The sequence below is a fragment of the Leptothoe kymatousa TAU-MAC 1615 genome, assembly GCF_018739865.1.
GTDB classification, from domain to species: domain Bacteria; phylum Cyanobacteriota; class Cyanobacteriia; order Phormidesmidales; family Phormidesmidaceae; genus Leptothoe; species Leptothoe kymatousa.
The window spans coordinates 1-57,671 of record NZ_JADOER010000003.1; the positions used below are offsets into that span (position 1 = coordinate 1).

The 57,671-nt window shown below is 50.5% G+C and carries 53 protein-coding genes (1 of these 53 running past the window's edge); 19 read left to right on the forward strand and 34 right to left on the reverse strand.

The features are described 5' to 3' along the window. Nucleotides 1-528: 528 nt before the first annotated feature. From IXB28_RS01625 to IXB28_RS01645, 5 genes are all read right to left on the reverse strand, one after another. Nucleotides 529-1,800 (reverse strand): serine/threonine-protein kinase, encoded by a 1,272-nt coding sequence (locus IXB28_RS01625; RefSeq protein WP_215616807.1) that lies wholly within the window; start codon nt 1,798-1,800, stop codon nt 529-531. Between the two features lie 432 nt (nt 1,801-2,232). After that, nucleotides 2,233-3,246, reverse strand: a complete 1,014-nt coding sequence (locus tag IXB28_RS01630; protein ID WP_215616808.1) for a phosphate/phosphite/phosphonate ABC transporter substrate-binding protein — start codon at nt 3,244-3,246, stop codon at nt 2,233-2,235. A gap of 112 nt (nt 3,247-3,358) precedes the next feature. Beyond that, nucleotides 3,359-3,808, reverse strand: a complete 450-nt coding sequence (locus IXB28_RS01635; protein WP_215616809.1) for a hypothetical protein — start codon at nt 3,806-3,808, stop codon at nt 3,359-3,361. Between the two features lie 140 nt (nt 3,809-3,948). Beyond that, nucleotides 3,949-9,240 carry an nSTAND1 domain-containing NTPase gene (locus tag IXB28_RS01640; protein WP_215616810.1) on the reverse strand — a complete coding sequence of 1,764 codons (5,292 nt, stop codon included), beginning with the start codon at nt 9,238-9,240 and terminating at the stop codon, nt 3,949-3,951. A 108-nt stretch (nt 9,241-9,348) separates the two neighbouring features. Continuing rightward, complete coding sequence (locus IXB28_RS01645) at nt 9,349-11,796, reverse strand: ATP-binding cassette domain-containing protein (RefSeq protein WP_215616811.1); 2,448 nt, start codon at nt 11,794-11,796, stop codon at nt 9,349-9,351. A gap of 289 nt (nt 11,797-12,085) precedes the next feature. On the opposite strand from IXB28_RS01645, the gene IXB28_RS01650 reads away from it, so the two are divergent. Then, nucleotides 12,086-12,466, forward strand: a complete 381-nt coding sequence (locus IXB28_RS01650) for a DUF4359 domain-containing protein (protein WP_215616812.1) — start codon at nt 12,086-12,088, stop codon at nt 12,464-12,466. 5 nt (nt 12,467-12,471) lie between these two features. Further along, a complete protein-coding gene (locus tag IXB28_RS01655; RefSeq protein ID WP_215616813.1) occupies nt 12,472-13,635 on the forward strand; it encodes a cysteine desulfurase family protein in 1,164 nt (387 codons plus the stop codon). Between the two features lie 76 nt (nt 13,636-13,711). Here the strand turns inward: IXB28_RS01655 and IXB28_RS01660 are convergent, their stop codons facing one another. The 3 genes from IXB28_RS01660 to IXB28_RS01670 form a co-directional block, all read right to left on the reverse strand. Beyond that, nucleotides 13,712-14,278 (reverse strand): TIGR04376 family protein, encoded by a 567-nt coding sequence (locus tag IXB28_RS01660; protein WP_215616814.1) that lies wholly within the window; start codon nt 14,276-14,278, stop codon nt 13,712-13,714. Between the two features lie 85 nt (nt 14,279-14,363). Next, the gene (locus IXB28_RS01665; protein ID WP_215616815.1) at nt 14,364-15,398 is read right to left on the reverse strand and encodes a hypothetical protein; all 1,035 of its coding nucleotides are present in this window, start codon (nt 15,396-15,398) and stop codon (nt 14,364-14,366) included. A gap of 225 nt (nt 15,399-15,623) precedes the next feature. Then, nucleotides 15,624-16,922 carry a hypothetical protein gene (locus tag IXB28_RS01670; protein ID WP_215616816.1) on the reverse strand — a complete coding sequence of 433 codons (1,299 nt, stop codon included), beginning with the start codon at nt 16,920-16,922 and terminating at the stop codon, nt 15,624-15,626. 511 nt (nt 16,923-17,433) lie between these two features. Between IXB28_RS01670 and IXB28_RS01675 the strand changes: the two genes are divergently transcribed. From IXB28_RS01675 to IXB28_RS01695, 5 genes are all read left to right on the forward strand, one after another. Then, nucleotides 17,434-18,783: a UDP-N-acetylmuramoyl-tripeptide--D-alanyl-D-alanine ligase gene (locus IXB28_RS01675; RefSeq protein WP_215616817.1), complete on the forward strand. Its 1,350-nt coding sequence runs from the start codon at nt 17,434-17,436 to the stop codon at nt 18,781-18,783. 67 nt (nt 18,784-18,850) lie between these two features. After that, a complete protein-coding gene (locus IXB28_RS01680; protein WP_215616818.1) occupies nt 18,851-19,369 on the forward strand; it encodes a Mov34/MPN/PAD-1 family protein in 519 nt (172 codons plus the stop codon). Nucleotides 19,370-19,440: 71 nt separating this feature from the next. Beyond that, nucleotides 19,441-20,613: a molybdopterin-synthase adenylyltransferase MoeB gene (gene moeB / locus IXB28_RS01685; RefSeq protein ID WP_215616819.1), complete on the forward strand. Its 1,173-nt coding sequence runs from the start codon at nt 19,441-19,443 to the stop codon at nt 20,611-20,613. Between the two features lie 219 nt (nt 20,614-20,832). After that, nucleotides 20,833-21,294, forward strand: coding sequence for a GatB/YqeY domain-containing protein (locus IXB28_RS01690; RefSeq protein ID WP_215616820.1), 462 nt, complete (start codon nt 20,833-20,835; stop codon nt 21,292-21,294). Between the two features lie 148 nt (nt 21,295-21,442). Next, on the forward strand, nt 21,443-22,336 hold the full coding sequence (locus IXB28_RS01695) for an AEC family transporter (RefSeq protein ID WP_215616821.1): 894 nt from the start codon (nt 21,443-21,445) through the stop codon (nt 22,334-22,336). Nucleotides 22,337-22,339: 3 nt separating this feature from the next. On the opposite strand, the gene IXB28_RS01700 is transcribed toward IXB28_RS01695, so the two are convergent. The 7 genes from IXB28_RS01700 to IXB28_RS01730 form a co-directional block, all read right to left on the reverse strand. Further along, entirely contained in the window at nt 22,340-23,368 is a 1,029-nt protein-coding gene (locus tag IXB28_RS01700) for a bifunctional riboflavin kinase/FAD synthetase (protein ID WP_215616822.1), read from the reverse strand. A 67-nt stretch (nt 23,369-23,435) separates the two neighbouring features. After that, nucleotides 23,436-23,837: a fasciclin domain-containing protein gene (locus IXB28_RS01705; protein ID WP_215616823.1), complete on the reverse strand. Its 402-nt coding sequence runs from the start codon at nt 23,835-23,837 to the stop codon at nt 23,436-23,438. A gap of 85 nt (nt 23,838-23,922) precedes the next feature. Next, nucleotides 23,923-25,212, reverse strand: coding sequence for a CO2 hydration protein (locus IXB28_RS01710; RefSeq protein WP_215616824.1), 1,290 nt, complete (start codon nt 25,210-25,212; stop codon nt 23,923-23,925). A gap of 93 nt (nt 25,213-25,305) precedes the next feature. After that, nucleotides 25,306-26,832 (reverse strand): NADH-quinone oxidoreductase subunit M, encoded by a 1,527-nt coding sequence (locus IXB28_RS01715; RefSeq protein ID WP_215616982.1) that lies wholly within the window; start codon nt 26,830-26,832, stop codon nt 25,306-25,308. 107 nt (nt 26,833-26,939) lie between these two features. Continuing rightward, nucleotides 26,940-28,784, reverse strand: coding sequence for an NAD(P)H-quinone oxidoreductase subunit F (locus tag IXB28_RS01720; RefSeq protein WP_215616825.1), 1,845 nt, complete (start codon nt 28,782-28,784; stop codon nt 26,940-26,942). Between the two features lie 277 nt (nt 28,785-29,061). After that, nucleotides 29,062-29,841: a PD-(D/E)XK nuclease family protein gene (locus IXB28_RS01725; protein WP_215616826.1), complete on the reverse strand. Its 780-nt coding sequence runs from the start codon at nt 29,839-29,841 to the stop codon at nt 29,062-29,064. Between the two features lie 8 nt (nt 29,842-29,849). After that, on the reverse strand, nt 29,850-30,437 hold the full coding sequence (locus IXB28_RS01730) for a PAP/fibrillin family protein (RefSeq protein WP_215616827.1): 588 nt from the start codon (nt 30,435-30,437) through the stop codon (nt 29,850-29,852). 320 nt (nt 30,438-30,757) lie between these two features. On the opposite strand from IXB28_RS01730, the gene IXB28_RS01735 reads away from it, so the two are divergent. From IXB28_RS01735 to IXB28_RS01750, 4 genes are all read left to right on the forward strand, one after another. Further along, entirely contained in the window at nt 30,758-30,994 is a 237-nt protein-coding gene (locus IXB28_RS01735) for a DUF3134 domain-containing protein (RefSeq protein WP_215616828.1), read from the forward strand. Between the two features lie 203 nt (nt 30,995-31,197). Beyond that, complete coding sequence (mraY, locus tag IXB28_RS01740) at nt 31,198-32,295, forward strand: phospho-N-acetylmuramoyl-pentapeptide-transferase (protein WP_215616829.1); 1,098 nt, start codon at nt 31,198-31,200, stop codon at nt 32,293-32,295. Between the two features lie 251 nt (nt 32,296-32,546). Next, on the forward strand, nt 32,547-33,884 hold the full coding sequence (locus IXB28_RS01745) for an FAD-binding oxidoreductase (protein ID WP_215616830.1): 1,338 nt from the start codon (nt 32,547-32,549) through the stop codon (nt 33,882-33,884). Between the two features lie 282 nt (nt 33,885-34,166). Beyond that, the gene (locus IXB28_RS01750) at nt 34,167-34,544 is read left to right on the forward strand and encodes a 4a-hydroxytetrahydrobiopterin dehydratase (protein WP_215616831.1); all 378 of its coding nucleotides are present in this window, start codon (nt 34,167-34,169) and stop codon (nt 34,542-34,544) included. Between the two features lie 46 nt (nt 34,545-34,590). Here IXB28_RS01750 and trhO read toward each other — a convergent pair whose 3' ends face one another. The 4 genes from trhO to IXB28_RS01770 all read right to left on the reverse strand — a co-directional run bounded on the left by trhO (nt 34,591) and on the right by IXB28_RS01770 (nt 38,432). Continuing rightward, complete coding sequence (gene trhO / locus IXB28_RS01755; RefSeq protein ID WP_215616832.1) at nt 34,591-35,481, reverse strand: oxygen-dependent tRNA uridine(34) hydroxylase TrhO; 891 nt, start codon at nt 35,479-35,481, stop codon at nt 34,591-34,593. Nucleotides 35,482-35,547: 66 nt separating this feature from the next. Next, nucleotides 35,548-36,465: a histone deacetylase family protein gene (locus IXB28_RS01760; protein WP_326520917.1), complete on the reverse strand. Its 918-nt coding sequence runs from the start codon at nt 36,463-36,465 to the stop codon at nt 35,548-35,550. Between the two features lie 23 nt (nt 36,466-36,488). Beyond that, the gene (locus tag IXB28_RS01765) at nt 36,489-37,322 is read right to left on the reverse strand and encodes a hypothetical protein (protein WP_215616833.1); all 834 of its coding nucleotides are present in this window, start codon (nt 37,320-37,322) and stop codon (nt 36,489-36,491) included. A gap of 264 nt (nt 37,323-37,586) precedes the next feature. Continuing rightward, nucleotides 37,587-38,432, reverse strand: a complete 846-nt coding sequence (locus IXB28_RS01770; protein WP_215616834.1) for a M23 family metallopeptidase — start codon at nt 38,430-38,432, stop codon at nt 37,587-37,589. Nucleotides 38,433-38,640: 208 nt separating this feature from the next. Between IXB28_RS01770 and IXB28_RS01775 the strand changes: the two genes are divergently transcribed. Then, nucleotides 38,641-39,885 carry an HhoA/HhoB/HtrA family serine endopeptidase gene (locus tag IXB28_RS01775; protein WP_215616835.1) on the forward strand — a complete coding sequence of 415 codons (1,245 nt, stop codon included), beginning with the start codon at nt 38,641-38,643 and terminating at the stop codon, nt 39,883-39,885. 214 nt (nt 39,886-40,099) lie between these two features. On the opposite strand, the gene IXB28_RS01780 is transcribed toward IXB28_RS01775, so the two are convergent. The 3 genes from IXB28_RS01780 to IXB28_RS01790 all read right to left on the reverse strand — a co-directional run bounded on the left by IXB28_RS01780 (nt 40,100) and on the right by IXB28_RS01790 (nt 42,200). Continuing rightward, on the reverse strand, nt 40,100-40,459 hold the full coding sequence (locus tag IXB28_RS01780; RefSeq protein WP_215616836.1) for a DUF760 domain-containing protein: 360 nt from the start codon (nt 40,457-40,459) through the stop codon (nt 40,100-40,102). Nucleotides 40,460-40,618: 159 nt separating this feature from the next. Then, complete coding sequence (scpB, locus tag IXB28_RS01785; protein ID WP_246559577.1) at nt 40,619-41,254, reverse strand: SMC-Scp complex subunit ScpB; 636 nt, start codon at nt 41,252-41,254, stop codon at nt 40,619-40,621. A gap of 88 nt (nt 41,255-41,342) precedes the next feature. Then, nucleotides 41,343-42,200 (reverse strand): universal stress protein, encoded by an 858-nt coding sequence (locus tag IXB28_RS01790; protein WP_215616837.1) that lies wholly within the window; start codon nt 42,198-42,200, stop codon nt 41,343-41,345. Between the two features lie 114 nt (nt 42,201-42,314). Between IXB28_RS01790 and IXB28_RS01795 the strand changes: the two genes are divergently transcribed. Next, on the forward strand, nt 42,315-42,758 hold the full coding sequence (locus IXB28_RS01795; protein ID WP_215616838.1) for an acyl-CoA thioesterase: 444 nt from the start codon (nt 42,315-42,317) through the stop codon (nt 42,756-42,758). A 25-nt stretch (nt 42,759-42,783) separates the two neighbouring features. Here the strand turns inward: IXB28_RS01795 and IXB28_RS01800 are convergent, their stop codons facing one another. The 3 genes from IXB28_RS01800 to sodN all read right to left on the reverse strand — a co-directional run bounded on the left by IXB28_RS01800 (nt 42,784) and on the right by sodN (nt 44,345). Further along, a complete protein-coding gene (locus tag IXB28_RS01800; protein ID WP_215616839.1) occupies nt 42,784-43,278 on the reverse strand; it encodes a GNAT family N-acetyltransferase in 495 nt (164 codons plus the stop codon). Nucleotides 43,279-43,408: 130 nt separating this feature from the next. Next, nucleotides 43,409-43,804 carry a S24/S26 family peptidase gene (locus IXB28_RS01805; protein ID WP_215616840.1) on the reverse strand — a complete coding sequence of 132 codons (396 nt, stop codon included), beginning with the start codon at nt 43,802-43,804 and terminating at the stop codon, nt 43,409-43,411. Nucleotides 43,805-43,877: 73 nt separating this feature from the next. Further along, nucleotides 43,878-44,345: a superoxide dismutase, Ni gene (sodN, locus tag IXB28_RS01810; protein WP_215616841.1), complete on the reverse strand. Its 468-nt coding sequence runs from the start codon at nt 44,343-44,345 to the stop codon at nt 43,878-43,880. A 226-nt stretch (nt 44,346-44,571) separates the two neighbouring features. On the opposite strand from sodN, the gene IXB28_RS01815 reads away from it, so the two are divergent. Next, nucleotides 44,572-45,609 carry a DNA/RNA non-specific endonuclease gene (locus IXB28_RS01815; RefSeq protein WP_215616842.1) on the forward strand — a complete coding sequence of 346 codons (1,038 nt, stop codon included), beginning with the start codon at nt 44,572-44,574 and terminating at the stop codon, nt 45,607-45,609. A 25-nt stretch (nt 45,610-45,634) separates the two neighbouring features. Here IXB28_RS01815 and IXB28_RS01820 read toward each other — a convergent pair whose 3' ends face one another. The 3 genes from IXB28_RS01820 to IXB28_RS01830 all read right to left on the reverse strand — a co-directional run bounded on the left by IXB28_RS01820 (nt 45,635) and on the right by IXB28_RS01830 (nt 48,229). After that, on the reverse strand, nt 45,635-46,024 hold the full coding sequence (locus IXB28_RS01820) for a nuclease A inhibitor family protein (protein ID WP_215616843.1): 390 nt from the start codon (nt 46,022-46,024) through the stop codon (nt 45,635-45,637). Between the two features lie 335 nt (nt 46,025-46,359). After that, nucleotides 46,360-47,220, reverse strand: a complete 861-nt coding sequence (locus IXB28_RS01825; protein ID WP_246559578.1) for a dienelactone hydrolase family protein — start codon at nt 47,218-47,220, stop codon at nt 46,360-46,362. A gap of 100 nt (nt 47,221-47,320) precedes the next feature. Next, complete coding sequence (locus IXB28_RS01830) at nt 47,321-48,229, reverse strand: AAA family ATPase (RefSeq protein WP_215616845.1); 909 nt, start codon at nt 48,227-48,229, stop codon at nt 47,321-47,323. A 286-nt stretch (nt 48,230-48,515) separates the two neighbouring features. On the opposite strand from IXB28_RS01830, the gene IXB28_RS01835 reads away from it, so the two are divergent. Together IXB28_RS01835 and IXB28_RS01840 are read left to right on the forward strand one after the other, a co-directional pair. Then, nucleotides 48,516-49,088: a Panacea domain-containing protein gene (locus IXB28_RS01835; protein ID WP_215616846.1), complete on the forward strand. Its 573-nt coding sequence runs from the start codon at nt 48,516-48,518 to the stop codon at nt 49,086-49,088. Next, entirely contained in the window at nt 49,081-49,470 is a 390-nt protein-coding gene (locus IXB28_RS01840) for a hypothetical protein (RefSeq protein WP_215616847.1), read from the forward strand. The genes IXB28_RS01835 and IXB28_RS01840 overlap by 8 nt, the downstream gene beginning before the upstream one ends. Before the next feature lie 44 nt (nt 49,471-49,514). Here IXB28_RS01840 and IXB28_RS01845 read toward each other — a convergent pair whose 3' ends face one another. The 4 genes from IXB28_RS01845 to IXB28_RS01860 form a co-directional block, all read right to left on the reverse strand. Further along, the gene (locus IXB28_RS01845) at nt 49,515-50,324 is read right to left on the reverse strand and encodes an inositol monophosphatase family protein (RefSeq protein WP_215616848.1); all 810 of its coding nucleotides are present in this window, start codon (nt 50,322-50,324) and stop codon (nt 49,515-49,517) included. A 51-nt stretch (nt 50,325-50,375) separates the two neighbouring features. Then, on the reverse strand, nt 50,376-51,830 hold the full coding sequence (locus tag IXB28_RS01850; protein ID WP_215616849.1) for a BCD family MFS transporter: 1,455 nt from the start codon (nt 51,828-51,830) through the stop codon (nt 50,376-50,378). Between the two features lie 295 nt (nt 51,831-52,125). After that, nucleotides 52,126-52,566 (reverse strand): Hsp20/alpha crystallin family protein, encoded by a 441-nt coding sequence (locus IXB28_RS01855; RefSeq protein ID WP_215616850.1) that lies wholly within the window; start codon nt 52,564-52,566, stop codon nt 52,126-52,128. 273 nt (nt 52,567-52,839) lie between these two features. Further along, a complete protein-coding gene (locus IXB28_RS01860) occupies nt 52,840-53,133 on the reverse strand; it encodes a hypothetical protein (RefSeq protein ID WP_215616851.1) in 294 nt (97 codons plus the stop codon). Nucleotides 53,134-53,394: 261 nt separating this feature from the next. On the opposite strand from IXB28_RS01860, the gene map reads away from it, so the two are divergent. Then, nucleotides 53,395-54,198 (forward strand): type I methionyl aminopeptidase, encoded by an 804-nt coding sequence (map, locus tag IXB28_RS01865; RefSeq protein ID WP_215616852.1) that lies wholly within the window; start codon nt 53,395-53,397, stop codon nt 54,196-54,198. 39 nt (nt 54,199-54,237) lie between these two features. Further along, the gene (locus tag IXB28_RS01870; protein ID WP_215616853.1) at nt 54,238-54,795 is read left to right on the forward strand and encodes a hypothetical protein; all 558 of its coding nucleotides are present in this window, start codon (nt 54,238-54,240) and stop codon (nt 54,793-54,795) included. Between the two features lie 160 nt (nt 54,796-54,955). Here IXB28_RS01870 and IXB28_RS01875 read toward each other — a convergent pair whose 3' ends face one another. Both IXB28_RS01875 and IXB28_RS01880 read right to left on the reverse strand, forming a co-directional pair. After that, nucleotides 54,956-55,546 (reverse strand): hypothetical protein, encoded by a 591-nt coding sequence (locus IXB28_RS01875; RefSeq protein ID WP_215616854.1) that lies wholly within the window; start codon nt 55,544-55,546, stop codon nt 54,956-54,958. Nucleotides 55,547-55,802: 256 nt separating this feature from the next. After that, nucleotides 55,803-56,735: a glycosyltransferase family 2 protein gene (locus tag IXB28_RS01880; RefSeq protein WP_215616855.1), complete on the reverse strand. Its 933-nt coding sequence runs from the start codon at nt 56,733-56,735 to the stop codon at nt 55,803-55,805. A gap of 222 nt (nt 56,736-56,957) precedes the next feature. Here IXB28_RS01880 and IXB28_RS01885 point away from each other — a divergent pair, with 222 nt between their 5' ends. Continuing rightward, nucleotides 56,958-57,671: the 5' portion of an argininosuccinate synthase gene (locus IXB28_RS01885; protein WP_215616856.1), read on the forward strand. Its footprint extends 486 nt past the window's final position; 714 of the gene's 1,200 nt are visible here — the first part of the coding sequence; the start codon lies at nt 56,958-56,960; its stop codon lies off the right edge, out of view.

The following is a 57,671-nucleotide window of genomic DNA, read 5'->3' on the forward strand; positions in this document are numbered from 1 at the left end:
GGTTCAGGTGTGAACCCCACATCTCTTCAATAGGAGGAATCTAAAAAGGTATGCACCGATCTGCGAAAAAAAGTCTTGACTAAAACAAGTAATTAACTAAAACCTTTGCCTAGCATGGGTTCCATATCTCATTTTTTCTGAAATATTTTTTCGAACCCCAACACTAACACTAGAAAATTAGCGATCGCACCTGGCCAACATAGATCACATCAAATCTAATGCAGCACCAATACGCCCAAAGATCAATGGTGTCACCCCCCATTGCTATGGCTTCTCCTCTCCAATCCACATTGGTTAGGTTTCGGCTACCCCCGACCCAGGCATTGTCCTATAAGGAACCATCTATACCAGGAGTTGAGGCCAACAAATCAAGCAAAAGACTGCATGACGAGACCAAAACAAGAATTTAGCGGGGGAACTCGTAATGAGTTCCCCCGCTAAATTCGAAACGCTAAATGCCTGGGGCATCATGCCACTGTCAGCAGAGCCTATAGTCAATGTATAAAATCCGATGCAGTGACAAAGACTCTACAAAAGATGACGTCGAAATTCTTCAGCTTCCTGGGGGCTAGGGATTTCTTGTAGCAGCAGATCAACCAGTTGATGAATACTAGCAGGCGCGTGGACATCCAAGACCTCATCAATTACAAACTGAGCCATGGGACCAATATAGTCGGCCAATTTCTCTTTGCACCGATCAATAAAGGCAGGAGTTACATTATTCGCCAAAGCCGAAGGGGGCTGAGCTATTTGCTTCGGTGCCGGAACTGCCACTGGCGCCACATTATTAAATGAGGAAGCATCCTGAGTAGGAGTCGCCAAGCCTGGCGGCGGTGAAGATATTAGCGTTTGGGAGGCCATTACCTCATCATAGGAAAGGCTGAGCAGGGTTTCCTCCGGCTGTAGCTCACTATCAAAATCTTGAGTCAGCGCTTGTAAGTCATCCAATACTTCAGCCGTCGACTGATACCGACTGGCAGGCGTATCGGCCAATAACTTGTCCAAAATTTGCGAAAACTGAGGACTGAGATCAACGTGATTGGGCCATTCCCACTGCAAGGTGTACTGATTCATCAGCATCGACGGATCTTTGCACGTGAGGAGCACAATGGCAGTCACCCCCAGCGCATATAAATCGCTGCTGGCAGAGCAAATGCCTAAACGAATCTGTTCATGAGGGGCGTAGCCAACTTTGCCCACCAGAGACATTTTTCCTACATAGGAAACCTCATTGATATCGCGTTCATTCAAGTTGGAGTTCTCAACAATCTGCTTCCCAACACCAAAATCGATTAAGACAGGTAAATTACCATTTTCTGGCAACATTATATTGTCGGGGGAGATGTCACGATGAATCACTCCACGTTCATGAATATAGTTAAGGACTGGCAAGAGCTTATGTAGCCAGTCAATTATCTCTGCTTCGTCAAAGGCCAAGCCCTGGTCACGTCGTTCCTTGAGTAAATCAGAATATGTCCGGCCATTAACATATTCTTGAACTAAAAAAAGACGGCCATCCCCTTCAAAGCAGGCCAAAAAGTTAGGAATTTGATTATGTTCAATATGATACAGAATCTCAGCTTCGCGCTTGAACAGAGAACGCGATTTTTGCAAACTGTGTTGACCTGTACCACTAGGGGCAAATTCTTTCAGTACGCAAGGCTCATTAAAGCGTCGAGTATCAACCGCCAGATAGGTTCGTCCCAGACCACCTTGCCCCAATACCTTATCAATTAAGTATCGATTATCAATTAAGGTTCCACCTTGTATTTCTGGCTTGTTCATGATGATTTTTGACATCTTTTCAAGTCCTTCCCAGTGGTCATCTGCATAATCGTTAAAAACTTAGTCGACCAGCATGAGGCTCAGCTATCCCTATCATTCATTATGTCTATGGGCTTCAATAAAAGATCAAAGTTTTGCGAACGTTTATAGGACAACGCTTTAGTAACTAAACCAGAAGCAGCAATGCATCAAACTTAGTTGATTAACTGTCTTATTCTTATTAAACCCTATTTAAATGAATGCTGAAAGTGACTACCCACGATAGGTTACAGAACATATAATTGGGGCATCAATGACGTCAGCTTAGAGAATAGGCTACCTGCTTTTGCTTTACTCTTATTAATAGGGACGGAAATGAACCGCCATGCACCCTGAATAAACCCAATACAAGAATGTGAATCTTTGAAGGCTACATAATCAAGGCCCATAACGTTCAGCCAGTTTTCGTCAACTATCAGCAGGTACAGTCTCTGGAACGGGCGCTGCTTCCACCGGTTGTGTTAGTTCTTTGGATGATACGGCATCTAAATGTTCTAAGGTCAGTACGGCAGGCGACTGCTTCACTTGCGATTCGAGGGGCTTAATTTTTTCAACCACTCGAACCATTTCCTTATAGTCGGGAAGATTGCCAGTAGGAATATACTGCGCATCACTAGTAATATCCGCAGGGGCTTCCCTCATTATTCGAGCGATAAACTCTCCTTGGCCACGCTCTACGACACCAAGCAGGACAACCCCCGGTGGGATAGGCCGTTCCTTAGCAGTTTGATCCTTGCTATGGAGTAAAACTTTAAACTCGGTATCGGGAAACTTGGTGCGAAATGTCTCGAATTCCTGCTCAGAAATTGCACCAGCGGCGACCGTGCCATCACTAACCCACTCCAATACTGTGGCAGGGGTTGGTGCAAAATGAACCTTGTTCAGCGTCAAGCCATACAGGTAATACAGCGGCAAATAATACCCTGCGGCAGAGCCCGGTTCCCCCATGGCAATGTCCTTAAAGCCAAGATCAACCACCTCATTCACTTCGCTATCAGCCCGTACTACAATCAGGGCGTATTCTGATTGATTGGGCCTATCTAACACAAATTGCTGTTCATAGCCGCGTTTATCGGCCATAGCAGCCAAACCTGGCGGTGCAAAGACGACTTGCCAATTGCCTCGGTCAATTTGTTGGGCTGCCTGAAGTTCGTTATAGGCAATTTCTAAGTCGAAGGGAATTTTAGTCTGTTCGGCCAGGTAATTTTGAAACCGTTGATATTTTTCCAATGAAACGTTGGAAGCACCGTAGCTCACAACACCAATGGTCATTCTTTCGTTGGTCTCAGGTTCAGGTTCAGTGCAACCGAGCAAACTGGCGCAGACGACGAGGGGTAGCCAACGACTAACGGTTGTAAAGTTCACCATGGGAGTGCGATCGCTAAAGATTTGGGACAACGAGGCAGCTAAGGCGTGTAGCATTTTCACATATCTCAATGTAGCGGAAAGGCTTAAGAGACAGTCGAAATCGACAACATCTCTTAAGCCTAGGTGTGGTGTTTAATAGTTGCGTTTGATGCCGGAGAAACCGAAGCTACAGACGAATGGGAATGGGAGGCACAACCAACGTGGGGCTGGTAGGAGCCGCTGGACGAGCGGCAGGAGCTGGTCCACGGGAAGGCACAGGAGGACGAGCTTGAGGAGGACGACCTTGGGGAATACCCTGGGGGGGCAAGGGGCGCGCTTGGGGAGAAACGCCCCCAGGCAACGCTCCACCAGGCAACGCTCCACCACAGCTGACAACGCACAGGTTGAAATTATTGTTACGAACATTGTCGGACCCTAAATCCATCGGGGGCAATGGTAAAGGGGCAGGCTGGGACTGGGACTGGCCACCTAAAATAGAATTAATGATGGAACCACCAGGCAATGCCTCTAGCAGCGGATTAGCTGAAGCCTGGGGAGCAGCCACCCCCAAAGATAATGTGCCTAACAAAATGCCCAGTAAAACTTTGGGACGTACGGAAGAAGAATTAATAGTCATGGGATTTACCTCAATAGCTTACAAGGAGTTAACGTGAGGAGAGATGTTTTTGATTGGCTTTGTTTTCCTCAATCCTCTGTATGTATGGCGTTAGAGAAGTATGCAGGGATAACAAACGTTTTTTGAATCATTTCTAGGAATTAATCGCAAAGATGTCGATCCTTATCAGACAGGCGGGCATTGGTCAGTAAGTAATTGCGAATGCGATCGCAGCTATTTGCCATCACCGTTGCCAAGGTTAAATCTCGAACCACGGCACCGCCAGCGGTCCCCACCACCAACAGTGGCCCTTGAACGCTGACACTATGGATCATGCCGTGCGTGTTCAACCCCCCTTGAATCAGTCGACCAGTCGCCACTTCCCAGAGATATAGCCCCCCCTGACCACTGCCTGCGATGAGGGTATGACTATCGGCAGTGAATGTCACATCGGGCACCCCACCCACTGGCCCCTGCAACACCTTGGAGTGTGCGACAGATTGGCCCCGAAGCTGCCACACATAGGCTTGGCTATCCCAACTACCCGCAGCCAGAGCATTGCCATCGGGGCTAAAGGTCACAGTCGCCACCGCTGCTTGGAAAAGATCCAATACTTGAAAGACCGTACCCTGTACATTGTTGCCTTGGATATCTAGCTGCCATAAACGTACGGTGCGGTCATAACTGCTGGATACTAACCAAGGCTTAGTGGGATGGAAACTCACATCAGTGACACCATCGGTATGGGCCTGCAATGTTTTGAGTAACCTTGGTTCGGCCTCAAGGGACCACAGTTTCACGGTCCGATCGTCACTGCCCGATGCCAGATATTGACCGTCAGCACTAAATGCCAGGCTAGTAATCCTCGCGTCATGGCCAGGCAGGGTGGCCAACAAGGTACCGTCACTTATTTTCCAGAGCTGCAACTGGTGCCCTAACTCGCCATCGGATAAGGCCGTAGCCAGAAGCTGCCCATCTTCGCTGATGCTTAGGGCCTCCACCACTGCTCCCCCAGGCATATCCAAACGCTGGCGTAATGAGGACATGCCCCCATTTAGATACTCCCAAATCGTGGCCCCATCCCAACCACCAACGGCAAATAGCTGGGGTCCATCTAGTCCAGCTAGCTGGACCCCATTCACACTGCCTTCCCCCAACCGCACCATGGGCGGCGCGACCTGCCATAGTGCCAGGGTTTGATCGCCACTAGCAGAAACTACCTCTTGACCGTCGGCGCGAAACTGCACCCGGGTCACCTCGGCCTGGTGACCTACCAACGTTTTGTTCAAACTGCCATCCGCAGACCATAGCTGCACTTGGCCGTTAGCTCTGGCTGCAGCTATGGTCAAGCCATCGGGACTAAAGGCCACATCATGCACCCGGTTTGCTGCAGCTGGAGAGAGAGGCTCGCCTAACTGGGTCGCTGGACGAGCACTATCAAGAGGCCAAAGCCGTACGGTGCCATCGTCACCACCAGAGGCTAAAGCAGTACCTTCTACATTAAAAGCCACACTGGCGACGGCATCTTGATGCCCCTTAAATGTTTGGAGCGACGTGCCATCCAGCTGCCAAAAACGTACGGTGCCGTCATCCCCCGCAGAGGCAAGACCCTGACCATTGGGACTAAACACAACATCCCCCACACCACCGAGATGTCCCTTAAATCGCTGATATAGCGTTCCATCGGTTTGCCAAAGGGTCAGCCCCACAGTGGAGGCATCGATACTCCCTCGGGTGGCCACGGCTAACAAGTTACCGGCTGGATTGAGGGCCACCCGAGGTATCGGTCCCACCTCCCAGCTTTGCAGACGTTGAGGCTGTGATAAATCGCTAACTTGCCATAGCTCAACGGTTTTATCGTTCAATCCCACGGCGAGCCTAGTTTCATCTAAACTCAGACTCAGACTGACGATGCCCACGGGCACCTCACGATCACGATTAAGATCAATAGTGTGCACAAGGGCACCATCCTGCCGCCAAACCCGCACGGTACCATCATCGCCAGTGGACCAAAATTGCTGACCATCACCACTCAGCACCAGATCTTCAATTTTTTGAGTATGGCCATTAAACCGATTGAGCAGGTGCGACTGATCTAGGGACTGGTGCAGGACCATTGCAGTCTGCCACTGCAAAACCTTGAGGCGATCTCCTCCTACCAACCACTGCTTGAGGACATCAAACTGGTCTAAGCGATACGCAGATTGAACCCCCGATTTGAGAGAATCTAAGGGTTGATGGGATGACAGTAGCGCCGTAGTGGACGCATTGAGTGCTTCAATTTCTTCAGCTTGTGCGATCGCACTTTGGCGCAAAGCCAGCCCTCCTAAGCCCAGCGCCAAGAGGCCCAAGCCCCCCATCACCACCGCAGCCAATTGCGCCCGCCGCAGCCGCCGCTTGGCCAGGCGCTGATGCTGCTGACGCACCGCAAAACCAGCCTCAACAAACTGTTGCACCATCTCTGGCAGCTCATCGGTATATTTGATATATAGCGACTCCGCCTCGCTCAAACGACTCCCTGTCAACACAAAATCCTGGGACCGATCGCTCGCTTGCCAGTCCGCCGCCTGCTGCGCTAGCTGCCGCTGCACCTGCAAATGGCTGCGATTTTCATCGAGCCACCAGCGCAAAGTAGACCAATGGCGAATCAAAATCTCATGGGCAATTTCAACCGTCGGACTAGCACCCTGAATATCGGGCGACAGTTCAGCCGACTCAGCATGGGCAGCATCAGAGTCCGTCTCCGCATCCTGGCCAGTTCGGCTTTGGGCGACAACAGTCTCTGGTTCTTCGTAGGCCGATGCCCGCACTACAATTAGCTTGGCAGCGGTTAACACCTCCAAGGTGCTCTCCACAAGCTCCACCGGATACTTCTTCACCACTAGGGCTGTCTTCAAAAGGCGACGACGGGTATCTTCTGTTCCCGCCCCTAGCTGGGTTAGGGATAAAAAGATCCAGCGGGCACAGTTCTGAGCCTCAGGTGTTAAACTCTCGTACACGGCCTGCGCCTGTCGCTCTAAGGCCCCTTGCATCCCGCCTAAATCTTGATATGCCGCTATGGTTAAGCGACCTGCCTGACGCTTTTCCCACAATTTTTCGAGAACAAATTCCAATAGGGGTAACTCCCCTGTAGAGCTATCCATTTCCCGCAGCAACAGATCCACCAGCCCCGATTCCACCTGCAGACCCACTTGCTCAGCGGGCTGTAAAACTATCTCACGATATTGCTCTGTGGTCAGCTGTGGTGGCACAAAAACACTCCCAGTCTGTAACAGATTGACCAAGGTGGGTTCTGCCAAACAGGCGGCCACAAAATCGGCCCGCACCCCCAAAACCAATTTAAACCGATCCGCCGCATGGGTCATAGCTCCGTGCAACAGTGCCAGAAATGCCTGCCGCTCAGCCTCGGGAGCCAGGGTAAAAATTTCTTCAAACTGATCGATCACCAGCACCACCATGGGTTCAGGGCGCTCCCTCAACCACCGAACAAAGCCATCGCTGCCCAGATGTAATAAGCCCTCTAACTGCAACGCCTGATAGCCCCGCTCCCGTTCTGAGCCTGGATCCACCAGCCTAGCCGCCAAGGCTTTAAGCGGCTCAGCCCCCGGTTGAAATAGCCGAATCCACCATTGATCGCTACCGGGAATTCGCTGTCCCTGGAATAACTGGGCCATTAACCCCGCTTGCATAACTGAAGATTTACCACTGCCCGATGCTCCTACCACCGCCAGGGCAGAGTTATGTCGCACATGCGCAATCAACTGCTCGGTCAGCCCTTGACGACCATAAAAATATTGCGACTGCTCCGGCGCAAAGGCCCGTAAGCCTAAATAGGGGCAAAGGCCCAAATCAAGGGATTGAGAACGCGGTCCTGCCTGCCGCCCCAGCTGACTTGGCAGCATTTCTATCACCCCCTTGGTGCCAGATAACCAACTTAGGGGCAAAATCTCTTGGCTTGCCTGGGCCAGCGGTGTGCCCGCCAGATGCACCTGCAGTTGCGCAATCCAGGCAGCCACCGGCAATCCTAACTGGGCATCAGCGGACTGGAGGGTATCTAACAATGATTGAGCAAACTGATCGCTTTGGGCAGACAGGGGGGCAGCGGCAATTACACACTGTCCCCAATCCTCGGTGAGGGATAAATCATCCACCCACTCTTGTAAGTTAACGGCTCCCGGACAGTCTAAAATCACGATTTGCTGCACGCCTCGCGCCCGCCGCAGCTGTTGTCTTAGCCAGGAACGATATAGCCTTAAGCCATCGCCTAACACCAGCCAAGATTCGCCCTCTGGACTCTGTTCAATATGTCCGCGCAGGTATATCAAAACGGTTTGCACAGTGTCACTCACCTCTGACTGGGGAGTTAATACATCTTGAATGGAGGCTTTGACTGTTTCCCAAGACTGGTCTGGCTGTGGCCAATATTGCAATGCAAACTGTCCCACCTGCTGCAACAGTTTTCCCAAGGCCAGACTGGTAGGGTAGTGGCTCAGTCCTTCAAAAATCAACGCCCTACGCTGGGAGCCTGTGGTTAGTTCAGCCGTCTGCATCCCTAGAATCAGATCGCCCATCCCCTCCACAATCCGCTTGGGGGTTTGCAAAGGATATTCTGACTGAAACTCAATTTCACCTCGCCCCTGTTTTTGCCGATTAACCAGGCGAATTTGCTGGTTGGCCTTGTCGATATAGCGCAGGGTCTGATGGTATACGTATTTATAGAGACCATCAGCGTCGATAATCCCTTGAGAGTCGGCAGCTTCTCCCCTCAGCCCCTTCATCAAATAATAAGTAAAGACGCCATGGCCCAGCTCTGGAAACTCCCAGGAACGCTGCTCTTGATCGCAAGAAAGTAGCGCATAAAATCCTTTTCCCTGGGCCGCTCGCTGTCGTAATACATCCACCAGATGCGGCGTAGGGTTCACCAGCTCGCTGTCTTTCTGATCTCCTTCCCCCTTAGCACCACGCAGGGTTAAACCACCACTGTGGCAGGCATCTAACCACACTAGCTGCTGCCTTGCTAAAGATTGGCCCAGCGTGGTGAGCAGTTCACCTAGGGGTAATCCAGTTACCGCCAATTCTGTTTTATCGGTGTCCTGCAAACAGAGCACAGCCTGTTTAGATTCAGCAGTTAACATGCCATGCCCCGAAAAGTAGAACAAGATAGTGTCCTGGGGCTGAGCCGCTGTCGCTAAATAAATAAGCTGTTTGCGCACTGCCGCCAAGGTGGGCAGCTGCTCGGCAAAGTCATGGTGAATATAAAATTCTTTACTGGGAAATGCCTGGGTCGCAGACCGTAAGGCCCGGGCTAACCCTTGGCAGTCGGGGGCAGGATACTGGAGCGATCGCAACCGTTCATCCTGATAGTGATTCACCCCTACCAGCAGCACCCACAGTTTAGCAGCCCCTGACTTGAGGGCATCGGCCGGTTGACTTGTCCCAAGTGAGATTGGCATGTTCCTATCTCTATAATGTTGCCCATGTTCAATGAACAGCAGCGAAGATTGCAACCATGAGTACGTTTATTAGTGATCCAATATGCACCCCCTCAACTCAACCACGACCTAAAAAATATCTTTGCGTTTCTGCAACCACAATGCCAACAATAGATACACCAACCCATGGACCAACAAAATCCCCAAATTTAGACCCAAATTACCCCAGGTCGCCTCATAGATGGAGGAGCCCGCAAACACTTGGGGCAGCGTTGTCCCATCGGGCAACGTGATGGGATCGGGCACCATGACATTGACATCGACTAAGGCTCCATAGGCCCCCACTCCCCAGCGACTAATCATCAACCAAGACAGATATTTAGAGATACCCGATAAATCAAACAACACCCCGGAAAAAATGATCTGAGGAATCATAATCAGCGGCAACAGGTTATTGGCCGCATTTTCATTTTTCACTGAGGCTGAGATGGTCAAGCTCAGGCTGACACTGGCAAATACAATCAGAAAGTTGGTGACAAATATTCCCAGAGCCCAGGGCAACAAATTGCCCACTGGATGTTCGAGAAACGAGAGCCAAATAGCCACCGTCATCAACAATGACTGGGCAGCCGCAATCCCCAGCCATATCAAAACTTTGGACCCCAAATAAGACACCAGACCTAAATTTATCAGCCGTTCTCGCTGATAAATTGCCGATTCTTTGACAATCTCACGGACCGCACTGGATAACCCAATCCAAATGGCAATACAGCTAAACACAAACACCAAGCTTAGGGCCAAAGGGGCCTGGGCTGCGTCAAGCTCGTCCAATAGACCTAAAGGTGTCTCCTGATGCAAGATCAAGCCAGATAAAGCGATCGCAATCGGTCCCGACAAGAGGGTCAAAACCAGGCTCAAGCGTCCTCGCCAAATAAGATTAAGATAACGCTGGGCCAATAGCATCAACTGCTTGATCAAAGAGATCCCGGTGTAGACTCGGTCATCCGCAGATCGCTGCTGCTGATTGCCTGGACTAAGGGGCTCTTCCACATAGGCCTTATGGGCCGCAGAAGCTAGATAGCGCTGGCTCCAGCCGGTAACAACCTGTTGATTTTCCGCATTGGTACTACCCTGCTCTAACTTGAGATAAATGTCTGAAAAATCTTCATTCTCAGATAAATCAAAAAAGGAATTGGCTATTTCCGGCGGACCAAAATAGCATAGGTATCCACCTCTCCCCAGAAAGGTGATGCGATCGCAAATAGAAATATTCGCCGTTGCATGGGTCACCAAAATAACCGTACGCCCTTGATCTGCCAGCTCCCGCAACAAATACATCATCGACTTATCCAGCCCCGGATCCAGACCAGAAGTGGGCTCATCCAAGAAAAACAATTTTGGATCCGCCAACAGCTCCACACCGATACTGACGCGTTTCCGCTGACCACCGCTCAAATTCCGCACAAACGTATGGCGCACATGGGAGAGCTTGATCTGCTCCAATGTTTTCTCCAAAACTGCAGCAGTGTCAGTATCTGGCGGTAGCCTAAGCTGACAGGCATAACGCAACACCTCCTCCACGGTTAGATCGGGGTGCACAATATCATCCTGAGGCACGTAGCCAATTTGAGAACGATAGATGCCCCAATTTTGGCGCACATTATCCCCATTTAAGAAGACAGCACCACTAGTCGTAGGCGCAATCCCCACCAACGATTTCATCAGTGTGGATTTGCCAGCACCACTCCCCCCCACCAATGCAACTAACTGACCAGGTTCAATGGCCAGAGAAATATTGTTTAAAATTGTCTTCTGCCGCCCTGTCTTATCGCGCACATTACGCACCAGCTTATGCACGTCCAAACGAATCTGGCTCCCCGTATCTTCCAAAGCAAGACACTGATCTTCATACACCAATGTAAATGGGCCAATTTGGATACGGGTCCGTTCGGTTAGGGGATAAGGGCGAGTAATGCGCTTACCGTCTACATAGGTACCGTTAGTACTACTATCCTTTAGGGTCAAATGACCACTCGCGTCTCGATACACTTTGGCATGCAAACGAGAAACCGTTGGCGAATCTAGCTGCATAGAAGCATATCGATTGGGCGTCGGAGAGCGGCCCAATTCCACAGGCCATTCGTTCAGGTCCCGCAAATTTAACTTACGCTTGGACAGCACCGCCTTAGCGACGGGAAAACGATCTGGCAAACCATGGTAGGTGGCAACAATACGGTTCTCAGGAGATAAGCCTATTTCTATTTGCATGCCATCCTGTAGCAGCAATCCAGTATTCGGAGTAATACGGGTATGATTACAAAACATACCGTTCCGACTAGGTTGGGTACCATCGCCATCAAAGATACGATAGTTATCCCCTTCTCGCACCAACAAAGCCTGCCGCCGGGAAAGCACCCCCCAGCCAATCTGATTTATATGGAGGTCAGACCAACTAGGATCCCGACCCAAGTGATGACAGTCCTCAATCAGTTCAAATGTGCTGACCTCTCCCCGATTATTGAGTTCAAGGGTTGGTGTGGGCGCAACTACCGTCGCCTGATGAAACGTATCAGTCATGGCCGTAGATAATAGGCATACTCCCGTACATTGAGGCTGAGCTTACTGGTCAACCCACTTCGAGCTTACCGTCATCACCCTATCAAGCAAATTTAAACACAGTTTTTTACATGTAGCATTTTTACTACAGGCATTCTCTCTCAATTCTAAAATTTACCTAGCGTTTTAATCATCAGCCATCGCATTTTTGTAACTCGACTGTGCCCTCGGGTAAGCCCCCCTTATGTAAAACGGTCTTGTGCTAGAACGGTAGAGTAGGCTTCACATTATTGGCACACGACCGCAATCAATGAACGTAAAAGCATTTTTGGGCATGGTGGGAACAGGTACATTGGCAGTCGTGCTAATTGCCACTAACCCCGGTCAAGACCGTTACAACGCCTTTGCGGCAGAAACCTTGCAAAATGAAGTGCGCTCAGCATTCTGCCAAGCCAAAGAACTGGATAGCTGGCTAGGGGAACTCGGCAAAGCCTTAGGAGATATCTGCACGACAGCGGTCGAGCAAGGACGACTGATCAGTGAAGACGATCTAGCGGAGTTTATTGAAGATAATACTCAACGCCAAAACTTTGGTCTGTTCAGCCTTTACACAACAAGGATTCCAGCAGTACGGGTGAAAAGTCTCGGCATCTTGAATCGATTCATTCCAATCCAACAAACGGTGGGATAAAACCAATGGCTGACCCACCGATTTATTTAGATTGCCATGCAACGACCCCCTTAGATCCAGCAGTTGTGCAGGCAATGATGCCATTCTTTACTGAGCATTTTGGTAATCCTAGCAGTTTGCATCAGTATGGGTGGAGTGCCGCTGCCGCCATCAACAACAGTCGTGAAACCATTGCCCAGGCGATTAATGCAGAGCCAGAAGAGATTATTTTCACCAGTGGAGCCACCGAGGCCAACAACCTAGCCATCAAAGGAGTCGCAGAGGCATATTTTGGCCATGGGAAACACATTATCACTGTCGTAACGGAACACAGTGCTGTGTTAGATCCTTGCCATTATCTTGAGTCCTTAGGGTTCGAAATCACCTATTTGCCGGTGCAGGCCGATGGGCTACTGGAGTTAGCCGCACTAGAACAGGCGATTCGGCCAGATACTATTTTGGTTTCTGTGATGGCCGCCAATAATGAAATTGGTGTGCTGCAACCCATCCGTGAAATTGGTGAGCTATGCGAATCCCATGAGATTTTATTCCACACCGATGCCGCCCAGGCCGTGGGAAAAATCCCGTTAAATGTGCGGGACATGAATATCCATTTGATGTCCATGACAGCCCATAAAGTCTATGGGCCCAAAGGAATCGGTGCCCTCTATGTGCGCAGACGCAACCCTCGCGTCAATTTAGCGGCCCAACTCCATGGTGGTGGCCATGAGCGCGGCTTACGTTCGGGGACGTTATATCCGCCACAGATTGTGGGATTTGCCAAAGCGATGGAACTGGCCATGGCAACCATGGCAACGGAACAAGTGCAGTTGGGTGAGTTGAGGTCTCAATTGCTCAACCATCTAACGCAACTATCTAACATGCACCTCAACGGCCACCCTAGCTGCCGTTTGCCCGGCAATCTCAACGTCAGCTTTAGGGGTGTGGATGCGCAAGCATTGCTATTGGGTCTACAGCCCATGGTTGCCCTTTCCTCTGGTTCGGCCTGCAGTTCCACTAGCACAGCTCCATCCCATGTGCTCAAAGCCTTGGGACATAGCGACCAGTTAGCCTATACCTCCCTGCGCTTTGGCCTGGGCCGCTTCACCACAGCTGAGGAAGTGGACCAGGTGGGCCAGGCCGTTGTGCAAACGGTGGAAGCCTTAAGGGACCTATCCTCAAGGCTATAGTGTTGTGAGACCGCGCGGAGCCCACAGCCCCTATGGGAAACCAACCGCATGACGACAAGCGTGATTCGACGGCCTATTATTGGCCCATCTCCCGCTTGAGGGCATCCAGTTCTGCTTCCGTTTCCCAGCGCTGAAAACTCTCTTCTAGGGGATCTAAAGGTTTCGATTGGAAAGGGCTCCGGTGCCAGCCGGTCGTACTCGAATCGGTTGGGGGTGGCTGGGTGGCGGTTTGCGCCGCCGCCATTTTGGCTTTTACTTCCTGACGCTTTGCCTGGATGCGTTGTCGCAGTTGCTTGGTTTCAGCTAAACGCGACTTGACGCTTTTCATTTGTCCCCAGAGGTGATTGCCTTGGCGCAGCAGGGTGGCTTCTCTTTCCTTGGCAGGTTTTACCAGGTCTAACCGATTGGCAGACTCTGCCTTTGCAATTCGTTCATGCCAGCGTTTAATGTCCTGGGCCGTTTCTAGAACCGCTGCTTCCAGCTCAGTTTCTCGACGCTTTAGGGTGATTAGTGTTGCGATCGCATCCTCTTCTTGTCCCCGCAGCTGTTCCTCAAGGGCCATCATTTCCAAATGGGGATGAGCCTTTAGGAACTCATCCAAACGAGTTTCTAAAAAGCGGCTGAAATCATCAAAAATACTCATTTTTGCCGTTGCAGATGGATAGAGAAACGACGTTCTTGAGCCGTTACTGAGCTAGAAACCTGGGGTCAGCGATGCTGTTCCTCAATTAAAACTGTTGACCAATATAAATGGAACGCTCTTCACCATTACGACGAACGACCACCTCTTCGTTGCCAATGGAAACAATGCTCCAACCACTGGCGCCGATGGTTTCACCAATGTAAACCCGTTGAGAGGTGCCATCTATTTCAAACAGAGCCGCAGAACGATCGCCCAACTCCAGCACGCCGACGAGCTCATAGGTGTTCACCGCTGCAATATTAGGTACTGTAGCCGCAGCACCATTCTGTGCGCCACTAGGTTGTTCAGCCGTATTGGGAGCGGGCAAAGAAGCAGAGGGTTTAGCCGCGGTAGCCGTCGGGTTTTGAGTAGTGGCCCGGGGCTGCAACAGCGGCACAAACACACGCTCAATCACCCCAGGCTTGCTAGCTACCTGGGGACTGCCTGATGTGGGCACTGGCAACGTCGAAACCGCACCATTTGCCCCTTGGGTTTCCCGCTGAGCCGTCCGCTCACCGCCAATGATTCGCAAGGAACGGGTGAGATATTCACCAAAGGCTTCTTCCCCAGACACCGGAGGTGCTGCCACGGTGGTTTGTGTTTCTGATACCACCGCAGGGGCAAAGGAGGGCCACAGGGAAGGACGCTGCTGGCGCATCCACCAAACGCCTACAGCCGCTAGGGAAGAGACGCACAGCACACCCAACACAAGCTTGCGCCAGGGTCGCTTTTTGCTAGGTTCTTCGGTCGCTGGCTCTGACTCTGCCGCCCCATCCTCATCAGACGATATGGGGTCAGCGATGGGGAGTGTGGCACTCGCCTCCATCGACTGGGCCGCTGACAAGGGCACAATCATCGCCGGTACTGTCACCGCTTCTGCCTGAAATACAGCTGAAGCCACAGGTTCCTGAGTAGCGGTTTCCGCATAGATAGCCGCCTCATCCCCCGCCAAAATACGATCCACGTCCTCAAAGATTTCATCCATCAAATCTTCGGCGTAGTTATCCGCCAAGGTATCGGCGTTCGGATTATTACCCACATTGGCAGCTGCCGTGGCATTAGACCGTCTAGATTGGCTCATAACGTGACAAGTACGATTGGGTAGCAACGACTATAGACAGACTCAAAATAGCGTAATGTCCATAAACTGACATAAGTTGCCTAGAAAGTTAGCAGACTATACCGCAAACTGAAAAGGAAAATTGAAATCTTATTGATTTTTTTTTAAGTGTCATCGCCAAAAAAACTGCCGGAAAATACCCCAAATCGTAATTAGGGCTAAGCTAGCAGGGGCCATACCAATCCGCTACCTAGCAATGGCATGGGAAATATCCAAATGTCCAAAGGTCAGGCTCAGAGCCAGGTTTAATGTTTCTAAGATCTTCACTAGCCAAGCGACGGAATCTTGCTTAGCTAGTTCATAGTGGCTAAAGAGGGTAGACAGCCTGCGCTCCAAATAGGGTTTTACCTTACGACACAAAAGTAAAATCCTCAGCAGCAGCCCGGTGGTCAGGGTAGCCCCTAGATTATTGATTAAGTCGATGAAGACAAAGTGGGACCGAGCCCCCATCGGATCGACAACCAGAAAATTAAAGAGTTGAGAACAGGTACGCACCAGCAAGAAATCATTGAGGCGCTGGTTATTATTTTCGGGATATAGATCGACTAGCTGCTGGTACAGCGCATCGTTGAAGTGCTGCCGACCATAGGAGGGATCCACGCCCGACAAAAGGTATTCGTAAAGGTCGTCTTTGAAGGACTTGAACGTCACCGCTTCACAACACTGGCTACGAAACAACAGTGCTAAATCGGTGTAGGTGCGTCCTTCGCTATTTTTGCCAGAAAACTGCTGGAGCGAGTCGACCAGTTCGCGATCGCTCAATAACGTGGGGTTCTCAGCCGGACGCAGCCATTGCCCCTGCTTATCCAATAAGCCCTGACGTTTCAGGCGAGACCGACGCACCCGATAATTGACATACTGCGATAAATCCAGCTCTACTTTTTTCTGCACCTGCCGCTGCATGCGACGGACATGGGTTTTCTGCTCCTTAGGACTTTCGTCACTGAGCAAACAGTGCTCATACAAATATGGATAACGACCAATGAGCGTGCCCAAAGGCTGGCGAGAACGTTCTGGGCCATTGGCCTCATTCATCACCTGCACCAGGCGTGTGAGCATCAGATACTGCTCGGTTTTACGAAACTGAGACACAATATCTCGCAAACGCCGCACGGAACGGGCCCGAGAAACCTCTCGCACCCCGTTGCTAGGGTAGTAGTCAAATAAAGCCACTAAATCGGCGACTGCTGGCTGATACTCGCGGTTTCTTTGCCAGCGGTTAATCAGAATGTGGCAGCAACGATTCAAAATGTGGTGAAAATACACATCCACCTGGTTATCCTGCAGAATCTCATCGAGACTGCCAACAACCTGACGATCTTCATAGCCAGTACCATCGATGAATAGCTGACTGAAACGCTGCACTATTACATCGGGTTGTTCAGAATTAACGCAACTAAGCCAGTGATCGTAGAGCACTTGCTCCTGTGGACTCACTAATCGCGTGCTGTAATTAGAGCGCGAATAGCTGGATGAAACGTTCACCAGTGAAACCTCAGCAAATACACCTTATTGAGACGACAAATCTATACAGGGAAGCATACAGCAACCAAAATATTGCTCACTTTCCACCAGTCTAACTTTTCGCGTTCAAGGAGGACAGCTCTAATAATTACAAAAATCCTAGATATTTTTGTAAGGATAAAACACCCACAAGAATGATTCGCTAGACGGTTTAGATCGCCGAAAATTTAATCAACATCGAGAAAATCAATGGAAAACATTTATTAATGTCTCCGCATTCACACACTAGTCACAGTTGCCGCGTGGATTAACGCTATCATCCCCAAAGAGCTGTAACAGTGATGTGAAGCACATCAAATCCACGTAAGGTAAGTTTAACCTACCGGAATTTTCAGACACTATGTGGCTATGGTCTGATCTGCTAAAGCTTGTGTAAAGTCATGAGCCTATCTTCATTAAGCCTACATACACATGTTGCGCTAGCGCTGATTATCGTCCCTCCCCATATCCCTGTTTCAACGCTTTTATTTATATGTCTAGTCTTGGTTCTATTTCCCAGGTTTTAGCAGCCCTTAATGATCACCTGGTGAAGCATACGTTATCTTCCAGTCAGCTAGAGCAACGGGTGGCAACTATCAGCACCGATACCCGCACCATCAAGCCCGAGGACATTTTTTTGGCCCTAGAAGGTGAACGCTTTGATGGTCACCAATTTGTCCGTCAGGCACTTTCAACCGGCGCAACTGCGGCCATCACCCGCCAGGGAATCATCACGGACGACACCCCCCGGATCGAAGTACACGATACCCTGCTCGCCTATCAAACATTGGGGCGCTGGTGGCGTCAGCAATTGGGCTTGCCGATTGTGGCCATTACCGGGTCCGTCGGTAAAACCACCACCAAAGAGCTGATATCAGCGGTCCTCAGCCTGCATGGGAAGGCGCACAAAACCCAAGCTAATTTTAATAACGAAATTGGGGTGCCTAAGACCCTATTGGAACTCACCCCAGGCCATGACTATGGTGTGGTGGAAATGGGCATGCGAGGTCCCGGTGAAATTGCTGTCCTGGCCAAGATTACCCAGCCGGATATTGCCGTGATTACCAATGTGGGAACCGCACATATTGGTCGCTTGGGCTCCGAGCAGGCCATCGCCGATGCCAAATGTGAGCTGCTGACAAACATGCCCGCTGACGGTGTTGCTGTGCTCAACTATGACAATAGTCGACTCATGGATACGGCGGCTAAGGTTTGGTCCGGCAAAACCATCACCTATGGATTAACGGGGGGCGACATCCATGGCCAGTATAAGGAGCAAACAGTGGTCGTTGATGGTTTGGCGCTACCGTTACCGCTAGAGGGGCAGCACAATGCCCTGAATTATTTAAGCGCGATCGCAACGCTCCAGGCACTGAACTTAGACTGGCACGCGCTCAAACATGGGCTCACCGTAGAATTGCCCAGCGGCCGAGCTAAGCGCTATGAATTAGCCAACGATATTGTGATCCTGGATGAAACCTACAATGCCGGGGCCGAATCCATGGCAGCGGCCCTGAAATTACTCAAGGCTCAAGCTGGGCAACGGCATATTGCGGTACTCGGCACCATGAAGGAACTAGGCCATAAGTCGGTCGAGCTGCACCACACCATTGGTAACCTGGTCAAAAAACTAGGCATCGATCAACTGCTGATCCTGGCGGATCCCGCCGAGGCCAAAGCCATGGCCAAGGGCGCTGGGGCCATACCCAGTCAGCTATTCAATAACCACACTGAACTAGCACAGCACCTCAAGCAACACATGGAAACTGGGGACCGCATCCTCTTCAAGGCATCCCGATCGGTCGAGATGGATCGGGTAATTGAACCCTTACTACCCCATTAAAATCCCAACATGGATACAGGACCTTTGCTATACAATTGAAAGCCTGACGTTTTTATACAGTTCGGTTTTGGCGCTGATCCTGACCCAAGAACATATTGAGCGCATGCAAGCCCATGCAGCACAAGCCTATCCCCACGAGGGATGCGGGTTGCTGGTGGGGACGTTCGCCCCTGAAACCGAGGAAAAGTCCTTGGTAAAGCTGGTGCTGCTAGAGAACGCTTGGGCAGCCGACGTTGCCGCTGCATTGGCAGAGCGCGGTCAGCCCCAGGCTGCCGCCATGACCAAAGCCCGTCGATACTGGATCGATCCCCAAGAGTTATTGGCCACCCAACGCCAAGCGAGGGAAGACGGACTGAGCATTATTGGGGTCTATCACTCCCATCCCAACGCTGAGGCTGTGCCCTCGGAGTGCGATCGCGAACTAGCCTGGTCCACCTACTCCTACATCATTGTCTCCATCCGCAACGGTATCGCTGTCGATCTACAAAACTGGCAGCTAGATAACAATCATCAATTCCAACCTGAACCCATGAAAATCGCCCCCGCATCAGCGGCTCGGGATCGAATGCCGCTTTTGTCGTCCTGAAACCACCATCACTGCTTATCGTGGTGTTGACACCAACTCATTCCCACTTTTTCTCTGTTCTTTAAGGAACCATGCTGAATCCTAATCTGGATGACATCCAATTAACCAAAGAGGACTATGAACGCTACTCGCGGCATTTAATTTTGCCCGAGGTCGGTGTTGATGGCCAAAAACGACTCAAAGCCGCCAGTGTATTATGCATCGGCACCGGTGGCCTGGGTTCCCCACTAATTCTCTACCTAGCAGCGGCGGGCATCGGTCGCATCGGCCTGGTTGATTTTGATGTGGTGGACTATTCCAACCTCCAGCGCCAAATCATCCACGGCACCTCCTGGGTCAATAAGCCCAAGATCGAATCGGCCAAAAATCGTATCCTGGAAATCAATCCCCACTGCCAGGTTGATCTCTACAACACCCGTTTAAGCTCTGACAATGCCCTAGAGATTTTTGAACCCTACGACATTGTTGTTGACGGCACCGACAACTTCCCCACCCGCTACCTGGTGAACGACGCCTGCGTTCTACTCAACAAACCCAACGTTTACGGGTCTATTTTCCGATTCGAAGGTCAGGCCACCGTCTTTAATTACGAAGAAGGCCCCAACTACCGCGATCTATACCCCGAGCCCCCACCGCCGGGGCTGGTGCCCTCCTGTGCCGAAGGGGGCGTTCTAGGCATTCTGCCCGGTATCATCGGCGTCATTCAAGCCACCGAAACCATCAAAATCATTCTAGGAGAAGGCAATACCCTCAGCGGGCGCTTATTGCTATATAACTCCCTGGATATGTCCTTCCGGGAACTCAAACTGCGGCCTAACCCAGTACGTCCCGTGATTGAAGAACTGATTGACTATGAAGAATTTTGCGGCATCCCAGATGCCCAAGCAGCGGAGGCCGAACAGCAAGCAGCCATGACAGAAATGAACGTCACTGATCTAAAAACCTTGATCGACAGCGGTAGCGACGATTTTGTACTACTGGATGTGCGCAATCCCAATGAATACGAGATTGCAAAAATTCCTGGTGCCGTGCTAGTTCCTCTATCTGAGATTGAAAACGGCGCTGGCGTAGAAAAAGTACGTGAGCTCGTGAATGGTCATAAACTGATTGCCCACTGCAAGATGGGTGGTCGCTCTGCCAAAGCACTGGCCATCCTTAAGGATGCTGGCATTGAAGGCACTAATGTCACCGGCGGCATCCTAGCCTGGAGTCGAGAGGTGGATCCGTCAGTTCCCCAATATTAAGCGCCAGAAACGATGCCGCTGCTGATGTAGAAAAGTAAGCGTTCTGCACAACTCTCTCAGAGGCAGAATGCGATTGATGACATCAGCAACGGCATCAAAAAATTAGGGTCTAAACCAAAGTGTTGACTTTGAGGAGAGACACTTTGGTTTAGTGTGTTTTCCATTAGGAATACACACTAAACTACCAAGCACTGTCACCATTCACACCCCTTATACCCAATGTCTCTTAAAGACCGCATCAGCGACGAAATTAAAGCCGCCATGAAGGCTCGCGATAAGGTTCGTCTAGAAACCGTTCGTGGAATTAAAAAAGTTATCCTTGAAAAGGAAACAGAAGTACGGCCTAAGGGGCAAGATGCCCTGACGCCCGAGCAAGAAATCGAAGTTGTTACACAGCTCGCAAAACAGCGTAAAGACTCGATCGAACAATATAAAAAAGCTGGGCGTGACGATCTTGCCGAAAAAGAAGCGCAGGAACTAGCCATTCTGCAAGAATATTTGCCTGAACAAATGTCTGACGCAGATATCGAAGCCGCCATTGATGAGATCATTGCCCAAACCGGTGCCAGTGGCCCCCGCGAGATGGGTAAAGTGATGGGACCGGCAATGAAAAAAATGAAAGGTAAGGCCGACGGAGCTAAGGTTCAGGCCTTGGTCAAATCTAAATTAGCAGGCAGCTAGTTACGTTGATTTTTCATTTAGGAGGAATTTTTAAGTCTTCCCTCAATGAAATCCAAATTCATTAGGGGCAGTTCCTGAGGCTGCCCTGCTATACCAAACGCTACCAAGCAACCAACCACAATCACCACATTGCTCTACCCAAGATAGTATGGGGATTCTCATTTCAGCAGTCCTACCTATCGCCCTGATTGCCTTGGTGGGAATATGTTTGGGAAAAACGTTTTCGCTAGAACGGCAAACCCTGGCAAAGCTCAGCATCTATGCCCTAGTACCGGCATTAGTACTACATAGTTTAGCGAACACCACACTAGAACTCGGAAATGCGATCGCAATTCTCATCGCCTTCCTACTCAACACCGCCCTGCTTTACCTCATTGCCCATGGCCTTAGCCAATTCCTAGGGTTCTCATCGGATGAGAAAAAGAGTTTAATCGCCACAACAATTTTTGCCAACGTCGGCAACATGGGCCTGCCCTTCATTCTCTTTTCCTTAGGAGAAGCCGGTTTGGAGCGAGCCATTGTCTATTTGGTGGGTTCTAGCCTAATGACCGCCAGCGTTTTTCCCATTGTGCTAAAAGGTGACGGCATTGCCAAAGGCTTACGCTATACCCTATGTTTGCCCGTGCTGTGGGCTGCGATCGCAGGTATTCTTCTACAAAGCACCAACACAACCCTGGCAGTCCCCCTAGATCGAGGCATCACCCTCCTCAGCGACGGTGCCATTCCTGTCGCCCTACTAATGTTAGGCATTCAGCTATCAGAAACCCCATTTGTCTTTGGCCGTTATGAACTCCTAGGCGCCGGACTGCGACTGATCATCTCTCCCCTATTAGCCTTTAACATTGCAAATTTAGTAGGGCTAACGGCACTGGATCGACAAGTTGTTGTTTTACAAGCAGCCATGCCAGTCGCTGTAAATTCACTTATTTGGGTCACCGAATTGGGCGGAGACACGGTGCGCGTCGCCAGAACAATTGTCGTCTCCACCCTGCTCAGCCTCGGCACTCTACCCGTCGTCCTATGGCTGAGCAGTCGCGGATAACCCTCAATTCAATGTCCGGCGAGCCAGCTCACAATCCCGTGCAATTTGCTCCTTTAACAAGTCTAGAGAATCAAATTTTCGCTCTGGTCGAATAAAACTCTCTAAACTCACTGTCAAAGTTTTGCCATACAAATCGTCTTGCCAATCAAATAAATGAACTTCCACACTTAGATCTTGGCCAGCAACCGTCGGGCGGTTACCAATGTTCATTACCCCCAAAACCGGTTGTTGATCCGGCAAAATACCAAATGCTCTGACGCTGTACACCCCCTGGCGAGGAATAAACTTATCGATCGGCAATTTCAGATTAGCGGTGGGAAAGCCAATGGTGCGCCCCAATTGTTTACCAGGCACCACCAAGCCCGTAATCGTATACGGACGCCCCAGCAGCTGATTAGACTTAGCCAGCTCACCGTCAATCAATGCTTGCCGGATACGGGAACTGCTAATGCGCCCCTGCACATCATTTTGCAACGGCACAATGGTCACCGGAATCTGATGCTGGGTGGCAATTTCCCTCAGTAAATTGGCATCGCCCCCGCGACCCTTGCCAAAATGAAAATCACTCCCCACGCTAATGTGGGTGGCTTGCAGATCCCGCAGCAAAATCCGTTCCACAAACGCCGTCGCATCGAGGTTGGCCAGCTCCGCATTAAACGGTAGTAGCACCAACTGGTCCACCCCCAAACAGGCGAGCTGGCGGCTTTTTTCTTCCAATGGTGTTAGCAATGGCCGCGCCGCGCCAGAAAAAAATTCTTTGGGATGGGGAAAAAAGGTCACCACCGAAGCCCAGTCATGCGGCCCAGAGGCATCCACCTGATCAAAAGTCGCTGTGCCAGGCAAATCGCTATAGCCCGAGGCAGAAGACGACTGCAAACACATGTCGTCAGACAGCTCTAGGGAGGGCAAACCGCCTTTGTGGGTCAAAACAGGCTCAATGACACGCTGGTGGCCAAGGTGCACACCATCAAAATTACCAAGCGCTATCTTAGTCGGCCTTTTTGCCGATGTAGGAGATGAAGTAATCCACACGCTTTACATTCTGACACGAAACCCTAGAAACAAGCAGAATGAATAGGGATTACTTTGCCCCCCATCCCTATCCCATCAGGATAACGGTATCAATCACATGGACAATACCATTGCTCGCCTCAATATCCGCCGCTATCACCGAGGCATTTTTAACCTCCAGCGGACTGTGGCAACGAATGGGAATCGGTGAACCCTCTAAAGATATTAGTTCTGAAGTATCTGCCAATTGTGCACTGGTCCAGCGACCAGCGACCACATGATAAGCCAGGATTCTGGCCAATTGAGGCGGATTTTGCACCAAATTGTTGACCGTATTGGGGGGCAGCTTTGCAAACGCATCGTCATTGGGAGCAAACACGGTAAACGGCCCATGGCCTTGCAAGGTTTCTACTAAATCGGCAGCTTTCACCGCAGCTACCAATGTTTCAAATCCAGGGTTGTCTATAGCAATATCAACTATTGTTGCCATGGTTACTCAAGAAAAACTGCAATACTTCTGGTGAGATCCGTCTATTGGTCTCTCCAATGATTTTTACTCTCCCTGCTGGGCCACGTTACCGATAATCCGACACCTGAATATCTCGCAAGCGCGCCTCTGGGCGTGTCAAACGATCCATCTGCTGCTCAAAAAATTGGCGATTGGCCAATAAATGCTCTGGATTAGGATCGTCCAGGGGATAGTAAAGGGCCGCACGCAGCGCTTGAATCACCGCTGATGTCACGTTGTACATAGAGCGCTGAAACGTAATGCCTAACTGAATCAGCTGATCGTCTTCCCCACGGCAGTGCTGCTGGTAATAGTCCTCCAGATATGGGGGCAGAAAGCGCAGCATATCGTGCATCAGCAAGGTGGGGGGAATGCCCGCACTACCCACCGGAAATACATCTGCATAGAGAATGCCGTAGTGGAAATCAGCCTGATCGCGGGGAACCTGGTTCAGCTGTGCATCATAGGATTTAGTGCCTCGGAAGGGTGTGGTCCGATAGAAGATTGCCTCTACATAGGGCAGCGCAGCCTCATAGAGCCAAGTAAAACCAGCGGACTTCGGAATAATTGCAAAACACTCATCCCCAACATACACATGGTGATAAATGGGACGTCCTGCCACCGCAAAGATGCCATTGACTAAAAAGTCCATGGCATCGGGGACACCTTTGAAACCGCCTTCGTCATAGATATCCGACATTTCAAAAAAGACCGGAGCCATGACTTCCCAAAACAACCCCAGATTGGCATAGTAAGACGCCTGCCGTACCTGTTCCAAAAACATCTCTGGAAACAGCTTGTACAGCCCCAACATGGCAATATTGCCCTTGAAATAAGCCTTAATTGCTTTATCTGCCGCTGTCTTATACTCCTCGGTGTAGAGGTAGGCATTAAATTTCGGATTAATGTCTTCATGCCAAAACATGGACCGCATGCAGGCTTCTGCAAACTCCATATTGATCCGGTCATGGCCCAGGTGGTGCAACAGTCGGGGCCAGCGACGACCCGATGCGCCCTGATCGATAAACTCCGTGAGTTCAGGATGCGCTTCCCCGCGCCCGCGCCAGATTCTTAATGAAGACCGATCGCCAGAGTAGGTATTGTGGCGATCCAAGTATTTTTTAGACAGAAAATACTTAAAAAACGGCAGTGGCTGCAAAAAGACCCGTTCGCCAATGTACAACAAGTCTCGCCAATAAAAGTCCATCGGCACTGCATAGGCTTTATAGATCCCGATAATCTGCATCAGATTTTCGGGAGTATCCGGCAGCATCGACCCACCCGCTTCCAACCGATGAATGACATCAGCATGGGGATGAGTAGACGGAGGCAATGAGGTAGACATTGTTGTAGACATAATCCTTACCCAAACAAAAAAGAATCACGTAGGTTGGGTTCATCGCTACCAACCCACACATTATCCACTGAAAAACTTACGCAACCCAACAGGTTAATCGAGCAGAGGCGTCGCGCTACTGGCATCTCCCAACAACAAATCACCCATATCCTCTAGAGTCACCGTTTGGGTGCCAGGCACAATCTCAATTGCCTGAATGGCGGTTGGCTCACTCCAGCGAAACAACCAGTTGGGCTGCACCCCTAGGGCAATAATGACAATGACTAGCACCAGGGCAGGGGCTTTCTCATTGAAAGACACCTTTGGGAAATAGGCTCGCTGATTATCCAACCGTCCAAAACAGGTACGGTTCAACAAAATCACAAAATACACCGCTGTTAAACCAGTGCCGACAATGCCCACCAGGGCCTGCCATGGAAACACGCGATAGCTGCCCTGAAATACGGCAAACTCAGCAGCAAAACTCACCAATCCAGGAATACCTGCACTGGACATCGCCCCTAACAACAAGGTCGCACTCACAAATGGCAAGCCCCGCACCGGATTCATCAAACCATTGAGCTGGTCTAGCTCACGACTGCCCACCTTCGCTTCAATCAGACCCACTAGATTAAACAAAATTGCCAACACCAGACCATGGGCCACCATTTGAGCAATGCACCCTGACAAACTCAAATCGTTCCCGGCGGCGGTCCCTAGCAAGACATAGCCCATGTGACTCACAGAGCTATAGGCCACCATACGCTTAATATCCCGCTGTACGATGGCCAAAAATGCGCAGTAAATAATAGTCATGGCTGCCCAGATTGCAATCCAGGGGGCAATCACCGCCCACCCATCGGGCAGCAGACTAAAACCAAACCGCAACAAGCCGTAGGTCCCTAGCTTTGCTAGCACACCACCCAACATAATGGCCACTGGCGTAGAAGCTGCCACATAGGTATCGGGCAACCAGGTATGTAGCGGTACCATGGGAACCTTGATGCCAAACCCGATGGCAAAGGGCACTAGCAGTAGCACCTGCCACTGCAACGACAAATTGGTTTCTGCTAGGGCCGCATAGCTAAAGTCTTCCGCCCCACCTAGCCATAGCAACCCAAAGCCACCCACCAAGATCAAAGCACCGGAAATGGCGGTGTAAATCAAAAACTTAGTGGCCGCATAGCTGCGTCGTTCACCACCCCAGATATTGATCAGCAAATATAGGGGAATCAGACAGGCTTCATAGAACAAAAAGAACAACAGAAAGTTCTGTGCCAAAAACGCCCCTGAAATAACGCTGCTGGTCATTAGCATCAAGCTATAAAACAGGCGAGGACGTTCTACATCAGGTCGGGCACTGTAGATCGCAATCCAAGTCAGAAGCGTGTTGAGCGCCACCATCAGCAACCCCAACCCGTCTATGCCCAGCTCATAGTTAAGACCGAGAACTGGCAACCAAGCCGCTGACTCTCCCCACTGGAAGGAGCTATTACCAAGGTCAAACTGGCTAAACAACCAAATATTCCATAACAGGGGAATGCCTGCCCCCCAAAGGGCTACTAGCTTTGCCTTGGTGGCAGGAAAGAGAAGTATGGCCAGGGCCCCCAGCAGCGGCAGGCCTATGAGGAGAGTTAACATCATCGCTGTTAATCAGTTACAAGGGGTTTATTAAAGACTTTGAGAACAACTATTCTTTAGAGTTTTTTGGACACTAAGGGCAAAACGGAACCCCTAAAGGCAAAAAATCACCCAAAACTCGGGAAATAGCTCCAACTCATGAATAGAACCAGGAGAGCGACACACACCGTAATGGTGAGAACGTAAAATTGAGACCGTCCCACATTGCTATATTTGAGGGTTTCACCACTGAGTAGTGACGCCACACCCACTAGGTTGACAACACCATCAATCACGTAGCGCTCTAGCCAGTTAAACACTGTTGCTGTGGTTGCCACTGGCCAAATAAAGAGATTTTGATATAGACCCGTGGTGTAGAAGTCGTCGGCCATCAGGTTAACCAACCACCTGGGGAAAGAGTCTGCTGCCAACTTCTCCCGTGGAAGGCCGTAGAAGACAATGCCTAAGCCCAAGCCGACAACACTGGACCCAATAATCAGCAAACCCACATCTCCAATGGCCGTTTGCGTCAGGGGCAACAGTTTCAGGGTTTCTAAAATGATCGGTACGTGCAAAGTCAAGGCTGCCATCGCCACCATGGGAATGACCACCGTCCAAATGGGTTCTGGCGCACGACTGGTCATCGCTGTGGGTTTGCCCAAAAATATCAGGCAGAACATGCGCACCAGACTTAAGGCGCACAGACCATTAATCACCAGCACAATGACGAAGGGAACAATCTGCTGCTCGTACCAGAGACTGGTCTCTAAAAAGCGCATGGACCAAAAGCCGCCAAAGGGAGGCAAACCAAGGAGCCCTAAGGCTCCAAAAATAAAGGATAAGCCCGTCACTGGACGACGGGACCAAAGACCACCCAACTGGGTCAGGTCCTGGGTGACACAGTTGAGAATAATTGAACCGGTGCTGGCAATGAGTGCCGCGATCGCAACCGCAAAGTTCATCAACAAAAAGAAGGCAATCCCCACCTGGGATGTACCCACTGCAATAAAAATCAGCCCCATAAAGGCACTGGTCAAATAGGACAGCACCCGCTTCATATCCACCTGAGCGATGGAAATCAACGCCGCCCCAATGGCCGAGATAGTACCAATGACCACCGCCACCGTCGCCACCACCGGAGAAAGCACCAATACCGGCGTCAGCTTAATCAACACCCAGGCCCCCACCGGAATCACCACGGAGTTTCGCAGAATTGTGGTTGGCAGCGGCCCTTCCATGGCGGAGTCTAGCCATAGGTGCAACGGAAACTGCGCACACTTACTAATGGGGCCCGCCAACAGCGCCAGACCCACCAGGGTGGCGGTGGTGCCGCTAATGGGCTTGGTGCTGGCCCACTCCGCTAGCTCTCCATAGTTCCAGGTGCCCGCCAGGGGATACAGCGCAATCACCCCCATCAGCAAAATTAAATCTCCCACCCGCTTGGTCAAAAAAGCATCCCGAGCGCCAGTGACGACCCGCGGCTGGTTGAACCAAAAACCCACAATCAGATAGGTCCCCAGGGTCAAAATCTCCAGCATCATATAGCTGAAGAACAACGAGTCGCAGAGCAATAGGGCCGACATGCCCGCCTCAAACAGCGCCAGCAGAGAATATAAGCGGGCCCAGCTCCAATCCATCTCCAAGTAGCCGATGGCATAAACCTGAGCCAAAAAGTTAAGCCCAGTCACCAACATCACGGCGGCCAGATTCAACGTAGACAGCTCAAACTGTAGAGAAATCGACAGATCGGCCACCTGCATCCAATCTAAGGACCAGCTGATGGATTTACCGCCCCACACCGCCTGCAAACACAACAGCGTATGCACAAGCGCAAACAGCGTTGTTAGCAAATTGAGATATCCAGCAGGTCGTGGCCCAGTACGACGCAAACTCATCCAGGGCACCGTCAGCAAAATACCCAAGAGCGGATACAGCGGGATTAACCATCCCGATTGCAAATAAATCTCAGCCATAGAGGGATCTACAACAGCAACAGCGAAACCGGGGCACCAACCCATAGGAACAGATGCCACAAACAAATCGAAGACAACATCTCCGACCCAGATAGCAAACCTATAAACGACCCAAAGATCATTGACCTAGGTCTATCCAAAATCAGAAATGATTTATTAAAATCTATTTACATTAAGTTTAATCATCCGGGTTCAAAAGGTCCAGCGTTTCCATAGATCATTTTTAATAGGATTGTTTAAATAGGTTTATGGAAGCTGCGAGAGCCTGCTAAATGGGCTATTCCAGAGCAATTTCTTCGATGGCTGCCAGGTCCAGGGGCAGCTCAGGCACGCCAAAACGCTGACATCGAATTTGAAACGGACAGCGATCGCAGCGATCTTGAATGTCCGTTTTTGGAAAACTATTCGTTTGCCGCAGATCGGACAATTTGTCCGTCAGCTGCTGTAAATCGGCCCTAGTTTGATCGTGCTGGGCCAGGCTGTAGGTAAACCGATACTCACTCGGGGGTAAATCATTCGCTTGCTGATCGCGATGGCGCACAAACCAATAGGCCATGGTGATTTGCTCGGGCAGCAACTCCGTTGTTTCTAGCAATACATATAAATAGAGACGGGTTTGCCAATGGTTCGTCAGCTGATGCTTGGGTGGAGGCTTAAGGTAGGTCTTCCAATCCACAATTAGCCCCGAGTCTGGGGTCAACACCACCAAGTCATAAATCACGGTAAACACATAGCCATTAAAGGCTAGGGTCCGCTGGTGTTCGCTTTGTCGCAGATACTCACGGGGCTGCGCTTGAAATAGCTGGGGGGATTGGGCTTGCAGCGCCACCACCTTGGCCAGCATGTCCTGATTGGCCGTCGTCATCACATCGATGGGCATGCCCAAGGTATGTTGCTGCATCAGCAAGTGAAACTGTCGCCCCCACTCAGCCGCCTCCTGCCCTGCCTGCTTTGGCGGCACCGCCAGGGATTGGTCAAAAATATATTGAAACCGCCGTGGACAGGTTTCCAATAACGTCAGGTGGGTCTGGGATAAGGACAGAATCGGTAAATCCATGGATTGCCCTACACTTTGCGCAGCACAAACACACTGCCCTGGTTGCCTCGACCAATGCGCAGGGTGTCATCCAAATAGGTCACTTCTAACCAACCCGGCTCACGATTAGAATTCACCGTAAAATCAATCCCCTTGAGCAGATTGAACTTAGCCGTCTGCTGCATCGCATCAATAAACTGGCTAGGCGACTGATAGCCCAAAGCAGGCTGCAAGCCAAAAATAGCCCGATCAAACCGCACATCCACCCGCTTTTCGGAAACCACCTCAAATGTGGCCGTGACGGACACTAAACCACCCAATACGGAGTTGATTTCTGCCAGGTTATAGATGCGCTGCTGCTGGAGGCGAATGCATTGGTAAATATTGCCCAAGGCCAATAGGGGAAACCGATCAATCCCTAAAAGTTCAGCACTGGTGGTGTAGAGCAGCTGCCAGTTGCCATTGAGCAAGTCCCCGGCCTCTAGGGGCGCAGCCGTGGGGTTCTTTATTTCCAATTGGGCAACTTTAGCAAGGATGTCTTGTTTCTGTTCAGCTGTCGCTAACAAGCCACGATTGGTCGGTGCGATCGCAGCGAGAAGATCATTTTTTTCAAGCATGGAATTCAGAATCGCAACTACAGAACAGTCAACCAATCGCTGCCGAGGTTTCCAGCAAGCAAATTATTGTTGTCAGGGTCTTGACATCCGCATCCTTTCATACTTTATTGGCATGACATGGTAAAAAATCCTTAATATTCAGGACTCCGACCATCAAATTTCATGATGGATTCTGAAGTACTGTATATTTTGATGCAGAGTTGCATACTCTCTGTATAAGAAAAGTAAGTCAGTTGGTTAATGCAGAAATTCTGTTAATCGTCCTTACTAACTGAATTAGGTGCTAAATTACCTAATCCTCCTTTTAACCACGAATGCGTATGACTAAGTACAATCCTTCCGTACGTCAAATCCCCCGCAAACAACATGCTTCGGTGATTCCTGAACGCCGCGACTCTTCCATCTTACGTTGGCTAGAGAGCACAGGGCGTCTGATTCCCCGTGAAGTTGTGGATACGACCCCTGACGAAGCCGACAGTGAAGAAATTTCGGATCTGATGGGCAGCGAAGATAACAGCTTCGACGAAGAAGAAAGCAGTGACTCAGCTAGCGACTAAGTCATTGTTCCGCTAAAGCTAAGGCAATAATTAAGCCTTTATACCTAGGTAATTTGTAGCCTAGGTTCCTAGACTTTCAGCAAGATTCACTAGAGAATCAATCTTGTGAGGTTTTAGTTTTTAGTACTCCGTATCTACAGATGATTCTGTACGGAAAATGGGGCTAAACGCTTGAAATGTGTGGTGTGTGAAGGAAGTAAATTGTGGATGCTAAATTCTTTACCTCCAGGGCGACGACCCTAACAGGTACAGGTCTTTCGGTACTTTTAATGGGTACCTTGTCATGTTTAGCAGCGGGCTTAGATATGTGGGTCGGGCGTGATTGGTTAACCCAATCCACCCTACTGATGCCATTTCTACTGTCCGCTGTAGGCGCAGCTCTGCTGGGCTACGTAGTTGTTCCATTGTTGAAACGCCTCAAAGCGGGTCAGTTTATTCGTGAGGAAGGCCCTAAGGCTCATTTGAAAAAAGCTGGCACCCCCACCATGGGTGGCATCTTTTTTGTCCCCGTCGCTTTGTTGATTGCAATTTTGGCCTCGGGTGGCGCCACCAATACGTTGGCCGTTTGTGCGCTGACCCTGGCCTATGGCTTTATTGGTTGGATTGATGATTGGCAAGTATTGAAGCGCCGCTCTAATAAGGGTATTTCGCCCAAGATGAAGCTGGCATTGCAAATTGGTTTTGCCATCATCTTCTGCGCTTGGGCCATGGCAACCCAGCCAATTGAAGTCACTACATTAGATTTACCTTTTGGTATTCTGCTTCCCCTCGGCCTATTATTTTGGCCCCTGGCAGGGTTCACAATGGTGGCTGAGAGTAATGCCACCAACCTGACTGATGGTGTAGATGGATTGATGGGTGGAACCGGTGCGATCGCGCTACTAGGCCTCGGTGCCCTCATCGCTCCAGACTATCCAGAGCTAATGGTGTTCTGTGCAGCCATGAGTGGTGCCTGCGTTGGCTTTCTGACCCACAACCGCAATCCTGCACGAGTATTCATGGGCGATACGGGGTCCCTAGCCCTGGGTGGTGCCCTCGCTGCCGTAGGCATCCTGAGCGGTCACCTATTTGCCCTATTTATTATCACCCTGCTATTTGTGGCCGAAACCCTATCTGTCATTATGCAGGTGAGTTATTACAAGGCCACTAAGGGTCCCGATGGCAAAGGCAAACGCCTCTTCAAAATGGCACCTTTGCACCATCACTTCGAACTATCTGGCTGGTCAGAGATTCAAGTCGTTAGTGCGTTCTATGTGGTGGCTGGCTTCTTATCCTGCGTAGCTCTAACCACATTGCACTAAATTGGCTTTGCCCAAGCACATCTGCTTGCTTGAGATCTGAAATTTATTATCATACGCAATCAAAACAGCGGCCACAGCGTCGCTGTTTTTTTTATGGAGCCACGGCGCTTAGCAAAAACCGCCATGGCATCGCAGCCTTGGCCTAACGGAACTGGCGGCTAGACCTTGCTTCACCCAGAATTTCTTGCCACACTACTTTGACAGCCCCAACGCTGGCCTAACGCTGATACACAACCCTATTTTTCTCGAATATGGCCTCCCCCATCTTGCCTCTACTGCCGTCTAATCTTGAGGTGATTCAAGACCCCAACCAGGTTGCAAAACTCTCCAAGGACTATTATCACTTCAGCCCCGTGTTGACCGCCCAGCTACAAGACAAAGTCGCTGATGTGGTCATTCGCCCCGCCACCGAAGCGGAGGTCTTACAAGTGGCCAAAGCCTGTGTCGCCAGCAAAACCCCCTTAACAGTACGCGGGGCAGGCACCGGCAACTACGGCCAATGCATTCCTCTAGAAGGGGGCATTATCTTAGATCTGAGCAAACTCAACCGCACCAAATGGGTTAAGCCGGGTCTCGCCTGTGTGGAAGCAGGGGCAAAGCTGGCCGCCATCGACAAAATCACCCGAGAACAGGGCTGGGAAATTCGGATGGCGCCCTCCACCTATCGCACGGCCACCATCGGCGGCTTTATCGGCGGGGGCAGCGGCGGTATCGGCTCTATCACCTACGGTCAGCTAGCGGATCGCGGCAACCTCACCGCAGTCAGGGTGGTCACCATGGAAGATGAGCCACAAATCCTCGAGTTGCGGGGCGATGACGTTCAAAAAGTGAACCACGCCTACGGCACCAATGGCATCATCACCGAACTAGAAATTCCCCTAGGACCCGCCTATCCCTGGGCAGAAGTTATCGTCACCTTTGATGACTTCATGCAGGCCGCTCGTTTTGGCTATACCCTGGGCGAAGCCGACGGCATCATCAAAAAGCTCATTAGCATTCACGCATGGCCCGTTCCCAGCTATTTTGCCGCCCTGCAAGAGTTTTTACCCCCCAACCAAACCGCCGCTCTGCTGATGATTGCAGAATCTTCCCTAGAGCCGTTTGGAGAACTGGTGAAAGCCTATGGCGGCACGGTGACCTACCAAAAAACGGCTGAAGCCGCCAAAAAGGGAGCCGCCTTAGCAGAATTCACCTGGAACCACACCACGCTCCATGCCCGCAATGTGGACACTAACCTCACCTATTTGCAAACCCTATTCCCCTACGATACGGACCTCAAATTAGTGGAGCATATGTATCGGCACTTTGGGGATGAAGTCCTGATGCATCTAGAATTTTTCCGAGTTCATGGGCAGGTCTGTCCAGCGGCACTGCAGCTCGTGCGCTACACCACAGAAGCAAGGCTAAACGAGATCATTCGCTACCACGAAACCCAAGGCGCATTTATTGCCAATCCTCACACCTATATTTTGGAAGACGGAGGCCGTAAGGAAATCAATGATACCCAGGTCGCCTTTAAAGGCCAGGTCGACCCCTATGGGCTCTTGAATCCTGGCAAAATGCGTGGCTGGCTGGAGCGAAACACCTAGCAGCACTGACTGAAAACAGCTGGAAATTACCGCACACAATCACTGGCCCCAAGCTCGACAGCACGATAGGTCAGGCATACTAAATCTGCAGTTGCCCTTAATGATCGGCAAGCCTAGTTAGGAGGATAGATAAAATCGCTGAGGAGCCACTTGATTTGGGCAAGGCATGGAAGGAAGCCAGACGGCGCAAGATTTTGATCTCTTTTTTGAGTCCTAGCCCGGGAAAACTTCCCGCACTAAAGTTGGCATCCAATTGTTTTTCCACGCTTAAGAGGCCAGTCCATGAGTTGCTCTTTAACGGAACAGACCTGTATTCCCTGTAGTGGGGAGGTGCCACCTGCCAGCGCCGCAGAAATTGCTGAGCTAAAACCACAAATTCCAGCCTGGGAAATCATCTCTGTGGATGGAGTCGACCAACTTCAGCGGATTTATGATTTCAGCAATTTCCAAACTGCTTTAGAGTTCACCAACAAAGTGGGGGCCCTCGCCGAGACCGCCCAACATCATCCCGCTTTACTCACAGAATGGGGCAAAGTGACCGTAACCTGGTGGACCCATGCGCTCCACGGATTACACCGCAACGACTTCATTATGGCGGCACAAACAGACGACGCAGCCCAAGGGCTAACCGTGTCAGCCCCAGCCAACCCATATGGGTAAACCACATGGGAAAATGTTGTATACACAACCTCAACTACGCAGACTATCAAAGCTGACGGTTCTTTTCTAGCTGGCGTTGTTTTACCCGTTCGGCAAAACGCGTGCGCTGATCTTCCGTGAGTTGGTCATAGCAGTGGGGGCAGGCAATCCCTGGTTCATAGTGAGGCGACTGGGTATCTTCTACTGAGATCGGGTGACCACAGCCACGACACATTTCATAGCTGCCTGGCTCTAACCCATGCTGCACCGTCACCCGTTCGTCAAAGACAAAACATTCGCCTTCCCACAGGCTCTCCTCCGCTGGCACATCTTCCAAATATTTCAAAATGCCACCCTTGAGGTGGTAAACCTGATCAAAGCCTTGGTCTAGCAAGTAGGATGAGGCTTTTTCGCAGCGAATTCCTCCGGTGCAAAACATCGCCACTTTTTTGTGTTTCGTTGGGTCTAACTGTTCCGCTGCATAGTCAGGAAACTCACGAAATGAATCGGTTTGCGGATTCGTGGCACCTTGGAACGTGCCGATATCAACTTCGTAATTATTACGAGTATCAACGACCAAGACCTCGGGGTCGGAGATAACTTGATTCCAGTCCTTGGGTGCGACGTAGGTGCCCACCTGATGGGTAGGGCTGACCTCGGGTTGCCCTAGGGTAACAATCTCTTTTTTGAGTTTGACCTTCATTCTGGCAAAGGGTTGTTCCTCAGCCCAGGAAGTTTTATGGGTCAGGTCGCTTAGACGTGGATCTTGTTGAAGGGCGGATAGTAATACGGCTAAGGATTCATCAGTACCTGCCACCGTGGCGTTGATGCCTTCATGGGCCAGTAGAATCGTTCCTTTGATGTCCTGGGATTGGCACAACGCTAGAAGCGGCTGACGCATTGCCCCACAATCATCTAGCTGCACAAACTTATAAAAGGTGATGACGGTCCAAGACATGGGAAATAACGACCACTGATGGTCCTTGGTCAGGGTTAAAAAGATGTACTGCTACATCTTAGATTTTTAGCTGTATTTTCGATAGGCTTCTACAGCCGCGCGATGGAGATAGGAGTGACGATAAATTAAAGCCCGCATATCTTTGCCATAGCCACCTCCAATGACGCAAGCAACGGGATAGCCAGCCTGGAGACAGGTTTCTAGTACATATCGATCGCGGCGATATAAGCCATCATCCGTCATGGCCAACTTGCCTAAACGATCGTCGCGATGGGGGTCTGCCCCGGCGTCATACATGACTAAATCGGGCTTTACTTGGGCCAACAGACCCGGCAAATGAGCCGCTAGTTTTGTTAAATATTCATCATCTTCGGTGCCTTCATCCAGGGGCACATCTAAATCACTCACTTGCTTGCGCCCTGGAAAATTAACGGCACAGTGCATGGAAAAGGTAAAGACTCCTGGATCATCTTGAAAGATCCAAGCGGTACCATCCCCCTGGTGCACATCTAAATCGACGACGAGGAACGTTTTAGCCAGATTTTGGGCTTTGAGGAGTCTGGTTGCGATCGCAATATCATTAAAAATACAAAACCCAGCCCCATAGCCAGGAAACGCGTGGTGTGTGCCACCGGCAGTATTACAAGCTAAACCATGATTCAGGGCTAGTTTAGCCGTGAGAATAGTTCCCCCCACAGCGGTACAGGTCCGTCGCACCAACGCTTCGCTCCAAGGTAACCCAATGCGTCGCTGGGCTTTAGCGTCCAACCCCCCATCACAATAGGCGCGCACATACTCCGCATCATGGACCAGCTCTAACCATTCTCGCGGTGGGCATCCCGGCTGATAGATTTGCCCCTCACTGATCACACCATCCCGCAGCAACAAATCCTTTAATAACTGAAACTTCGGCATCGGAAACCGATGGCCCTGGGGCAAAGGCGTGACATAGTCGGGGTGATAAATTACCGGCAGACCAGACAAGCCGCCTCCCATCGCCAGCGGCACTAAAGAAACGAGTTAATGGAGCGCTGCTGACGAACGTCTAATTTGTGGGCAAGACTGCCTTCCTTCCAATCTAGCGGAGAAGATTCATCCGCCGGCACAACGCTCACTGGCTTGGCGGATGAGTCTCCTTTAACAGCAAAAGATACTGGCTTGGATGGCGCAGGTTTCGGCCCTGGAGTCGTGTGGCGCAGCTTGTGGCCCGTCCGAAATGCCATTACCTGAGACGCAGGGCGGTGAGGGGCGACTCGTCTTTGTTTACGACGCTTGCGACCACCGCCCACGGCAACCGACCTGACAGGTCGTGGCACAGATGGCTGGGGAGCTGCCCGACGTTTGCTCCGTCGAGATTCGCTGCTCAAGGTTATTCCCTGCTGGGACATCAGCATGCAGCCACCGGCACAGGCCAACACCATGAGCAATAAAGGCCAGGCAGGCATGTCTTTTTCAGCGACAGCCTGAGGCGTAATGGCGGCTGGATCGCGATGGGTAAAATCACCGTCCGCATCCAGCGTCGATAGTCGAGAAGCCGCTGCCACATCAGGGGCACTCAACGGCGGTTCATTGACAGAGTGAATGGGATCTAAGGCGAGTTCACGGCCCGGATTGGATAAGCCCACGAGGGCGATCGCAATCATGGCAATAAACGTTATCCACAAGGCCCCCACTAAGAGCCAGGGGTGGACCAAAAATAAACTTGACCAAAGACTCCGAGGCTTAGCAAATGGCTTCACTGGCCTCGGGGAGCCTCCTTTTCGGGTAGCCTTCGGAGTAGGCTGGCGCAGGGGCTGTTCCTTCTCAGCAGCTGGAGAAGCGGCGGCTGGAGAGGTTTTCAACTTAACAGACTTATTAATTTTCTGATGGTTCTGTGCCCTTGTTAAACGCCTCGAAGTGCTGCCAAGAAGCATTTTTGACTTCCTAGCAAAGCGTTTAAACAAAGTTGGATGCTTAGCCATAGCACAATACGTTCCTTATAAAAGCACCCTCACCAATAACTGTGACGTAGAATACCGGCATTGTAAGCCTTCTTTATCAAGATGACTAGCATTGCTCTGCAATTCTTCAGAAAATTGGCTAAGTGACTTAACCTCTAGCGTTCACTACTGCTGCAAGTCTAATTCAGACAAATACTGCCCTGGATCACGCGCAACCCAACCCTCTTCAGAGTTGGTCCGAACTTCAAAATACACAAATGAGCTGCGCGGATCACCCGCTACAGTGCCTAAGGTATCGCCTTGGGTAACGACACTACCCACCTCTACATCAGAGTTGGCCAAGTTACCATAACGAGTCTGCACCCCATCCCGATGATTAATAATAACCATGGCAGCTCCGTTATAGTCACCCACAAAGGCCACTGTGCCATCAGCAGCAGCGATCACGCCTGTCTCTGAGGACGTTGCCAGGGCAATGCCACTGTTAAAAATAAGTTCATCGCGTTGGGGATGGGGCTGCCAGCCATAACTCAACACCACGGGGGCTGGGGCTGGCAAAGGATAGGACAAAGACACTGGCACAACGGCAGCAATCCTAGAGTTCCCCCCCGGAATAAAGACCTGTTTCGGTAATTTTTCAGGACAGCCATTGACCTCAAATAAAAGATCGGCCCTCGTCTCATGGCGTTCAGCCAATGATTGCCAGGTTTGGTTATGACTAACCTGCACCACCGTGCCATTAAAGGGAGGCACGGCCACGGCTTGCCCTGGCGGCAATGCACCCTGGGTAGGCAAGCTCGGATTAGCCATAACTAATGTAGAGGGCTGCAATCCATATTGAGCGGCGACTGCGTCCAGGGACTCGCCTGCCCCCGCGCGATGGGTGCGCAACTGTGACAAGGCTGATTCTGGACAAGCCGATGCCAAAACAGGCGACGCCAGCGCCATGGGCACCAACGCAATATTTAAGCTGAGTAATAGAACGTTATGAATTTTTGGGAATATGTGCATTCTAGAAACACCCCAGAGTTATGAACAGTGCCAGATTTAAACGCTTCTGGAAGCAACCTTAAAAAGCCCAGGTAAGGACACCAGCATTCAGTAACATAGGTAAAGCTTAGACATGGATATGGTCTCAAATCAGTGCATTTCCAAGCGAACCTCCGCTAAGGTAGAGTCGTCAAAGCCCTCATACATTTCACCCTGTGGGGAAGCATAAATGGGATTTTCTCCAAAACAAGTCGGTTTATATGTTGGTTTACTTCTAGTTGGCAGCGGTGCCGGTTGGGCTAGTCGTAGCTATTTTTTCACCCCGGTCGTTGAAGACCAGGATAATGAGCTGCCCATTGCTACGTCAGTGTCACGGACCACAGTCAAATCAGCAGAGGCAACCGAAGAAAATACCCAAACCCAGCAGCGCAGCTCTCTCCCCATTGATAACCCAAATTTTATTGCAGCTGCCGCTGAACAGGTAGGCCCTGCCGTTGTGCGTATTGATGCCTCCCGATCGGTGCGCGGGGTGACAGATACCTTCGAACATCCTTTTTTCAAACGGTTCTTTGCCGATGAGCTCCCTCCCCTAGAAGAGCAGCTCCCCGAACGCTTAGAACAAGGCACGGGGTCTGGCTTTATTCTGAGTAGCGACGGCAAGGTGATGACCAATGCCCATGTGGTAGAAGGGGCTGACACCGTCACCGTCACCCTGAACGATGGGCGCACATTTCAAGGGAAGGTGCTGGGCACCGACCCTGTGACTGATGTTGCGGTTGTAAAAATTGATGGGAAAAATTTACCCACCGCGCCCTTGGGGAATACGGAGAATTTGGCCGCCGGTCAGTGGGCGATCGCAATTGGCAACCCATTGGGCCTCGATAATACGGTCACCGCTGGCATCATTAGCGCCCTAGGCCGCACCAGCTCCCAAGTGGGCATTTCCGATAAACGGGTGCAGTTTATTCAAACAGACGCGGCCATTAACCCAGGCAACTCAGGCGGACCTCTGCTCGATGCCCAAGGCAACGTGATTGGCATGAACACAGCGATTCGCGCTGGCGCTCAAGGTCTGGGCTTTGCCATCCCCATTGAAACGGCTAAACGCATTGGCGACCAGCTGTTTGAAGATGGCGAGGTGCAGCATCCCTATTTGGGCATTCAGATGATTAACCTGGATCCAGAAATGCGCGATCGCATCAATAAAGATAGCGATATTGGCTTTAACCTGGTGGCAGAATCTGGAGTCATGGTGATCCGCGTGATGGAAGGCACGCCGGCAGAAGCAGGTGGCATCGAGCGGGGTGACGTGATTATTAAAGTCAACGACACCAAGGTGATGACCGCCACCGATGTCCAGTCCCAGGTGGAAGATAGCGAAATCGGTGAACCCCTGACCGTTGAAATTGATCGCCAAGGGAAAGCTAAAACATTACAAATCAAACCGACTAAAATGCCAGACACGTTGAAGTAGCCTGGGCAATAAAAAAATCAGGCTAAAATGCCAGACACGTTGAAGTAGCCTGGGCAATAAAAAAATCAGGATGGCGGGCTAATCTTAAAGCGGCCCCACCATCCTGATTTTTGTTTTTATTTCTGGTTCAAAATAACTAAGGATTCATAGACTATAAATCCTTGAACCGTTGAAGAGCTATACAAACACAGAGCTGCCCGTCCCGTTCAGAACGCTACTCTGCCAAGTCGCTCTCCGTATCGGTATCCAAAGCCGAAATCCCAGAAAGACTCGATTCTAGCTCCATGCGTTGCTCCATCTGGCGCAGGAAATATCCTGTCATCATCGCCGATGCTAGTAAACCAGCTAAATTCTCGCGATCGGTCGTCACCTGGACGTTAAATCCTTCGGACGGGAGTACACCAATTAATCCCTGAACATTTTGGGAAATAATTTGTTTGATCTCGCCACTCACAGACTGGGCAACACGAGATAGCACTTCAGGTGGCTGATGTTGCAAGTACTTAAGCAGTTGATTAACCTGCGCATCATCAGACCCCATGCCGATGAATTGGGTGCTATCGGGATTAAACATAAATGTCTATGTATTGCTCCTAATTACCTTAGCGTGATAATGCCGATTTCAACCAGCCGTTACACGAAGATTCAGTGTGAACTGTCTGCATCCAAGATGCCCTAAGCCATCATGCCTGCCAACAGTATCCTTACGGCTGTCCGTAGCTTAATGAACTTTTTAGGATTCGGTGACAACTGAGGCTTCAGGGGCATTTTCCTCGCCAGTAGCCGCATCCAGCACCACGGCTTCCTGTTCTTCACTGGCGGATTCTGCCTCCGCAGGGGTGGCAGTTTCGGCGGCTATGTCCTCCGACTGAGGTGTGGGATCTGACGTTTCTGGCAAATTAATTTGCGGAAGTTTATCAATTTCAAACCGCTGGTAAAATTTCTCCGTCACTTGCAGCCAAAACGAACGTCCATCTGACTGGCGACGGCGACGCACTAGCCCTTGATCTACCAGGTCATGCACATGGCCATAGGCACCGGATCCCCGTAAATCCACAAGGTCCGTTTGGCTCAGGGGGCCACGCATCGCGATCGCAGCCAAGGTGCGTAGAGCCCCTAAGCCAATATCTAAAGGAATCAGCTCATCCAATAGGGGTTTAAAGGGCTGACGCAGCTGCAAGCTATAGCCACTTTCCGTTTCAGCGATCTCTAACGCGCCTTCCCGATGGGCATACTCCCCCATGAGCTGAATGATGCCTTCTCCAGCCGCTTCGCGATCGCAGCTCGCATACTCCGCAATCTGAGCAATAGTCAAAGGCTTAGCCTTGAGATAGAGGATGGCTTCAATGGTGTGGGATAAAGACGCCATAGTCACAAACGCTGACAAAAGTGGATAAAGGATATCAAACGGTTCTATCCTTTACTCATCTCCATGGAAGTGTAATGGACGAGACGCGTTAGTTGGACGCAATCCGGGTCAATAGCACCGGGCAGGGAGCATTGATCCGAACATAGTCAGACAAAGACCCACCCAGCAAGCGGTCAATATCTGGCAACCCTTTCGCAATGGATGGACGGCGATCGGGCGACCCCAAAACTAACAGATTCACGCTCAATTCATCCGCCAGTTGGCAAATCCGTTCACCGGGCTTACCTTCGGGCGCAACACAACGATAGTTAATGCGATAACGCTTGGCTTCGGCAATGGCAGGGGCCAGCACAGGATCGGTGGAGGGATTCGCATTGATGGCTTCAGCCACAGAGTTGCGCAGGTTAGAAAGGGTATGAACAAAAACCAGTTCACTGCCTTTGACGTCGCGGGTCAAGTCAATGGCTACCTTGAGCGACTCCTTAGACATATCCGACTCATCTAGGGCCACTAAAACCCGCTTAATGGGGCGGATGCTGTAGAGCTCATCCTTCACCAACAACATAGGCCGTGACGACAGTTGAAACACATATTGGCTAACTGAATTTTTGAAGATCGCTTTCAAACCACCCAGGCCTCGAGAGCCCATGATGATCAAACCGACATCGAGCTCATCCGCCACTTTACACACCACATCTTTGGGGTCGCCTTCCCGGAGCATGGGCGTCACCTTTGACGACTCGATTCCGAGGCGGGAAATTGTTTCCGCAAGCTGCTGCTCACTATCGGCAATCTGGCTACCCATGGTGCTGGCCATCAGCTTGGGTGGGACTACCTTAAGGACGGTTACTTGCGATCGCTGAATCATAGGAATTTCCAGCAAGGCCTTGAACATCGTTTCAGTGTTGCCGGGACCAGAGCTAGCAAGCAAAATCTTTTCGATCATTGACTAAAACCTATTGAATGGACTCACAAGGATGTATAAATATCTATGATAATCACGCCGTTTTCATCCCAGTAAGCCGGGTTCACAATTCGTTGTTTGGTAAGCAAATGATCTATGGCTAACCATTGGTTTGACTATAAGTTTCGAGTCCAGCCCCATCACACAGACTACAGCGGTGTTGTTTGGCATGGAAACTATATCCGATGGATGGAAACAGCAAGGGTTGAATGCCTAAGAACTGTGGAGTTTGCATTTGGAGACTTTGTCGCAGCAGGGTATGACCTACCGGTTGTTGACATCCAACTGCGCTATCATCATGCCCTGACATTAGGCGCAAACGGCTTAGTCAAAACACGCTTAGAGACCAGCCGGAAAGTGAAATTAAACTGGTTTTACGAGATCTACGACATCACCCATAACCAACCAACACTGTGCGTGACCGGCCAGGTTTTACTAGTGCCTATCGACATGGTGAAACGGAAAATTGTGCGTAAACTACCGCCTGAGTTGCAACCCATGCTTCAATCGCTACAGCAATATTTTCAACCGGGCGAATAATCGTATGGACATGCTCAAAAACACATCAAAGCGCATCATTAATCGCTAAATTGGCAAGGGCTTGGCCAGTCACTCGACAGGTACGCCAATCATTCAACATGACCGCCCCCTTCGACATATAAAAATCAATTGCAGGTTGGTTCCAATCCAAAACACTCCACTCAAAGCGCCCGCACCCTTTGGCCAAAGCAATCTGCGCTAAATACTGAAAAATAGCCGTACCCACTCCCCGTCGGCGATATCCAGGCAAAACAAATAGATCTTCTAAATAAATACCAGGTTTCATCAAAAAAGTAGAAAAATTGAAAAAATATAAAGCAAAGCCCGCAGGTGCACCATCAATACGAGCGACAATGGCATAGGCCTTAGGATTCTCACCAAACAGATATTTTTCTAAATCCTCTGGTGCGCCTGTCACCTCATGGGCCAAATTTTCATACTCCGCGAGAGCCATAACTAGCTCAAACAGCAAAGGCACATCATCAACAGTTGCAGGACTAATAGCTATGGGAGCTGCCATGGAGCAATTCGTAAAAAGCAGAGTAAAAAACTAACATTGCTAAAACTGAAAATAACTTTGTCTGAAAATTCTCGACACAGCGATTTTCGACAGACTATTTCATCCTCATCATCAAGCAAAATAAACCCAACTATTTTGCCGTTGTCAAACGACTGGTCACTCGCCCCAACACCTGAGTTGCTGCTATGACCCCAAAATGTCGACTATCGCGGGCGCTAGGTTCCTTTGAATTATCGCTGATTACGTAGACACCACCGTCATAAAAGACCTGACTTACCCGCTTAACCAGCAAAAGCTCGGAGGAAGTCCCCACAGATGCCGCCATCCCCGCACCGGGTAACCGAAGAATTGCAATATCCCCTATCTGCACCGATCTTCCCATTTCAGCTAAGACCGTATCCCCCGGCATCAAGGTAGGCACCATGGACGTTTCCTTCACTACAAATCGTTTGCGCCGACGCCGCAACCACTGAAGATACTCTCCCCAACTCGCTGACGGAATACTTGGCCAGCCGCTGTTTGCCATATTTGCGATCCCATAAAAAAATCCCGCAAAACAAAACCTTGCGGGATTCAGAAAAAAATTGGCTATATGGCAACTAACTAGCGGTATACCAAGCCACATCACGGCCTTTAGTTGCCCAGAAGATCTTGTGAATCTTCTCCACAGCAGCCATCAGTTCTTCAGCATGCTGCTGATTAACTTCAACTTTGCACGCCGAACAAAGTTTGGCCGCTTTCCAGAATGTGTCATGTAAATCGGGATAGGACTCCAAATGGACAGGCTTAAAATAGTCAGTCCAAAGAATCAGAAGATCGTCCTTAGTCTTTTGAGCTTGTTCTTCCTTAATCGCAATATAGCGAGACAACGTATTAGCGTAGGCCGCCTTACCAGCTGCATCTGCTGGTGCTTCAAGGGCCAAAATTTTCTTCGTCATCGACAACACAGCTTCAGCAGTGATGCGAGCAGCAGATGGATCGTAAACACCACAGGGACCATCACAGTGGGCATGAACCTCAGTGGGGGGGAACCAAGCATTTAGTAATGCAATTGCGTTGTTGAGCATAGTCACCAATCGGTTAAACAAGTTGATGGGTTATTTACTAGACACTCTACTGAACAATAATTTAATCAAATCATCCAGCAAAATAGTCCAGCGCAGTTAACAGTATACTGCCGTTTTCTTATACCTCCATGGGGGATACCAAAGGATGTATAAGGATGTATTTTGTAATATTTATAATATCCTTGTACTAACGTCACAGTACACTCAGGATGCATCAATAGACATCATGGGTAAAACATTGAAACGGCATCAGAGTTTAAGCAATAGCTGGAGTTGGATTCGCCATATCAGCACAGTCGGCACCTTCCTATGCATATTGACCGGCTGTGAAAATTTAGCCACCGAGATATCAGATCCCAATGCCCATCTCCCACCCTGTGTGGAACAAAACTGTGACTGTGGTGACTTTATTAGCCAAGAGTTAGCCCAGCTTGTCTTAGATGAATTCCAAGGCGATCCTTTCAAATTAGATGGCGATGGGAACGGGCAAGCCTGTGAACGACGGCCTGCCACCACCCCAGAACTAGACTGGGAAACCTATTTTTCCAATAGCCCTCACCTGGTGTTGGGCAATCCCAGCCACGGGGGTCAGGAAAATATCGATAATTACCTGATTGACCGAGAGCAATATGCCCTCGCCTACAGCCAAAGCCATGGTGTTTTGCGCTGGGCTAGTTGGGTCCTCAGTCCCCAGTGGGTGGGCCCCGCCGAACGGCAGAATGACTTTCGCCCGGACGGCATTTTGCCAAAAGGAACCTATCAAGTCACACCACGAGACTATACGGGCAGTGGTTATGACAGGGGCCACATGGTACCCTCAGCCGATCGAACCGCAAATGAGCAGGATAATTCGGCAACATTTTTAATGACTAACATTTTTCCTCAAACAGCGGAGAATAATCGAGGACCGTGGCGAGAATTAGAAAATTACAGTCGCGACTTGATGTACCAACAGGGTAAGACGCTGTATATCATTGCGGGTATCTATGGGGAGCAACGCCCTATTGCCAAGGACAAAGTCATTCCCCCTAGCCGTACCTGGAAAGTGATTGTCGTTTTTGATGAAGAACCCAGCATCGAAAATGTGACCTATAGCACCCAAATTATCGCCGTGGATATGCCGAATGACACCAACCTGGATGAGCAGTGGCAAAGCTACCAAACCTCAGTGGACCGGATTGAATTAGCCACGGGCTATAACCTACTGTCCAATATTCCAGAGGCCTTGCAAAACGAGCTGGAAAGTCGGCGCAGTCAACGGTAGACCAGCATGTATTACAGTACAAACATTAGGTTTCTACTACTGTGGTTTTGACGCCCATTGCTTGACCATCCTCTGTTGTGCCGACAAGATAGACATCCATTTCCACATCACCTATACGATAGACCTGTAGGTTATCTAACGTGGTTTCTAGCAAGTCGCGTAGGTTGCGATAGCGCCGCACTAGCTCTAATTCGCGGGAATCGAACCACGCTCTCTCCACGGTAGACTGACCAAAAAAGTCGTCAAGATTAATAGCTTTAATGGGAGTATTTTCTGGATAGGCACTCAGGATTTGAGTGGGGCTATTAGTCGATGGAAAAACAACAACCTCAAAGGGATAATCTGACTCACTTCGCCACAGCAAATTATTGCAAGCTGCTTCCAGCTCTGGGAAAAGATCTTGACTGGTGGGCATGGAGAATAAAATGACAGGGGCTAGCTTAAGCAGGAATAACCTATCGTGAGACAAATGTATACCTCACCACAGGCTAACGACTCACACTTTCAATGTAGAACATGGAAAGTGGCTTCAACGTCCGCAATACGTCACTAGCGTTATAGATTCAGCCATATGACGGGATATAGTCACACCCGCACCACCAGTGCAACACACCCTCAGCACTGGTGGTGCGGCACTGGGTGTGGAGTCACTGGGTGTAAGCCAGTAGATTTAGAGAAAAGCACTCTAGGTTAACAGATAGCAACTCTGCACACAGACGTCGCATACCCAGCCGTCGTAATCATCCAACCTTAGCTAGGGTCTTGCAAATATTCGTTGAGGAACGCCATCGTTCTTTCCCAGGCAAGCTCTGCGGCTTCGGCATTGTAGCGAGTACCCGAGGGATTGGCAAACGCATGGTTGGCACCCTCATACATATAGATTTGGGCGTCTTTATCGAGATCGTTTAAGACGGACTCAAATACTTGAACAGTCTCCGGGGATGGATTGGTATCGAGGGAACCAAAATGGCCTTGAATTGGCATTTGCAACGGTTCTAACGTAGCTGCATCGGTGGAGACTTGGCCACCGTAATAAATCACCGCAGCATCCAGCTCCGTCGGCAGGGCGAGGGCCGTATTTAAAGACCAGGAACCGCCAAAACACCACCCAATGCTGCCAACGGTTGGCGTTTGCTGATCATTAACTAGATAATTGTAGGCAGCGACAACGTTTTGAGTGAGGCGGTCAGAATTTTGAATCGCAGCTTGGACTAGGGTTTTGGCATCAGCGGGGTTGTCGGCAACGGCGCCATCGTAAAGGTCGACAGCCAAGGCCGTATAGCCTTCTGCCGCTAGGCGACGGGTCATGGTGCGAATATTGTCGTTGAGGCCCCACCATTCTTGGATAACAATGAGTCCAGGCAGCGGTGCAGATGCGTCGGCGGGTTTGGCCAAATAGCCCGTAAAGGGAACATCGCCCAAGGTGCCATAGGTCACATCTTCAGTGGTCACCGTATCGGGATCAACGTCCTTGGCTATGGGTGACGCCACTGGCACATCATCCTTATGGAGTTCTGCCATGGCAGCAGACGGGCTGGCTGCTGCTGGGGTTTGACTGGAGGTCGATGGATTAATGAGGGTACAGCCAATGGCTAGTAAGGCTGTAGTCAAAGCGAGCCCCAGCAGTTTACGCATCTTTAGGAAAGAAAGTGTGTAACAGCAACTTAAGGATAGTCGATTTTTTGGGAAGTGGGATCTGTGCAGTAGGGCTCTAAAGCACCGCCACCGTATCTAACAACTGGGCAATAATTGGCGCACTTTTATGCCCTCCGCTGGCAATCACGCGGTGGGCTAACACTGATGAGGCCAAGAATTTTACGTCATCAGGCAGCACATAATCGCGACCTTCTAGAAACGCTAACGCCTGGACGGCTCGATACAGGGCAACGGTGCCCCGCGGACTCACACCAAGGGCAACATCGTCATGCTCTCGGGTAGATCGCACCAAACTGATCATGTACTGCTGCACAGCGGTATCTACATTGACCTGCCGACATTGTTGCTGCAAACTATGCATTTCTTCCAGGGTTATGCAGGACTGCAAGTCAGCAGGTTTTACCCCTTGGGAGAGGTTTTGCAGCATTTTCAGTTCCTCATCAGCCGAGGGATAGCCCAAGCTGAGGGACAAGGCAAAACGATCCATTTGGGCTTCGGGGAGTGGAAAGGTGCCTTGATACTCCACCGGGTTTTGAGTAGCGATGACGAAAAATGGGTCGGGCACCGGTCGGGAAACTCCGTCGAGGGTGACCTGATGCTCTTCCATCACCTCTAACAGGGCGGACTGGGTGCGGGGGGTGGCGCGGTTAATTTCGTCGGTGAGGAGGATATTGGCAAAAACCGGCCCTGGCATGAACTGGAAAGCCCCACTACTGGGATTCCAAATATTAGTACCGGTGACATCGCTAGGCAGCAAGTCGGGCGTACATTGCACCCGCTGAAATTTGCCGTCAATACAACGGGCCAGGGACTTAGCTAATAAGGTTTTACCGACACCTGGGACATCTTCCAGTAGCACATGGCCACCGGACAGTAGGGCAACTAGCACTAGGCGAATAGGCTCTTCCTTACCAACAATGGTTTTATTCAGGTTTTGAACAATTTGATCGATGCGATCGCGCATAGCTGCCCTTGGGTGAACTGACTACAGCTTACCCACAGCATTCAAGATTGTGGAACGATCGGCCCACAGGCCAATATTCAACGTTTTTTACGAACATTCCCCCATTAACTCTACGGAAGACATTGCGTAGCTCTGTATCTAGAATAAAAATGTACTGGCGTTGCTGCAGCACCGTATGACGTTATTTCACAGATGCCGCTCCAAAGCACTCTACATAGATCATTTCATGTTCCTAATCAGGACCGGGAATGTCCTAGGTCGAAGTCCGGCATAAGAACGTAAAACCATGACCATTGAATTTCAGTTTCACCCAGAAAAAGCCGTTCAGGCCGCTGCTTTTTTACTAAAGCAACATGGTGAACCAATGAAATATCTCGGGTTATTGAAGATGCTATACATTGCGGATCGCGTTGCTTTAGCCCAGATGGAGCAACCGATTACAGGGGACAACTACGTTTCCATGGACTATGGCCCCGTCCTCAGTGGGGTATATGACTTGGTCAAAGGTCTGCCGGTAGAAGATGCCCTACCGCTATGGTCGATGTTTATTTCCCCACGGCAAGACAACTTTATTTCTCTTTTAGGCGATCCAGGAGATGGAGATCTGTGTGAAGAGGAAGAAGAGATTTTACACCAGGTATATGACACCTTTGGGCAATTGGACCCCTTTGAAGTCGCCGAGTGGACCCATGATTTACCGGAATGGCAAGACCCAGAAGGATCGGCCATTCCCATTGTAGTAGAAGAGATTTTGAAAAATCTGGGCAAAAGCGATGCGGAAATTATTCGCATTCAAGAAGATGCCATGCGTGAGGCTTACCTAAATGAAGTGCTAAACACCGAGGTGGTGGATGGCTAGTGTTTCCATTCGGCTCGGCGACGCATTTTTGATTAAGACTCCGCCGAAGGGCAAGCATTTATATGTTGCCATAGCAAAAACATCTAAAACCCGCTATCTCTTTGTCAGTATCAACAGCCGTCAACCCAAATCAGAAACCGTCTGCATTCTAGAACCGGGGCCCGACGTGCCGAATTTTATTGTCCATGAATCGGTGATCAATTACCGATTTGCCCGCGAGTTAAATGCCAAAGACCTGGTAAAACTAATGCCGACCGGCAATCGTAGTGCCAAAGGCCAGTGTTCACAAACGGTGCTGACGCGCATTCAAACAGGGGGGCTCGCCTCGAAGCGCCTCAAAAATCGCTACAAACATGCCCTCAAAGATTTTATGAACCTGTAAAGCAACCGCTGACCAGTTAGCTCCATAGGGCTCGCACCGCACCGTCATCGAATCACATCTACCAGGGGGCGAAACTGGCTATCTAATTCAGCCCGAGCACTGACTAACGTGGGAAAGGGACGACTGCCATAGTTCTCTCCCACGGTGAGGGGAAAAATGGCGGCCTCTTCCAAGGGGGTCCAAACGGCACCAGCCGCTTGGGTGATGGCCCAAACCGCTGCAATATCCCAAATTTTCGGCGTGGCTTCAACGGCCCCCAAACTAATGCCCGCAGCGACGGTGAGCAGGTTGTAAGTCGCCACCCCTAGCATGCGGATTTTGCAGGGAAATGGCTTGTGTAACACCTTGGTGCTGCGGGCACAGAGACTAAAAAACTGACTCCCCGCAGCGGCATCGGTGGAGGTATGGATAGGTTCACCATCCAGAAAGGCACCCCGAGGTCCCTCTAGGCCAGAGTGGCCCATAAAAAAGCCGTGGAACCGTTGATCTAGGGTGGGAATGTACACATGGCCAAAGACGGGGGTGCCTTTGTACAACAGCCCTAGGGAAATTCCCCACAGGGGAACGCCCCGGGTAAAGTTGGTGGTGCCATCAATGGGGTCAATAATCCAACAAAAGTCCTGGGTAGGGAACACATGGGTGCCCTCTTCACTCAGGACGCCATGGCTGGGCAATGCCTGTTGCAAATGGTTTCGCAGTTCACCGTCAGCCCATTTATCAGACTGGGTCACCAGGCTACCATCGGCTTTTTCCTCTGCGGTGGCATTGCCAAAGTCTTTGAGCAGCTGAGCTCCGACCATGTTAGTGGCAGATTCAGCCACATTTAGAATATGGTGCCAGTCGGGTTGGTTCATGGGAGATCTGGAGAAGGGCTAATGGTGACAGACAAAAGGGGACCTGGAAACTTAGTCCATGTCGCTTTCTAAGGCGGTTGCGATCGCACTTTGGGCTGTGGTCTGAAACTCGCGAATATTCACCCGGCTAACAATGGCCACCGCAATCAACATGCCCACCGCCTGGGTGCCAAACACTAAACCATAGGCGGGCAATAGCTGGGAGTCGGGCACCGGACCACCGGCAATATTTTCCACCATGCCTTTCCCCAAGGACAATAAACTCCCGCCGAGGACGGTGGCAGTGCCCCGGGCAATGGCCTGGGCCAAGCCCCAAGCCCCAATAAAGGTACCCGCCACCTCCGCCACCGTGAGATCCAACATCAACAGAATGGACCCCGTAGTCAGCACACCCGAGGCCAAGCCAAACAAACCCACCCCGAGCATCAGCTGCTGGGGATTACCCGTGGTGCCAAACACAATCAATAGAATGAGGCAAAAGGACGCCCACAAACACCCAAATTTAATGGTGCGTTTTTTCCCGAGCCTTGGGGCTAACCAAAAGCCAGTGGCCACAATGCCAATCAGAGTGCCCATGCCAAAATAGGCATTGAGTTTGGTCGTTTCGGCAATAGCCATACCAAAGATCTGACCGCCGTAAGGCTCTAGAACGGCATCCTGCATAAACAGACTGAGGCTTAAGACCAACAAAAATACAAAAAACAAACCGGTCTGTCGACTAGCCGTCAATACCTTAATCGCAGTGCCAAAGGTAATTTGGTCGTCCCGCTCGCGGGTGCGTTCTTGCAACCGAGAATATTTTTTTTCAATGCCAAAGGTGCTCAAAATAGCGATACCACACACAATGGCTGGGGCAATGATAAATAATCGATTTATGGAACTACGCAACTCATCTAAGCTGGGCGTGTCCCCCAAAGATTTGAGCACAATGGTGGTGATGATCACCCCAGTAACGATCCCCACCATCAACATCCCCCAGCCAATGCCCACTAGCTTAGACTGGGTTTCTTCATCGGAAACATCCACCAGCAGAGCCGTAAAGGGTGTAGAGGTGGATGCCAGGGCGAGGCCATAAAGGGCAAAGATAAAGGCCAATAGGCCCACCCAGGGATAAACGGCACTGCTCCAACCGCTTTCTAAACGGCTGCCAATTTGCCAGACCACTTGTACAGCGGTGAATGCCAACACCGCCATGGAAACGATACCTAACCAGATGTAACCGCTGCGATGGTAGCCAAACAATGGCTTGGCGTCAGACATCTGACCAATCCAAACCCGGGCGGGGGCCATGAATTGATGCACTGCGATCGCACCTGCCGCCACCAGGGCCGGCACCCGTAACTCATCAATCATGACGCGATTCAAAACGCCCAACGTGAGCAGGGACATAATGCCCAAGCCCATATTGAAAACGCCTAAGCGCAACATAGTAAATAGGCCAATTTTTGGCATAGCAGAGGCGGAAGCCGCACTTGAATAGCTATTGGTCAGGTCTGGACTGCTCATCGCGGTCGGTTAATAAAAAATTACTAGTACGCAATCTCCAGCTTAAACGCCAATAGCCTCAAGGAACAGCCCTAAACCGCCCCCCAAACCGCCCGGAGACCTCCCCATGGCCAGGCGGGTTCCAAGGAAATCCAACATGGCCGTTGCGGATTTTCAGAAGGTCAGCAACAAAAAAAGGCGGCAGGATAAACCTACCGCCAAAAGCCAAACTAGGAGAATTTGAAGGAGAGTCACAGGGAACTAGCTAAGGCCATCAGGTATTCCCAGCTGATGGCCTTGGCCAGACAACCAGCCGTTAGCCAGCGTCAGTATTCGCCACATTCACTTTGACAACCTGATTACGCACTTCAGCCGCCTTAGGCACATGCACCATCAGAATGCCATTGTTGTAATCGGCTTTCACCTGCTCGTGATCAATCACAACAGGTAGATGCACCACCCGTCGGAAGCTGCCATAGCGGCGCTCACGCCGTAGCACAGTGTGGCTCTCATCCACATCAGCAGCGGCCCGCTCACCGGAGATAGTAATACTCTTGCGGCTCGCTTCAATGTTGATATCATCTGCGCTCATCCCCGGGAGAACGACCTCGAGCACATAGTCATCACCGGCATCGACGAGATCCACGGTGGGAATCCAATCTGTTGTTGCGGCAGGGGTGAAATCTTCAAAAATACTATCTAGCTGCTGTCGAATGGTTTCGATTTCTTGAAGGGGCTGCCAATAACGTACGATCATTGTGTTGTTCCTCAGTTCGCGATTGTGTTGAATCCAGCAAATAAGAGAGTGTTGAGTATCTGTTGAATCTCTTTGTTTGCCTTACAATCACTATGATGTCGCAGAACATACAACCCACCCAGGGGAGAGAACCCAACACGTTTTTAGTACTTGCCGAAAGTGTTCTCGCCTAAGGGTTACCCCATGGAGAGAGAACCCCCACAATTGGATCGGTTGACCGTATGTTTTCCCTACTTTAGCCACATATGCGACACATAATTTTTGCAGCGCCCCTTATTGCGGACGCACATTTTTGCGGATGGTAAATGAAATGGAGTCGCCATTCGCAGGTGGTGCCGCCGGTGCTTCCATGGCATCTACGGCAGCCCCAGGCACGGCACTATTCGATTCAGCCGCCCCATCATCCTTGGCCACAGAACCATCCGACTGACTTGCGATCGCTAACCCCAGCCCTGAAACAATGGTCAACGGCAGCCCAAATTCACTCAAAAGATGCAGACCCGTCAACCAATTAAATAGCTGCAATCCTATATATGTATAGACAATGCCTGCCGCCCACAGCCGCATGATGGTTCACCCAAATCATTTTGCCCCGTTGTATCACACCCACTGACCATTCCAGGGGAAATGTATGGTTTCCCTAACACCACACCCCTCGACCAAACCCACAACAGTCAAGACGTTGGTCCCCCAGGCCATCCAGGCCAAAAACTATTACACCAATTTTCGATTATCTGACGGCTAGAGGATAGCAATAGCGCTAGAGTGGGAGTGAGCGTTAACGCTCATTGGATTACATTCATTCAGTAGGAAATCAATAAAAGTATCGTGGAAGCTGCATTCAAAGGAATCATTCGGCTATCGAAACGGGAAATTGAACAAATGCGCAATGCCTGCCAACTGGCGGCGCGCTTGTTAGATCACCTGGAGCCAATGGTTCAACCGGGTGTCAGCACCTTAGAGTTGAATGATGAAGCCGAAAGATGGACCCAGGCCCACGATGCCAAAAGTGCGCCCCTGGGTTACCCCGGTGGCGAAGGCGTAGATCCCTTTCCCAAGTCAATTTGCACCAGCGTTAATGAAGTCGTCTGCCACGGCATTCCCAATGCTAAGCAAATTTTGCAGGACGGCGACATTATCAATATTGATGTCACCCCCATTTTGAATGGCTATCACGGCGATACCTCTCGCACCTTTCTAGTCGGTGACGTAGCCCCCCAAGCTCGCCAGCTAGTAGCAGTCACCGAAGAATCGATGTACAAAGGCATTCAAGCGGTGAAACCCGGCGCGCGGGTCGGTGATATTGGTGCCGCTATCCAAACCTATGCGGAAGCAAAAGGGTTTTCCGTCGTGCGTGATTTCGTCGGCCATGGCGTGCATCGCATCTTTCATACCGAGCCGCAAATTCCTCACTATGGCACTGCTGGCAAGGGCAAAAAGCTGGCACCCGGCATGGTGTTTACCATTGAACCCATGATCAACGTAGGTAGCTACGAAGTGGAACTACTGCCGGATGGATGGACAGCAGTGACTAAGGATAGAAAGCTTACGGCTCAATTTGAACACACGGTGGTTGTTACCAAAGATGGTGTGGATATTTTGACCAAGGCACCTGTCGCGGCTGCCGTGTAAGCTCTATCAAAGCGTCACTCTCCCTTAAGCCCCAAACCCATGGCTAGAGTCCTGTTCCTCTTTTTTTTGTTCCTGACTGGCTGCACCGTTTCTTCAGAACCCCCCAATCCACCGCCTGACAACGCCTCCACCCCAACCGTCGAATCTGTTCCAGCAGTTCTTGTAGAACCCGTTATTGTAGAAGCAGAAACCGCCCCCACCAACGATAGTGGACTGCCGGTGGCCGATGTCGTATCGGTCGCTGTTTCTGGTGAACCAGGCAACTACACCTTTGCCGTCACCATTAGTAGCGCTGACACCGGATGTGAGCAATATGCTGATTGGTGGGAAGTCGCCGATGTGCAAACCCAGGAGCTTCTCTATCGGCGAATCCTGGCCCATAGCCACACAAATGAGCAGCCGTTTACTCGCAGCGGTGGCCCTGTGAATATTAGTTCAGACCAAACGGTGGTCATTCGAGCCCACATGGGAGGAGTGCAACGCCATTATGGGGGACAAGTGTTGGAAGGGTCCGTCGATGCTGGTTTTGAATTTATTGCAGATTCCCTACCTAGTCTAGAAGCCGCACCGCCCCTGCCCAATGGATGCGCCTTCTAGCATCTAGCTTCGACTCCACCCAACTGGCACAAGGGGCTTAGACGTAGAGTTAACTGCGCCCAAAATCCTTAGACTTCGCTCTGCTAGCGGAGTGTGTAGAGCCCGCTTCGCATTTTTTTTGCCAGGGATGAGAAGAGGTGCAAAGCCCACAAATGGGAGCTTACGCGGCTAATTCATCCTGAATTTCTAACTCACCTATCCAAACTTGAGTGAGCAGGTGAACACCGGCCTCACTTAGCAACACTTCTTCGCCATCATAGGTGATGTCTTCATGGGAGCCCCCTGCTGCCACCACTAAGTCCTCTATCCATAAATTACAGGGGGTGATGGGCGTTAACTTCAGCAGCTGCTCTAACCGCTGGCAAACGGGCTGCGCCAAATCTCGCTGAATGAGTTGATATAGCGCAATCCCTGTCTTGGCTTCTACACCGCCTAAAATTTGGTGTGCGTACCAAGCCGCTTCATTGGTGGAGAGTTGCTCTAGGCGCTGCTGCAGACGCTGCATAACGCCATCGGCAAAGTTGGCCACGCCTAGTTGTTGGCTTAAGGCCTGGACAGGGGCATCCAAATCTCGCTGACTTAAACTGGAAATGCCATGCCAGTCAATATGGGGGAATGCATTTTGCAGAAGAATAAACCCCCGCTCATTAATATGACAGGAGCCCTGACCTAAATCATAGGAAAAGTCCTGACCCGGCTGAGCACCAGCCTCAACTAACATGCGGAAAAGCTCAATATCTTCGGACTGCATAGCAAGCCCCCTTCTAGACGCTAATACAATATTTTTTAATAATTAAAGCAGTTACTACGTTAGCATTTCAGGATTGGCTAGTTGTAACAACTGGTACAAACCCTTAAAAATAGGCAAATACGCTGATATCCACAGGTGTGATTGACTACGGATATGCTGATCGTAGACCAGGTGTTGCTTGATGGCAGTCCCCCCTGGGGGTAGTAAGTCGTTTTTAATTAATATTACTAACTGGTTACTGACTGGACATCTGCGGTTAACGCGCTTGCTGCTCTTGATACGCCCTATACACCGCATTCACGTTGTACCAATTCAGAAAAATACGAGCAACTTCTAAGGAAAGCTGAGGACGGCCTTGGTTGATCAACCACTGCAAAAGAGGTCTCAGGCTGTGCTCATTCAGCAAACCGCCCAGGGATAGCAGCCCCCACAGCCCCCGGTGCAGCCAGGTCATCTGAATCATCATGCGCACATCCAAGGTTGGATGCTTTTGGTAAAACACAACACCCATACGGGCTCGCTGGATTTCTACATCAATGAGACGCGGCAAGTCATCCAGACTAAATGGGGGATGCCAATGGTACCCAACGGCTTCTGGACATTTGACCAATTTGAGACCACGGTTTTTTAGGCGAACGCCTAGCTCTAGGTCTTCCCAACCGTATTGGGTAAATTGGACATCAAATAATCCAGCGTCTGTCAGCCAGTGTTTTGCGATCGCAACATTGCCAGTGGCAAAAAAGGCTTGGGAATAGTCTGTCACCTTAAAGGGTTCAGAGGTAGGCTGCTCAAAATTGCACGTATTCACCACCCGCCCATAGGTAAACACGCGATCATTGCCGTGGGTGGTGTAGTACTCAGTCAGCGCATCGGCATGGTGCTGCAAAAATCCATCTAGCACCACCAAATCACTATCAATAAAGATAATGGTGTCGCCTATGGCTTCTTCTACGCCAAGGTTGCGGGCACCGGCAGCCCCTTTATGATCCTGCCCATAGAGTTTTACGTGGGCTAGCTGTTCTGCGTTTAACCACTCGACGGTGCCATCGGTAGAGCCGTCATCTACCACAACAATTTCGTACCCTTGGATTTGAGTATCACTGCGCAAAACCTGCTGTTCCATGGCTCGCAGGCATTTTTCTAAAATGGGTTTTCGGTTGTATGTGGGAATAACAACGCTAAAAAACATGGATCGGTGATTAAGGGCTCAAGCTCTATCATAGCGGTCTCAACCAACAATCTTGGCAACACGGTTTGCGAGCGATATGGGCTGTAACGATTGCCATCAGCAGTAGATAGCCATGGTCAAGACAGCTGATCAAACATTATTTTGTCAGCGAAATCATACCAGGGATCAGCAACGACCTACCGTAAGATATAGGTTTGTAATTTAGCTGATGGGAAATCAATTATGGGTCGGGCTGAACGGGTTGTACTTGCCTATTCGGGCGGTGTAGACACTACCGTGTGCATTCCTTACTTAAAGAATGAATTTGGTGTCAAAGAAGTTATTACGCTAGCAGCGGATCTGGGCCAAGGGGAAGAACTGGGCCCCATCCAAGAAAAGGCATTAGCTGCGGGCGTCATGGAATCTCTGGTGGAGGATCTCACGGAAACCTTTATTACGGACTATGCGTTCCCAGCGATTCAGGCCAATGCCCTCTATGAAAATCGATATCCCCTATCCACTGCGTTGGCGCGCCCCCTGATTGCCAAAGCACTAGTTGCGGCGGCTGAAAAATATGGAGCCGATGCCGTCGCCCATGGGTGTACGGGGAAAGGGAATGACCAGGTCCGGTTTGATGTTGCGATCGCAGGCCTTAACCCTAACCTCAAAGTGCTAGCACCTGCTCGTGAATGGGGCATGAGCCGAGAAGAAGCCATCGCCTATGGTGAAAAATTTGGCCTCACCTTTCCCGTCAAAAAATCTTCCCCCTACAGCATTGACCGCAATCTACTCGGTCGAAGCGTAGAAGCTGGCATCTTAGAGAATCCGTGGACTGAACCCCCGGAGGAAGTCTATGCCTTAACCAAAGCCATTAAAGATACCCCAGACGAACCAGAATATATCGAGATTAACTTCGAAGCAGGCATTCCTGTGGGCTTAAACGGCAATAGCCTGGAC

Coding starts and splice junctions, on each gene's coding strand:
- IXB28_RS01625 (WP_215616807.1), bottom strand. CDS start 1,800: ATGTCAAAAATCATCATGAACAAGCCAGAAATACAAGGTGGAACCTTA.
- IXB28_RS01630 (WP_215616808.1), bottom strand. CDS start 3,246: ATGCTACACGCCTTAGCTGCCTCGTTGTCCCAAATCTTTAGCGATCGC.
- IXB28_RS01635 (WP_215616809.1), bottom strand. CDS start 3,808: ATGACTATTAATTCTTCTTCCGTACGTCCCAAAGTTTTACTGGGCATT.
- IXB28_RS01640 (WP_215616810.1), bottom strand. CDS start 9,240: ATGCCAATCTCACTTGGGACAAGTCAACCGGCCGATGCCCTCAAGTCA.
- IXB28_RS01645 (WP_215616811.1), bottom strand. CDS start 11,796: ATGACTGATACGTTTCATCAGGCGACGGTAGTTGCGCCCACACCAACC.
- IXB28_RS01650 (WP_215616812.1), top strand. CDS start 12,086: ATGAACGTAAAAGCATTTTTGGGCATGGTGGGAACAGGTACATTGGCA.
- IXB28_RS01655 (WP_215616813.1), top strand. CDS start 12,472: ATGGCTGACCCACCGATTTATTTAGATTGCCATGCAACGACCCCCTTA.
- IXB28_RS01660 (WP_215616814.1), bottom strand. CDS start 14,278: ATGAGTATTTTTGATGATTTCAGCCGCTTTTTAGAAACTCGTTTGGAT.
- IXB28_RS01665 (WP_215616815.1), bottom strand. CDS start 15,398: ATGAGCCAATCTAGACGGTCTAATGCCACGGCAGCTGCCAATGTGGGT.
- IXB28_RS01675 (WP_215616817.1), top strand. CDS start 17,434: ATGTCTAGTCTTGGTTCTATTTCCCAGGTTTTAGCAGCCCTTAATGAT.
- moeB (WP_215616819.1), top strand. CDS start 19,441: ATGCTGAATCCTAATCTGGATGACATCCAATTAACCAAAGAGGACTAT.
- IXB28_RS01690 (WP_215616820.1), top strand. CDS start 20,833: ATGTCTCTTAAAGACCGCATCAGCGACGAAATTAAAGCCGCCATGAAG.
- IXB28_RS01695 (WP_215616821.1), top strand. CDS start 21,443: ATGGGGATTCTCATTTCAGCAGTCCTACCTATCGCCCTGATTGCCTTG.
- IXB28_RS01705 (WP_215616823.1), bottom strand. CDS start 23,837: ATGGCAACAATAGTTGATATTGCTATAGACAACCCTGGATTTGAAACA.
- IXB28_RS01710 (WP_215616824.1), bottom strand. CDS start 25,212: ATGTCTACAACAATGTCTACCTCATTGCCTCCGTCTACTCATCCCCAT.
- IXB28_RS01715 (WP_215616982.1), bottom strand. CDS start 26,832: ATGTTAACTCTCCTCATAGGCCTGCCGCTGCTGGGGGCCCTGGCCATA.
- IXB28_RS01720 (WP_215616825.1), bottom strand. CDS start 28,784: ATGGCTGAGATTTATTTGCAATCGGGATGGTTAATCCCGCTGTATCCG.
- IXB28_RS01725 (WP_215616826.1), bottom strand. CDS start 29,841: ATGGATTTACCGATTCTGTCCTTATCCCAGACCCACCTGACGTTATTG.
- IXB28_RS01730 (WP_215616827.1), bottom strand. CDS start 30,437: ATGCTTGAAAAAAATGATCTTCTCGCTGCGATCGCACCGACCAATCGT.
- IXB28_RS01735 (WP_215616828.1), top strand. CDS start 30,758: ATGACTAAGTACAATCCTTCCGTACGTCAAATCCCCCGCAAACAACAT.
- IXB28_RS01745 (WP_215616830.1), top strand. CDS start 32,547: ATGGCCTCCCCCATCTTGCCTCTACTGCCGTCTAATCTTGAGGTGATT.
- IXB28_RS01750 (WP_215616831.1), top strand. CDS start 34,167: ATGAGTTGCTCTTTAACGGAACAGACCTGTATTCCCTGTAGTGGGGAG.
- trhO (WP_215616832.1), bottom strand. CDS start 35,481: ATGTCTTGGACCGTCATCACCTTTTATAAGTTTGTGCAGCTAGATGAT.
- IXB28_RS01770 (WP_215616834.1), bottom strand. CDS start 38,432: ATGCACATATTCCCAAAAATTCATAACGTTCTATTACTCAGCTTAAAT.
- IXB28_RS01775 (WP_215616835.1), top strand. CDS start 38,641: ATGGGATTTTCTCCAAAACAAGTCGGTTTATATGTTGGTTTACTTCTA.
- IXB28_RS01780 (WP_215616836.1), bottom strand. CDS start 40,459: ATGTTTAATCCCGATAGCACCCAATTCATCGGCATGGGGTCTGATGAT.
- scpB (WP_246559577.1), bottom strand. CDS start 41,254: ATGGCGTCTTTATCCCACACCATTGAAGCCATCCTCTATCTCAAGGCT.
- IXB28_RS01790 (WP_215616837.1), bottom strand. CDS start 42,200: ATGATCGAAAAGATTTTGCTTGCTAGCTCTGGTCCCGGCAACACTGAA.
- IXB28_RS01795 (WP_215616838.1), top strand. CDS start 42,315: ATGGCTAACCATTGGTTTGACTATAAGTTTCGAGTCCAGCCCCATCAC.
- IXB28_RS01800 (WP_215616839.1), bottom strand. CDS start 43,278: ATGGCAGCTCCCATAGCTATTAGTCCTGCAACTGTTGATGATGTGCCT.
- IXB28_RS01805 (WP_215616840.1), bottom strand. CDS start 43,804: ATGGCAAACAGCGGCTGGCCAAGTATTCCGTCAGCGAGTTGGGGAGAG.
- sodN (WP_215616841.1), bottom strand. CDS start 44,345: ATGCTCAACAACGCAATTGCATTACTAAATGCTTGGTTCCCCCCCACT.
- IXB28_RS01815 (WP_215616842.1), top strand. CDS start 44,572: ATGGGTAAAACATTGAAACGGCATCAGAGTTTAAGCAATAGCTGGAGT.
- IXB28_RS01820 (WP_215616843.1), bottom strand. CDS start 46,024: ATGCCCACCAGTCAAGATCTTTTCCCAGAGCTGGAAGCAGCTTGCAAT.
- IXB28_RS01830 (WP_215616845.1), bottom strand. CDS start 48,229: ATGCGCGATCGCATCGATCAAATTGTTCAAAACCTGAATAAAACCATT.
- IXB28_RS01835 (WP_215616846.1), top strand. CDS start 48,516: ATGACCATTGAATTTCAGTTTCACCCAGAAAAAGCCGTTCAGGCCGCT.
- IXB28_RS01840 (WP_215616847.1), top strand. CDS start 49,081: ATGGCTAGTGTTTCCATTCGGCTCGGCGACGCATTTTTGATTAAGACT.
- IXB28_RS01845 (WP_215616848.1), bottom strand. CDS start 50,324: ATGAACCAACCCGACTGGCACCATATTCTAAATGTGGCTGAATCTGCC.
- IXB28_RS01850 (WP_215616849.1), bottom strand. CDS start 51,830: ATGAGCAGTCCAGACCTGACCAATAGCTATTCAAGTGCGGCTTCCGCC.
- IXB28_RS01855 (WP_215616850.1), bottom strand. CDS start 52,566: ATGATCGTACGTTATTGGCAGCCCCTTCAAGAAATCGAAACCATTCGA.
- IXB28_RS01860 (WP_215616851.1), bottom strand. CDS start 53,133: ATGCGGCTGTGGGCGGCAGGCATTGTCTATACATATATAGGATTGCAG.
- IXB28_RS01870 (WP_215616853.1), top strand. CDS start 54,238: ATGGCTAGAGTCCTGTTCCTCTTTTTTTTGTTCCTGACTGGCTGCACC.
- IXB28_RS01875 (WP_215616854.1), bottom strand. CDS start 55,546: ATGCAGTCCGAAGATATTGAGCTTTTCCGCATGTTAGTTGAGGCTGGT.
- IXB28_RS01880 (WP_215616855.1), bottom strand. CDS start 56,735: ATGTTTTTTAGCGTTGTTATTCCCACATACAACCGAAAACCCATTTTA.